Below are 57,671 nucleotides of genomic sequence, written 5' to 3'. Positions count from 1 at the left end.
AAGCAGATAATTGTAATAACACACCTAAGAAGACCATGAAACTAAAGATATTACCAATAATTGTTGGTAAACCTAAAACGTCACAATAAAGCAAAATTGGTTGTGTAATGTTAGACAATTCCATTTTGCCATTTGGAACAATATTAGCAACAAACATTGCATTAATAACGTTTAATAAAACTAAACCAATTAATGAAATGAAAACGCCTTTTGTATAATTTTTTGTTGCATCTTTCAAACGAGGAATATAAACAGAAGACATTTCAATCCCAACAAAGATAAACGCAATCCCTGCTAGATATTTAAATGTGTCCATATTTTCTAAGTTTGGTAAAACTTTTGACCAAGAGAAGGCACCTAAATAGCCGCCAGGTGTTAAGCCTACTTTAATCATTGAAAGAAGACCTAAAACAAACATAACTAATACTGGGATGTAAACACCTAGCCAAACACCAATATTTCCGCCAACTTTCGCCATGTCAAATTTCAAGTTCAAGATTGTAATAATCCAGTAAATCACTAAGATACAACCTAATACGAACCAATGATTTTCACCTAAGTGAACATTGCCAAATGTATTACCTAGCAAAGGGCCTAATGTAGAAGCAACCATTACCATTCCTGGGAACATTTGCACCCATAGTAACCAAGCGACAACAAAACCCCATTTGCTACCTAAGGCAGTTTTAACCCAAAGTTGAGGGCCACCTTCTTGAGGAAGCATCGTAGATAATTCACCAGATATCAATGCGATTGGACCAGCAAAGAATAAGACCGCGAAAATTGTGTAAGAAATTAATGTCCAACCAACAGCAGCAAGTGTTGGGATACTACGTACAGTTGCACACAATGCCATTGTTAAACCGATAAAAGTACCTAATTCAATTTTTTTAACTTGTTGTTTATCCAATTTTGTACACTCCTTATAAGATTTTGGATAAGGAGCATGAATGACTGTTATACGCTGAGTAAAACAGTCACTCGACTGCCTCTTACCCAGACAAAGAATTGGTTAAGAGGTTAGCCGTCTGGTTGATTTATCTATTGAATAAATCAACCAGACGAACGTTCCCTCGTTCGGTTACCATTTCTTTTTTCCGTTTAAGATTCAATTATTTTACGTCGTAAATTTGTTCTAATTTTTCTTGTAAAGCAGCTTGAATCTTAGGAGCGTAAACATCAAATTCTTCTTTATCGTTCATGTATGGAGTCATTACAGCAGCACGTAACACAGTTACTTTACCTGCACGGTTCCATTCTTCGTCACTAAATCCTAAGCTGTTTACAAATTTTAATGGGCTGTTGCCATAATCTGGAATAGCAAAGTCAGTATGTGAAGTAATGAATTCGTTGTTGTAAATATTTCCTTTAACGTATGATGCATAGTCATATACATCATGGTTTAATTTGTTCATTGCTACTAAATCATCGTTGCCTTTTTCTTTAAACACATAGTCAACCATGTTGAAGTCTGGATGAGTTAATGTGTGGACTTCGATTTCTTTGTCGCCAACTTTGAATGTTAAATCATTCAAGAAGTTATAGAAATGATGTGAGCCTTCAATTGAAGCACCAATTAATTTACCATAACCTGCAACGTTTAAAGGTAAAACGTGATGTGCAGCCCATACAGAAGCAGCTGTTGCACCAGCTTTTGAACCTTCAAGGATATAAGCACCTAGTAACGCAGGAATATCGGCACCTTTTTCAAATACGTAAGTTGCGAAGTAAGAAATAACGTCGCGCATACGGATATCTTGGATAACGATACCACCAGCTGAATAAGGGATATAACCCATTTTATGAGGGTCAATTGTTACTGATTCTGCTAATTCGATTGCTTTATATGCATCATACACTTCTCTTGAAATGTGTTCTTTTTTCTCTTTGAAGACACCGTATTCTTCGTGAACATCTTGTAAATCTTCGTAAGGGATGAAGTTGTTGTCTTCGTCTAAGAAGATGGCACGTCCATAACCACCATAAGCAGCATCAACGTGTACATAATAGTAAATACCGTCTTTCATTAATTCATCGCGTAAAGCAATAATTTTATCGATTGAGTCAACGGCACCTTCTTCAGTAGAACCAACTACACCGACAACACCTAGCACTGGAATTTGTTCTTCTGCTAAGCCACGAACGATTTTTTCTAATTCGTTGATATCCATACGGTAGTTATGGTCAACTGGTACTGGGATAACTTGATCTAAACCGATACCGATAATATCAGCAGCTTTTAACCAAGAATAGTGTTTAGTTTGTGGAACTAACCATTTACCGATTGCTTGTAAATGTTTACCTGAACGAGCTGAATGAGCTTTGATTTCATCAATTTCATCTTCAGCTGATTCTAATAAGTCCATAATTTCTTTTGTTGGCATGTTCAATAGTTCCCAATCTGATTTGCCAGCAACTAATTCTGGTTTTACTTCTTTCATAGCAAATGGTAATGATTTAATGTTACGGGCATACCATAAGCCTTCTAAGTTAGCTAAAGAACCATCAGCAACGATGTGTCCCCAACCATTTTTGTAGCTCATTAAGTGAGCAAATTCATGTCCTACTTCTTCTTCCATTTGAGAAGTTGCTGGAGAAGATTCATAGGCAACGTTGTTCCCGTTCCATAGCATTGCAAAGTTGTAAGCTAATAGAGAAGGCATTAATGTTTCTGAGTTCATATGTCCCCAATATCTACCTGCTGTATGCCATGGAACTGAATGTGTACGCATGCGAGAAGAGATTTCATTCAATACATCTTTCATATGGTTGACAGTTTTTTCGTAGCTTTCAGATGTGCGTTCTTGAGAAGAGATAACTGGCATGTCTTGTGGCATGTAGTTTTGACGCCATCCTAAATGTTCATCTACTAAGTCGATCAACAAGTCTTTATATAATTGTCCGTTTTCGGCTTTGTCCCCAATGAATAGTGCATTAAGGTTCATTTCGCCTTTTGCTAATTTTTCGTTTTTCATACGAAAATTCCTCCTTACAAATTTTAATGAATTAGATTTTGCATTCACAACTTACACCCAAACGGCTAAAGTGTAAAGAAGAAAAATAACAATGGTTATCATAGCTCTTTAATTTTATAATTTTTTCACAAGGTGTCTTGTCAGAACCATTATATAAAAAAATAAGAGTGGGATTGTGTGTACAATCCCACTCTTATTAGGTGTATTAACGGTTTCACCACTACCTGTAAGGAGAAATAGAATTTTAACTTTGATCAAATAATCACACGTCTTCTCTTCGTGAAATTATTATCAATTTCTAATCCATTACTTTTGCTAAAAAGTAATTTTTCTTCCCTTTCCGTACAACAACGAATTTTCCATCGAAATGTTGTGTTGGATCGACTGCAAAATCTAAATCGGTAACTCGGTCACCGTTAATACTTATAGCTCCTCCGCTCACATCTTCGCGAGCTTGACGTTTTGATGGTTCGATTTCTGTGTCAACTAACCAATCTACGATGTTTTTAGCATCTTTGGTAATTTCAACAGTTGGCACATGTTCTAACCCTTGCTCGATTTCCTCAATCGTTAAGTCTTTAATGTTGCCTGAGAAAAGAGCTTCTGAAATTTTTTGCGCTTCTTCTAATGCTGCATCATCGTGAACAAATCGTGTCACTTCTTCAGCTAAGCGTCTTTGTGCTTCACGTTTACCTGGTTCTTTTTCAACTTTTTCAGCTAACGCATCGATTTCTTCTTTATCTAAGAAAGTAAAGAATTTCAAGTATTTGATGACATCACGATCATCTTGGTTTAACCAGAATTGGTAGAATTCAAATGGTGAGGTTTTCTTAGGATCTAACCAGATAGCGCCACCCGCTGTTTTCCCAAATTTTGTACCATCTGCTTTTAGCATTAAAGGAATGGTTAACCCGAATACTTTGGCTTCTGGTCCTTCTTTTTTACGAATCAAATCTAATCCTGCAGTGATATTGCCCCATTGATCAGCGCCACCAATTTGCAATTGAATATTATGTTTTTTATGCAATGTGTAAAAGTCAATTGATTGAAGAATTTGGTATGTGAATTCTGTAAAGGAAATGCCACTTTCTAAACGACTAGCGACAATGTCTTTTGCCAACATCGTGTTGACATTAAAGTTTTTCCCGTAATCTCTTAAAAAATCTAATAAAGATAGTTCTGATAACCAATCGTAGTTGTTCACCATTGTTACCTCAGCATCTTTACCAAATAATTTTTTCATTTGATTTGAAAGACTGTCCACATTATGTTGCACAGCTTCCATCGTTTGTAAGACACGTTCGGTTGTTCGTCCACTTGGATCACCAATTGTTCCAGTTCCGCCACCAATTAAAATGTATGGGTGATGACCTGCTAATTGGAATCGTTTCATCATCATAAAAGGAATTAAATGTCCAATATGCATGCTATCTCCAGTTGGATCGACACCGCAATATAGCGAAATGCTCGTATTTTCTGTAAGTTCTCTTAGTCCTTCTTCGTTTGTTTGTTGATTGATTGCATCACGCCATGCTAGCTCGTCAATGATATTCATGTTATCACCCTCCATATTTATAATTATCTCTTTATAGGAAATCGTTCATTTAACGAAACAAACGATTAACACACTTGTTTTTACACGATATTCCGTGTTTATTTATATGTATACACGGGTTCACGAAATTTTCTTTGGTCTGCCACGTATTCAAAAAAAGAATACAAAAAATCCCTAAGCCGTCGAAACGACTTAGGGACGAATTTCTCGTGGTACCACCCAAATTTATACATAGTTTAGTTTATTTAAAATACTATATACCTCTTAACAAATAACGCTGTTACCCGTGCCCTGTAGGCAGAAGCTCAAGAATGTAATTCGATAAATAACGTGTACTAGTTTCCAGCGCCACTAGCTTTCTGTAACAGTGGTTATTTCTCTACTGCTTTTCTGTCATTGCTTTGTATTTAACTTGTACATGTAGCATATTCCTTTTCGTTTTTTTTGTCAACACTCTTTGCTTAATTTTTTTTACTTTTATAAAAGATGTCCCTTTTTCACAAAAATAAAATAACGAATTCAAAATAATATTTATTTGTTTTAACAGCAACTACAGATAAAAAAATAACGAAAAAATTTAAAAAATATTCTTTAAAATTTTTTTGACTTTTTTTGTGATTTTCTATACTTTTATAAAATTCCCGAAGAAAAATGACGAACTTCGGATCAGAAGTTCGTCATTTTGTGAAAAACAGTTTTAAAGAATTGGTGAAAATAATCGTGAAATTTGTTGTTTAAAAATCAACCATTTTGACATGTCACGAACAACTTCTGGAGTCATTGTTGTACATTTTTTTCGATCTTCTAAGAAAATTGCTTCTAATTGATCAATGATTTTTTTATCATATAACACAGCATTTGCTTCAAAGTTTAATTTGTAACTTCGGATATCTTGATTGGCTGAACCAACTGTGCAGACTTCATCATCCATAATCATTGTTTTCGCATGTAAGAAACCACCGTTATAAATTAAAATTTCAATATTTTCTTTCATCAATAAGCGGCCGTAATACTGTGTTGCTCGATAAATAAACGGATGGTCGGGCTTATCTGGAATCATAATTTTAACATCTACTCCTGAAGCCGCAGCAACCTTTAAAGCAGCCAAGACACTATCATCAGGAACTAAATACGGCGTTTGAATCCAGACTCTTTTCTTGGCAGAAGTAATCAATTTAATAAAGGCCAATTTAATTTGTTCACGGTCACTGTTAGGACCACTGGCAATCATCTGAATGGATGTATTTGCCTCTGGCACCAATGCTTCAAGTTTAAAGAAATAATCCAATTGATACGCCACACGATTTTTCTCGGGGGAAGAGACGTTCCAATCCATTAAAAAACGCATTTGCAGTAATGAGGCTGCTGGCCCTTGAATCCGTAAATGTGTATCCCGCCAATAGCCAAACTTTTTAGTCGTTCCAGCATATTGATCGGCAACATTAAAGCCGCCAATGTAGCCTACTTTTCCGTCAATAACAACAATTTTCCGGTGATCATGATAATTCAAACGAAACTTCAAAAGTGCTTTTTGAGAAGTAATAAACGTTTGGACAAAACCGCCGTTTTTTTTCAATTCATTCAAATGATGAACCTTGGTGCCCTTTGAGCCAAAGGCATCGTAAAGCAACCGCACTTCAACCCCTTCAGCCGCCTTTTCTTCTAATAAGTTCAAAATTTTGGTACCGATATGATCCGTTACAAAGGCATAATATTCAATATGAATAGAGTGCTGAGCTTTTTTTATATCCGCCATCAACGCATTGAATTTTTCCGTACCATCCGTAAAAATTTCAACATCATTTTTCTTAGTCAGAGGCATCCTATTTAACGAGGAAAAAAAGTCTGTAAACTGTTGTTGCTCCTCCGTCGGCATCTTTTGACTATAAAGTTCAAAACTTTCTTCTTGGAAATTCTGGAAATTCTCTAATTCCCGTAAATCACTTTGTTGCAAATAAAATTTCTTTTTGTCGGTTAAACCGCGCCCAAAGAATAAATATAAGAAAAAACCAAAAACGGGTAGAGCAATCAGTACGAGTAGCCATGCCCAAATTGCTGCTACATCTCGAGGTTTTAACAAAATGGTAATTCCCGCAATAATTGCATTAATAAAATAAATAACTGTTAAGACGCTAAGAATCAATTGTCTTCCTCCTTTATTTGTTACGTTTTAGTATACCATCAATTACGGATTTGGAATATCTTTTCTTTAGCTGCTTCTGTCTCAAAAAATAAAAAGACCCCCTCATTCTAGTACCAGTAACTAGAATGAGGGGGTCTTTTTGATGTTTGTTTGAAAGTCTTTTAACTTAATTTCGTGTAAATGGACCTTTAGGAGCAATCAATTCTAAATTTGTACCATCTGGATCGGTAAAGTAAGCAACCCCTGTACCAAAACCGCTCTTCAAGCCATCTTCTTCTTGGAATGTAATCGGCTCTCCATCAGGTTCTACGCCAATCGCTCTTAAACGTGCAACAGCTGCATCAATATCTTCCACTTCGAAACACATATGCATTGCACTAATTTGTTCGTTGGAATAAGAAGCTTTTTCTGATTTTGGTTTAACATATTCTAATAAATCAATATTGATGTTTTCTAGATGCACATTGGCATACTTGATTAATGTATCATCTAACCCTTGTGTTTGGGCCATCCGTTTTCCACCAATTTCATCACGATTTGCGATTTTTGTTCCTGTTAATGCTTCATAAAACTTCACTGATTCATCCAAATTACTGACTGTAATCCCCACGTGGTTGACTACTGAAAAACCTTTAACTGCTTCACTCATTGTATCTCCTCCTAGTTAATTTTTAGAAATCAAACGTGTCTGGATCTGGTCCCACACGTAACGATTCATTCAATTGGTTGATTTGTGCCATTTCTTCTGCACTTAGTTCAAAATCAAAGACCGCTGCATTGCTAATCATCCGTTCTTTGTGGACAGATTTCACGGCTAATAAGATATCTTGTTGAATATCCCAACGTAAAATCACTTGGGCTGCTGATTTATTATGGTTCTCAGCAATCGCCAAAATGGTTTCATTCGATAATAATTGGCCTTGCATCAATGGTGACCAAGCTTGGACTTTGATATCATGTTTTTCACAGAAATTACGCACTTCTTTTTGATCCAATTTTGGATGTAGTTCCACTTGGTTAATTACCGGAACAACTTTTGCATAAGAAAGTAAATCTTCTAAATGATGAACTTGGAAGTTGCTGACACCAATTGCTTTCACTTTTCCTTCGGCGTATAAAGTTTCTAAAGCTTGCCATGATTCTTTGTAAGAATTATTTCCTGGCCAATGAATTAAATACAAATCTAAATAATCTAAACCTAAACGTTCCAAACTATCATTGAAAGCTTGAATTGTTTCATCATAGGAAATATGCGCGTTCCAAACTTTCGAGGTAACAAATAAGTCCTCACGGTTCAAACCAGTTGCCGCTAAGCCTGCTTTAATTCCCGCTCCTGTGCCAGATTCATTGCCATAGATTTGCGCTGTATCGATTAAACGATAACCATTGATAATCCCTTCTTCGACCACTTTTGCTGTCTCTTCATCTGGTATTTGGAATACCCCGAGACCCATTCCTGGAATTTTAGTGCCGTTGTTTAATGTTACTGTATCTGCTAGTGATGTAATCATTTGATTCGCTCCTTTAACGTTTTCTGATATCATCATATACCGTGCCGTACATGCTGTATAGTACGTACTTTTTCGTTTCATAGGAACCAAAAAGTGCGCTTTTTGGTAAATTCGCTTTTTTAGCCTGAAAAATTTTTAACTTTTTTTATTACCTGAACTGCCAGAAACAAAATATACTAGTTTTTTATTAGTTTTTCAGGTATCAGCAATAAAGTTACTAACTGATTTTGGTAGCTTCAATGAAGTTCCATTGATTAATTTTTCATATAGCTAAAATCTAGCCTTACTCCGAGGAACTTGCCATAGGCTTCTTTTAATGTCCAAAAAAAGAAGTTACTACATTAGTACAATTTAAAGTTGTAATTCTCTGAATATCTACTTCTAACAGATAATCTGAAATTACAATAATAAATTTGTTATAAGAATACAACACACTAAATTCTGTTTATTCCAACAAAATTTATTATTGAAGGCGTACATTTATAATACCCAGTTCAATTGCTTTAACAACTGAAGCAATTGCAGAATTTGTTTCTAACTTTTCATTGATGGAATAAACATAGTTACGAAGAGTTCGGTCAGTGATATTCATTTTGGAAGCTATTGCTGATTGTTTTACTCCTTGCGATAAAATTCTTAATACTTCTTTTTCTCGAGGAGTAATTAGGTTGTGCTTTAAATCATGTCTACTTGTTTGAGGAAATATTTTTTTGTCTTCATAGCTTATTTTTTTCAAATTCTCAATCAAAGAGTCAACCGCTATATGTTTGTCTAAAAAGCCATTAGCTCCGATACCAATTGCTTTATCTCTATACTCTGCTAAATCAAATCCAGATAAAAAAACTAATTTTGTTTTTGTTTTTCTCAACACTTCTTCTCCCAATTCCAAGCCATTGAACATACCCATGTGAATATCCATCAAAATTATCGATGGTCGATATGTTTCAATCATTTCAAAAACCGTGATTGGATCTGAAATATATCTAAACTCTTTAACATCTGCATAGTTTTTTAAAGTCATCTCGAGACTTTTCCCAATCAATTTATGGTCATCAACTAGTAATATTTTCATATTGCTCTCCCTTCATACAAGGAATAGTGACCCAAACTTTCGTACCGCTGTTTGGACCTGGTAAAGACAACATCTTAAATGAACCATTCAGCCAATTAATGTCATTTTTTATCGAAAGTAGGCCGATGTGATCATTCGTCTGAATTAACGATTTTTCAAACTCTAAAATATTGCCACCCCCTACTCCGTCGTCTTCTACTATCAACTGAATCTCAGCGTTGTCTATTTCAACTGTTACTTTTCCTATTTCAGCATCTGCGTGTTTTCCAATATTTTCATTTAACTCTTTCACGATCCGATATAGTGGAGCAATAACATGCTGTGGTATTATTTCCTCAATACTATAATCCAATATAAACTCTGTCTTCGGATATTTTTTGTTAAAATCATCAATTAATATTTGTAAGTTTTCTTTAAAAGTAAGATGGTAAAGCGTTGATGGATACGTGTTAAAGATTTCAGAACGTATGGAACTAACTAATTTTGAAAACTCCTCATTAATTAAATCCATAACCATGACATCTCCTGACAAATTTGATATTAAAGTATGGAGTCCAATAACAGACTGGAGTATGTTATCGTGAAGATAATTAGCGTAATTTTTCTTCTCAATCTCCATACTATTAAATAGCTTGATTCTTAACAATTGACAGACCTCTATTGGATCTTTCACATAACTTTTGCTATTTAAGTGAAGTAATCTTACGGTAATTATCAAGGTTCCATGTTGTTCTACAGTTTTATGTATAGATTTCAAATCAATATCATTGTCATTGTTTTCAAAGAAAATCCAAACTGTATATCCAGAGATTATTATGGGTATACAGTTATATTCTTTTTTTCGAAACTTAATTTTTTGTTTTTGTTTTTTTAGTGAATGAATCTCTTTTTTTAGTGAATTAAAAACTGTTTCACCTTTTTGACATAGTAAATAACACCCTTCTTTTGATTCAACAAATACAGCTAGTCTTTGGCTCGCAGTTAATTCTTCTAATTTATCGAGCAATAATTCAGATACATTATTGAGAAATTGCGAGTATGTAACTTGATCTAGTACTTCTAACTTTTCGTTATTTAAATTCCTAAAATTATTTTTTAATTGTTTTACTTTATTTGAACGTATTGCATTTATTGATAGATGAGTCAAATAACATACTAGGGCGAAAAGAATAGTCAAAATGAAACTTTTCCAGAGAACAATACCAATTACTTCTAGAATTAAGAAGAAAAATGCACTATACACTAAGATACAAAACACTAACAGAAATTTTTCAGATAATATAATCTCTCTTTCCTTAACGAGAATATAAACTACGCCAGTTGGTAAAATAGTAACTAGTATGGTAGTTTTATCCCAATCATAAAAAGATAACTCTGGGAAAAGCAGGCATATAAAATAAAATAAGATAAGTAGTACAAAAGAAAGTAGTAATGAAGTAATCAAAACTTTATATTTTAGTGCACTAAAAAAAAATTTCTTTTCTTTAATAATTGTTAAAGAATTGACAGTAATTGACGAAATCATTAACAAGATCAAAGTAGGTCCTACATAAAAATCAAGTAACAGAGCCAAATAGCTGTATAGTGAAACACAACATAGAAGAATACGATTTTTATTAAGTTTTTTCTTATCATCTATATGTATAAAGGAATACAAAAACAGATAAAGGGTTAATGGATGGCAACATAAAAGAAATAGTCCTACTAACTTTAGAACCCATATATCCGAGTAAACCAATAACACTGTCCAACCCAAATAGAAAGTTAATGAAAAAAAAGATAATGAATATAGTTTTTGGGGGAGCTTTATATAGACAAAACTTCCTAAAAAAATGATATATATACTGCATAGTAAACTTAGGAAGCTCATTTCTTTTTCCATAAATGCTGAGTAAATAACAATATATGATATGGTAACCAACCATTTCAAACCAATTCCAACTTTCTTTCGCTTATCCACCAAGTACTTTCTCCTCGTAATATATATTTTGAGAGAATGCTTATCCCTTCATTCTATCTTATGGGCTATCCCCCAATTTTTTTAATAAAAATAACGGTTTTTACTTAGATACTGTGTAACATTCCTGAATAACAAGTCTTAGAAAAAACTTACGAGAAGATGTTAGCTCTCCTTGTAGCTAGTCTGCGATAAAAAGTTTGCCTAGATCATTGGTATAGCCTCCAACAAATTAGCCGAGTCCACCTCTAGTAGAGATTAGGCTGCTATCCTAATGAGAGAAACTCAATGAATTCGAGCAAAGCTGTCGTTAAGCAACGCAATTTCGAGGTATCTTACAGTACCTATGCAAATTCCGAGTAAATAATGATAAGATCCTTTCACAGCAAACTTTTTGTCGGTTTAGATGTTAGTTCCGAGAAATTAGATGTTCGCTTTATGACAGACAATCCAACATTACCTGTGCCAAAAGAAGTATCATTTGAAAATAATTAAATTGGCGAAATCCCGAAGAAATTGCAAAAGATATTTTGACCCATTCATAGTTCTTATCGTTTAGGATAGGTTTATCGGGACTCGTAGACCTTGGCTTAAGTGTTTTTTAGCAAAAAAATACAAAGTCTAGATAAACTAATTAGGTATTTGTACAAAACCATTGATGATTTAGTCGTTATATTCCCTGAATATCAATATTTAACCAGCATTCCATGAAGCAATCCTTTTTATATCGCTGATTTACTCCCTGAAATTGATTCTTTAACCGTTTTTCCGATAAAACCAAGTTAGCGAAACATGCTGGTTTTCATTAATGACTAAATCAATTAAGTAACTCTTAATACGGAAACACACCTATAGTCAAACAAGGCAAGCGTTATCTCCACTATTATTTAGTTAAGTCTAACTAAATCCATGGAGAGATATGAGCCTAAACGCAATATGTATTATAAGAAAAACTACTAGAAAATAATCGGATATAACATATTTTTTAAGTACTTAATATACTGACAAATCTTCCCACGTTAAAAAACGCTTACATTAAATTATATAACGCTTTCTATTCGACTAAGATAATTATTCTTACTTGAAGTATAAATCAGACCGAACTTATAAAAAAATCATCACTCTAATATCTGAGTGATAAAAAGTAATGAAGATTAAAAAATGACCGGGATTTCACTAACATTCTGCGAACTAAATCATAAAACAGGAATACATAGTACATTAAGTTCTACTATATTCTATTTCTAATTCATCTGAGCAATTCAATCTAAGTCTTATTTATACTATACATATTAACACACACTGACGCTCATTACTAATTAATTTAATACTAATTAGTTGACAAATAATCTTTTTTAGTTTCATGTCTAAAGAATAGATAAAACTTTGACAAGACTATTCGTCTATTATTTTTCTATAACTTCATTTTTTTTATTTAAAAAGACAATATTAAAAGGGCCAAGAAGAACACTCCTAAGCCCTCGCAAAAATTCAAATCTCTAGCAACAAGTTACTGAACCTTTATTTGGTGTAATAACTTCTTCAATACTGTCCAAATCTTCGAAATCAAAATCATGTAAAAACATTTTTTATTCCTACTTCCTTCTTTTTTTGATATCCCATAAAAAATTAAAATATCCTAAGTTATGATTTGTCCTTCTTCTAATTTAAAAACTTGATCACAGAATCGCTCTACAGATTCATCATGTGTTACAATAATAAAAACCTTGTTTTCCATAAATGGAAGCGTTCGAATCAATTTCAAGAATGCATCTGTATTTTTTTTATCTAAATTACCTGTAGGTTCATCAGCCAAAATAATTTTAGGTTCCATTAGTAAACAACGGGCAATTGCCGTACGTTGTTGCTCACCACCAGAAATTTCATTTATATATTTTTCTTCAATCTTCTTAATTCCTAACCAATTGACTAGCTGTTCATAATTATCTGAATGATTTTCAATCTTTTCACCTTTTAAACGAAGCGAGAAAAGAATGTTTTCTTTTACATTTAGAAAGGGAATCAAATTAAAATCTTGGAAAATGAATCCAATATCATTAGTACGTAATTCAGCTAATTGATTACTATTAAATTCTGTGATGTTCTTATCCCCTATTTTCACTTCCCCTTTAGTGGGATGAATTAACCCACCAATAATGTTCAGCAAAGTAGATTTACCTGAGCCAGACGGTCCCACTAAAGCATAAATATTACCTTTCTCCAAAGTAATTGTTATACCATTTAGAACTTGCTGAGAGTGTCCATTTATTCCGTATTCCTTTTCGACAGACTTTAGTTCAATCATATTTTCACCTTCCTATTCAGATTCTTACTTCCTATTTTTTTCTTTTAAAATAACTCTAGAAATTAAAATAATCCCCAAGACAAGTATCAAATAGATAACAACTAATATTGAACATACTTGCAAGTAAGGAATATTAATGACAGGTTTGAATACAATAACTTCTTCCATCATCTTAATCCCACCTTCAGCAAATGTAAGCCCGAAAAGCCAACCTAAAACAACACCTAAAATATAGATAATAGACATTTCTATTAACATACTGATTAGCAAAGCTTTTCTTTTCATCCCCATAATTAACAATCCTTTGTATATTCTTTGTCTAGAACTAATTGAAAGAATAAACATATTTAATATGATTGCTCCACTGAAAAAGATCAGCGCATAAATAAATGCTTCAATCATTTCAGTTTGTTTAATTGCTTGATTTTTGTATTTATCTTTTAGATCACCAATATTCATTAAGTTATAATTTTCAATAGATAAATACTTTGTGAATTCTTTTATTTCTTCATCACTCAGCCGATTCAAATAGATTGTGTTGTAAATTCCTTTAACATCCTTTCCAAATAAATACTCTGTTAAAGCAGATTTGGATGTAAACACTTGTTGTAGATCCAATGGCTGATAAAAATCTTTCGGACTAATTTTTATAGATTTGTCTTTATCAAAGAAATAGTCTATGACTTGATTACGTTTGATCTTTGATTTTTCAGCTAACTGTGACGGAAATAATACATTCAAACTATCATTATTTAAATCAAAATCTTTAATATTAAACTCTTTTTCCATTTCTAACACTTGAATATTTTTGAAGTTAGAAGAAACGCCTGTCAAAATCAAAGTGTTTTCATTAGTTTCTTTTTCAATCTCCATACTTAAAGCAATCTCAAAAGTTGCATGTGGATATAAGTTCTGCAAATAAGCCTTAACTTTTTCTTCTTTGACCTCAGATAATTCATTCATCACAAGTATATGTTCAAATCTATAGGTCTCATCTACCTTTTGTACAACAGCTTCCTTGACAGAATGAAAAAAGGTTAACATTCCTACTAGAAGCATAACTGAAAAGGCCAATGTAGATATTAATGAGCTGATTCTTTTAATATTCCAGCAATTTTCTTCCACAGCAGCGAACAAAGAAAGTCGGTTAAAACGGAGCGACAAAAAACGAAGAGACGCCAAGGTCCCTGCTATTAACGGATCAAAAATCAAGATTAAACCTGTAAATAGTAAAATTATTTTCATAGTTGTGTATCCACTAACAATTGAAACAATCAAAAGGATAATACCTAAAGCTAACTTAATTCTAAATAAAAATTTTTCTTTAATAGTAGATTGAGACTTAAACGTGCTGCCTTCTTTCTGTTTACTTTCTACTTCGATATTCATACTTTTTAGATTTTTTGAACCGCACCATATAAAAAATAAAATTGCAGAAACAATAACTAGTAGATAAATATAAATTGGAATATGTTCGACCTTCATGTCTTGATAATTAGACAAAAATACTCTTGAAAACACTATGCCTGTGAAAAGTCCAATAACGGCTGTAACAGAACTTAGCAGAAAGCTTTCAATACTTAAAATCTGCTGAATTTTTTTGTATTTCATACCTAACTTATATAGCAGTTGGAATTCTTTCTTTCTCCCTTGAATAACAATCGAGTATGTATTATAAATAATAAATAAAGAAAAACCTACAAGAACTCCCGTCCCTAATTGTAAAAATAATTTCATATTTTTAAAGTCTTTTTTTAATAAATAGTCTGCTAACTCATTTTCAATTCTGTAGTTTATTGTATAAATAACTCCTAAAGAAAATGTCAATAGCAGCATTGTTACAAAAAATATCAATATGATGAAAAGAAACTTACTACTATTTTTTTTAAAATTTTCTCGAATATATATCCACATATTTCTCACATCCTTCATAATGTCTTCAAAAAGATTTTAATGCTTTCTTAAAAGAAAGAAGTACTTGTATTAGACTTATAAATGCCATTACATAGACGAAAATGCTTAGTACTGTTGAACTAAATCCAAATACGTTTAGATAATTCAATGTTATACGTATAATAGAAAAAATCCCTGCAATACCAATAACATATGAAAGAATAAAATAAAGAAACAATCCAATCATTTTTTTGTTTTGAAATTTTTTTAAAAATTGAGGTCTCTTTTTTTATTACTCCTGCAAGAAGCAACAATAACTGCCATCTTGTCCCTTCACTACCATATATGATTGTAAAAATATGGTATCCATCACTCGTTGATAGCGGTAATAAACTACTAAAAAGATACCCTATATTAAGAAGAGCTATATAACCAAACCACCAATTATTTGTAATGATAAATAAGCATAATGAGAAAAATATCAGTATACAGTAGTCACATTTAAAATTGAAAAATTTATCTGGCTTATGTAAGAATCCATTAGTTGAACTGGAAATTTAATAATAATTGGAAATCCAATTAACATTACAGCTATTAACAATAAATTTAAATAATATATGCCTTTAGCCACTATCTCAATTCTTTTTTGAATAGCAAATAAAGGAATTTTAAATAGTTTCCGACTATTCAACTCAAACACGATATTACTTTGACTATTTGTATTTGGGTATGTACACAAATTATGCTTACTTAATATGGTTCTCATTTTTTCGTAGCTAATCGTACTATTTTCATGTAAAAATTCTTTTACTTCTTCATTTTTTTCTTTCTTAAGCAAAGCAATATGTACAACCGAAATTACATATTCTAGCAGACATAAATGTCAACACAACAGTCCCTCTACCTGGAACTTTATCTACAGCTACATCCGAACTATTTTCCTTTTTAAATTGCTCTTGATCACTGTTTATTAAATACACCTGATTCTGCATGCTTTTCCTCCTTATATATTAGTACTCGCTTCATAAAATCATTTTAAATTTACAAATAATGAAATACCATGTATATAGTTTAAAGGAACAGGAATGTAAATTAAATAAGTAAAAGCGGAAAATTGTTATGACTCCATAGACAAATTTTTAGTAATGTTTACACTTTAAATGTTATAAAATAAAATAACAGGTAATATGAAATGCCTACAACTTTTTTAAATTATTTTGTCTAGAGATACACCTGTTCATAAAATAGCAAGGAGAAAACAAAGCGTTGCTTAACTCACACATTCTTTCACTAAAGTTGGAGTCCAACCCAGTTTCCAAAAAGCTTATTATTCCCTATCGCTTTTCTTAGCGAGCGCGAACAACATATTTGTAATAGTTATCGTAATCTCAACAGAAAAACGACCTATCAAATAGGTAGATATGCAACAAAAACTGTTGTTTCTCTCAGCCTATTATTTAATATCAACCATTCAGCATGCAGGGATTCTCGCTGCTTCATACAAAAAATACAACAATCGTACCTGAACCACCTGCATAGCCGGTGGTTTTCAATACATACAAAAAATTCCAGAGGATTTTCTCCTCTGGACTCGACAGGATTCTACAATTTCTCTTTACCAACATTATTTGACAAAGAGCAAAAAAAGAGAACGCGTACTCCGTCTTCGAAACGTCCTAAGACGCCGACAGAATACCGTTCTCGTGGGTTTGGCACCCAATGGGGGCATAGGGATTCGAACCCTAGACCCTCTGATTAAGAGTCAGATGCTCTAACCAACTGAGCTATGCCCCCGTTGTATAAAATGGCTTTTCAGCTACCTCAATATTGTAGCACTCCGCTATTATTTATACAAGAGGGAATTTTTTTCAGTTGTTATTCTTGTGAAGATTGTTCTTTTTTTACAGGACAAGCTGTTTGACAATCTTCACAACTTTCCCCTTTTTTGATTCGTCGATAGGTGATGATTCCTGCTGTTCCAAAAATTAAAATGGATAAAATAATTGTTGCCATCCGTTATTACCCTCTTTCTAAAGAAGTGATTGCTTGGACACTTTCTTTGCCTGGCTTTGGTTTTCTTATAAGGAAATAAAATCCAGCTAAAACAACACCCATCGCTAAAAAAGTCCCCAGAGTTAGTGTGCCTTTTTCGACTAACACATGGCCCAATTGATAAATCACAAAACTAACCATATAAGCCAAACCGCATTGATAACCAATGGCTCCTAATGTCCATTTGAGGTCTCCCATTTCACGACGAATTGCGCCAATTGCAGCAAAACAAGGTGCACATAATAAGTTAAAAGTTAAGAACGAATAGGCCGCGACTGGCGTAAAGGTGTGTTGCAGTGCGCCCCAGACTTCTACCCCGTTTTCAGAAACATCTTTCACATTGCCAAATAAAATGCCTAAGGTACCAATAATATTTTCTTTCGCTATCAATCCTGTAATTGTGGCAACTGCCCCTTGCCAATTACCCCAGCCTAATGGGATAAATAGCACCGCCAACCCTTTACCTAGAAATGCTAGAATACTTTGACTTTCTGGAACGGGTTGAAACGTCACAGAATAATGTGACATGAACCAAATGAGAATACTGGAAACAAAAATAATCGTTCCTGCTTTTTTTACAAATGAGCGACATCGTTCATAGGCATGCCGAACCACACTTCTAAGCTGCGGCAAATGATAGGCGGGAAGCTCCATAATAAATGGTGCTGGATCTCCCGAAAAATGCTTGGTCTTTTTTAAAGCAATCCCTGATAACACAATGGAAGCAACCCCTAAGAAATAAGCAGAGGGCGAGACCCAACTTTGGTTAGGAAAAAATGCACCTGCAATCAGAGCGATAATTGGCAACTTCGCCGAACACGGCATAAAAGTCGTGACCATAATAGTCATTCGCCGATCGCGTTCGTTTTCAATCGTTCGACTAGCCATCACGCCTGGGACCCCACAACCTGTCGCAATTAACATCGGAATAAACGACTTACCAGATAGGCCAAATTTCCGAAACAAACGATCCATGACAAAGGCAATCCGGGCCATATAGCCACAATCTTCTAAAAAACCTAAACATAAAAACAGGACGGCCAGTTGTGGTAAAAAGCCTAACACAGCCCCAACACCTGCAATGATCCCATCTAAAATTAAACTTTGCATCCATGGCGCTACTTGCCATTGCGCCAACCAATTTCCCACAAATTGAGGAACCCATTCCCCGAAAAAGACATCGTTTAACCAGTCTGTCCCCATTGTACCAACCGTTTGAATAGACAAGTAATAGACCAACCACATTACAAACGCAAAGATTGGCAACGCCAACCACCGATTGGTTACCACTCGGTCAATCTTATCACTGTGAGTAAATGTCATTTCTGTTTTTTTCGTTGCACACAAAGCAATTAATCGAGCAATAAAGGCATAGCGTTCATTGATGATAATCGCTTCACTTTCATCTTGAAAGATTTTTTCAGTAATTTGAATGACTTCTTCAATTTCTTTTTCTTGAAAAGAACTCAATAATAATTGCTCTTTAGTTCGAACATCTCGTTCAAAAAGTTTTAAACTATACCAATGCTGTTGCGTTTCAGGAACAGTATTTCCTAAAATATCAACAATTTCAGCAAGTGCTGCTTCTAAGCGATTATCATAAGAAGGATAAATAACCTCTGTCTCTATGGCATTCGCTCGCTGCTTACTTTGTTTTAAAGCATGATCCAACCCACGATTCTTCAAAGCACTAATCTCAACGACAGGCACGCCTAAGCCATAACTTAACTTTTCACTATTCAATGTTTGGCCGTTTTTTTCCAACAAATCCATCATATTTAACGCACAAACAACCGGTAATCCAGTTTCAATTAATTGTGTTGTTAAATAAAGATTCCGTTCCAAATTGGTCACATCGAGAATATTCAAAATCACTGAAGGTTGGTCCTCCAAAAGATAATCTCGTGCCACAATTTCTTCAGGCGTATAAGGAGAAAGAGAGTAAATCCCTGGCAAATCTTGAATAATGAGTGTCTTATCTTTCTTTGCCACCCCCTCTTTACGTTCCACAGTCACCCCTGGCCAGTTTCCAACATATTGGTTGGCTCCTGTTAACATATTGAACGTTGTCGTTTTACCGCTATTAGGGTTGCCGGCTAGTGCAATTTGCTGAGTCATTCGCTTTCCTCCTTTTCAACCAAGATTAGTTCCGCTTCACTTTTTCGTAACGTTAGTTCATAGCCACGTACATTGATTTCAATTGGATCAGCTAAAGGAGCTACTTTGCGAATAAAAATTACTGTTCCTTTTGTTAAGCCCATGTCCATCAACCGACGTTTCACCGCTCCTTGTCCGTGGATCCCTACTATTGTAGCGCGTTCTCCAACTTTCAAGGTATCCAAGGAGACCCAAACTTTCTCATTCGCCGAGCGCTCCTCCACATGAATCGCTTGTAAAATCGTATCTGTCAGCGCAATTCGACTATTATGTAATAAAACAATACCATTTTGATTCTGATAATTGACAAGGACAACTGCTTGGCCTGCAACGACACCTAAATTGTTCAAATGTTTCTTTGTCTGAACATCTGCTTGGACGCTTTCGACTGTATAGACTTTCCCAACTTCTGCCTGCGCTAACGTAATCATTTACTTTCCTCCATGTGAAAAAGTTTCAAACGAAAATGAGAATCGTTCTCAATTAAAAGAATACGCTTGCTTACACGGAAAGTCAATGAATTTCTGGATGTATCTCCTGTTTTCTTCTATTTTCCTTCTATATAGAGACACTTTTTTCAGGTTACCATTTTTGAAAAAAAGTCAGTTCTTGTTTTTTATGTTACTAGCTACTATAAAATTCCACTCATTCAATAACAAATCCGCTTATTTTTTCTTCTTGTGCCTAACTCAAATGTCAACACAATATTTAGTGTTTTTTCACTAAATGTTCTCTTTCAAAATTTTAATTTTTTTGTTTGTCAAACACTGACCAATGTGTTTTTTCTCCCAAAAACGAGGATTCACGTGTTTTCATTTTTCTTTCAAAAACACAAAAACTAGTATTATGAGAAAAACGCACCACAATATATAGTGTTAAAGTGTTGACTTTTTTCTACATAGATTTATACTAGTCTATGTAGAAAAAAAGAGGAGGAACTTTCAATGAACGTAAAAATCTTTTCAAAAAATAACTGTATCCAATGTAAAATGGCGAAACGTTTCCTAAGTGAAAATAACATCGCTTTTGAAGAAATCAATATCGACGCACAACCAGATGCTATCGACTGGTTAAAAGAACAAGGGTTCCAAAGCGTACCGGTAATCACATCTGAAGCAACAACCGTTGTTGGCTTCCGTCCAGACCAATTAAAACAATTGGCTAGCTAAGATGAAACTTGTTTATTTTTCAGTCACCGGTCAAACAAGGCGCTTTATTAAAAAATTGGATTTGCCTGCTTATGAACTTGAGCCAGCGAATCCTTTTTTTGAAATAAATGAGCCTTTTATTCTTGTCATTCCTACCTATGATGCAGAAATTACAGAGGTAGTGAATGACTTTCTTGATTATAAAAGTAACCAAGAACTGTTAGTTGGTGTAGCTGGTGGGGGCAACCGTAATTTTGCTGAATTATTTGTCTATACCGCCAAAGATATTGCCCGCGATTACCACGTTCCGCTTCTATACTCCTTTGAGTTTAGCGGAACAGACGAAGACGTGGAGACCTTTAAGAAAGTAGTGGAAGAAATTGAGTCTAAAAGAAATTAAAGATGTCAGCTATTTCAAACTGAATAACGAGATTAACCGTCCTGTTGATGGTCAAATCCCTTTAAATAAAGATAAAGAAGCACTCGCAGCCTTCTTTAAAGAAAATGTAGAACCGAATACACGTAAATTCAGCTCTGCTGAAGAAAAAATCAACTTTTTAATGAAAGAAGATTTTATTGAAACTGAATTCATCGAAAAATATTCAATGGACTTTATTGAAAAATTATATGCTTTCTTAGATGAACAACATTTCCAATTCAAGTCTTTCATGGCGGCTTATAAATTTTATTCTCAATACGCTTTAAAGAACAACGCCGGAACAGAGTATTTAGAAACATATGAAGATCGGGTTGCCTTTAATGCCTTGTATTTTGCGGATGGCGATGAAGAGTTGGCTTTAACATTGGCGGATGAAATGATCCATCAACGGTATCAACCAGCCACACCTTCTTTCTTAAACGCTGGGCGTAAACGTCGAGGTGAATTGGTTTCTTGTTTCTTAGTTCAAGTAACAGATGATATGAACAGCATTGGGCGTTCAATTAATTCTGCCCTTCAATTATCACGAATCGGCGGCGGCGTAGGAATTACTCTTTCCAACTTACGTGAAGCGGGCGCACCAATCAAAGGTTATGATGGCGCAGCAAGTGGTGTTGTCCCTGTTATGAAATTATTTGAAGATAGCTTTAGCTACTCTAACCAACTAGGTCAACGTCAAGGTGCTGGTGTGGTTTATCTAAATGTCTTCCATCCAGATATTGAAATGTTCTTATCTGCTAAAAAAGAAAACGCTGATGAAAAAATCCGTGTAAAAACGTTGTCTCTTGGTGTTATTGTTCCAGATAAATTTTACGAATTAACGCGTAACAACGAAGATATGTATTTATTTAGTCCTTATAGTGTGGAACGTGAATATGGTGTGCCTTATTCCTATGTAGATATTACCAAAGAATATGATAACCTAGTGGCCAATCCAAACATACGTAAACGTAAAATTAAAGCCCGTGACTTAGAAAATGAAATTTCTAAATTACAACAAGAATCTGGCTATCCTTATATCATCAATATTGATACAGCTAACAAAAACAATCCGATTGATGGCAAGATTATCATGAGTAACTTATGTTCTGAAATTCTTCAAGTTCAAACGCCTTCTGTTATTAATGGGAAACAAGAATATGAAGTTTTAGGCACAGATATTAGTTGTAACTTAGGTTCAACTAACATTGTTAATTTAATGGAAAGTCCTGACTTTGGAAAATCTGTCCGCGCTATGACGCGTGCGTTAACTTTTGTAACAGATGCTTCTGAAATTGATGTCGTGCCAACTATCCAAAATGGAAATCGTTTAAGCCATACAATCGGACTAGGCGCAATGGGCTTACACACCTTCTTCGCTAAAAATCATATGGAATACGGCTCTGAAGAATCATTAGACTTTACAGACATTTATTTCATGTTATTAAATTACTGGACTTTAATGGAAAGTAACCAAATTGCGAAAGAACGTAACCAAGTCTTCCATAATTTTGAAAAATCAGATTATGCTTCTGGTGCTTACTTCGATAAATATATTGAAGGCAACTTTACACCAAAATTTGATAAAGTGAAAGAAATTTTTAAAGACATTCAGATTCCAACGGCTGAAGATTGGGCTGCGTTACGCGATGCTGTGAAAAAAAATGGTCTTTATCATCAAAATCGTTTAGCCGTAGCGCCAAATGGTTCAATTTCATATATTAATGATACTAGTGCCAGCATTCATCCAATTACTCGCATGATTGAAGAACGTCAAGAGAAGAAAATTGGTAAGATTTACTATCCAGCGCCTTATTTAGCTAATGATACAATCCCTTACTATACTTCTGCTTACGACATGGATATGCGCAAAGTGATTGATGTCTACGCAACAGCGCAACAACACGTTGATCAAGGAATGAGTTTAACCTTGTTTATGCGTTCAGAAATCCCTGAAGGCTTGTATGAATGGAAAGAAACACCAAAACAAACAACCCGTGACTTGAACATTTTACGTCATTATGCGTTCAACAAAGGGATTAAATCAATTTACTATATTCGTACATTTACAGATGATGCTGAAGAAATTGGCAGCAATCAATGTGAGTCTTGCGTGATTTAATGAAAAGCACTTAAATAAGGCGTTCTGCTTGAGCGTCTTATTTTTTAGGAATGTTCTCTTTTTAAACAGGACATTTTCAGATATACTGGACAAAGAAGAACGGCTGCACGCTCCTATTTGGACTCTGTAGAACGTTTTAAGCGAAGAAACGAGACAACTAGTCAAACAGACTGCTGTCCCAGCATACAGGAGGAATAACCATGGCAACGTATTATGAAGCAATTAACTGGAACGCCATTGAAGACGTCATTGATAAATCCACTTGGGAAAAATTAACCGAACAATTTTGGTTAGATACACGGATTCCGTTATCCAATGACTTAGATGATTGGCGGACTCTTTCCGATTTAGAAAAAACTACTGTCGGCTACGTTTTCGGCGGTTTAACTTTATTAGATACTGTTCAATCAGAAAGCGGCATGGATCAACTGAGAAATGATGTGCGGACGCCCCATGAAGAAGCCGTCTTAAATAACATCCAATTCATGGAATCTGTCCATGCCAAAAGTTATTCTTCTATCTTCAGTACATTAAATACAAAAAAAGAGATTGATGATATTTTTGAGTGGACAAATACCAATAAACATCTGCAATATAAAGCAGAACGGATTAACGAAATTTATAAAAACGGTACTCCGTTAGAGAAAAAAATTGCTAGTGTATTTTTAGAAACGTTTTTATTCTATTCTGGGTTTTACACTCCTCTTTACTATTTAGGAAACAATAAACTAGCGAACGTCGCTGAAATTATTAAATTGATTATCCGTGATGAATCAGTGCACGGCACGTATATTGGCTATAAATTCCAATTAGGATTTAATGAATTACCAGAAGATGAGCAAGATAAACTAAAAGACTGGATGTATAATTTACTTTACGAATTGTACGAAAACGAAGAACGTTATACAGAAGAATTATATGATGACTTAGGTTGGACCGAAGAAGTAAAAACCTTTTTACGTTACAACGCCAACAAAGCTTTAATGAACTTAGGTATGGATCCCTTATTTGCGGATACAGCCAATGATGTGAACCCGATTGTAATGAATGGTATTTCGACAGGAACTAGCAACCATGACTTCTTCTCCCAAGTAGGAAATGGCTATTTACTAGGAACAGTTGAAGCCATGAAAGATGATGACTATCTTTACGGTTTAGATAAATAGCAAAAAGCTAGAAACGATTAACGTTTCTAGCTTTTTGTTTTACCAACTTCCTGAGGCACCGCCACCGCCGAATGAGCCGCCACCGAATGAACCACCACTGCTGCTACCAGAACTACTATGATTAGACGGATTGTATTGTGAGTTTAAATAAGCATACGTCAAAACACTACCATCATAACTATATAAAGTATCTCCTACTAATAAACGCCCAAAAGATTGTTTTTTTGCATTTGGATATATACTTAGTAAAGAACCACGCTTAGTGGCACGTCTTATTTTCCCTTTTGTGGCAAATAACGTTGCTCCATTAAGATATAAACAATAAAAAGAAGTCTTTTTCATCTTATTTAATACTTTCTTTGTCTGTTCTGAGTTATTTAGGACAGCCTTTGTTGGTAAACAATTCAAATAATCTTGATACATTTTTTTAACAAGTTTTCTTGTTCTTAAAATTTGTAAAATATAAACAGCACAAATGAGCATCCCAGCAATACTTGCCATTAAAAGAACATTTCTTTTCGTTGTGTTAGTGTTTAACTCTGCTTGTATATTTGTTAATTCATTATCCACTTGTGCGGTTTTTGAATTGATTGCAGCCGATACTTGATCAATAATTTTATTGAGACCTGTATTATAATCCTCGTCTCTAAAAGCCTCTTTTACTTCTTCATTATTAATAATATCATCCGCATAGCTATCCGTTAAAATACTCTCTAAGCCATATCCAACTTCCAAGCGAGACTCGCGATCCTCAATTGCCATTAGAAAAACCACACCATTATTTTTTTCACGATCCCCTACACCTAATTGATTAGCAATCTTATTGCTGTAAGATTCAACAGATTCCCCACTAGGTAACGCAGGAACGGTAATAAGCATAAATTGTGCGCCATTCGCATTTTCCAACAATTGTTGATTCAATTGAAACATTTTCTGTTTAAGTTGATTTGAGACAATACCTGCATTATCTGAAACATAGATATTAGCATCATTAATGTTCAACTGCCCATTCGTTCCAGTAATTGTCACTAATTCATTTTCACCAGTTATTTCTTGTTTAGAAAAGTTATTTATTGTTGTCTGGGTTGACGCTTCAGTCATTTTCCCTGCTAAGATATCGTCTCTCTTTTTTTGTAAGGCATGTTGCTTCTCTCTCAGTGCAGTTTGTTTTGCTTCATAAGAGATTCCCTTTCCTTCATACCAAGCAGCCATTCCTAATATTAAAATCATACTCAAACTAATTACCACAACAATCGTTGTATTCCGCTGATGCTTTTTATAAAACAAACGAACTTTTTCTTGAATTTTTTCGACTTTTTTATCCAACCTTCCTCACTTCTTTCTTTTTAACCCAAATTTTCTACAAATTTTTTATTTAAATTCCACTTGTGGTACTTCTTTTCCCTGCTCTGTCGCAACATAGTTAGTTTTCTTCTCAAATCCTAAAAGTTTTGCAATTATTTTATCAGGGAATTTTGAAATCTGTTGGTTATATGTTTCAACAGCTTGTATATAGTTACGGCGTTCAACAGAAATTCGATTTTCAGATCCTTCTAATTGAGTCATTAAGGTTTTGACATTTTCAGAAGAAGCTAACTTTGGGTAATCTTCATTCAATACTGTAACAAAATTACCTAATCCTTTTTCAATTTGCTCATTTGCTTGCCCTTTTTCAGAAGAAGATTTTGCTCCTGCGTATGCTTTACGTGCTTCCGTTATTTCTTTTAAAACTTCTTTTTCTTGAGTCATACTGCCTTGAACACTACTGACAAGATTCGGAATTAAATCAGCCCGTCTTTGCATTACATTTTCTACTTGTGACCATTCTGCTTCGACTTTATTATCTAAAGTAATCAATTGATTATAAGCTTTCATCACAAATGCACCAATAATCACAACGACAACAACAATAATACTAAGAAATTTATTTTTTTTATTCATCTTACTTATCACCTTTCTTTCTAACTCGTAATACAATCATAACTCTTTTGTAATCTTTTTGAAATATTAAACTTAAAAAATCAGTCCTAGGCCCTAGAAGAAAACCGCCATAAGCATTTTAACTTATAGCGGTTGTCATTAATTATAAATAGATGTTTCTACACATTAATCAATCGTAATTTTGTTACATTATTTGAAACAGATAGATCTTCGATAACATCGGCATACGTTAGGCCTTTAGGCAAATCAATAGTATAGATATTCGTATAGATTTTTGTATCATCCACCCAAGAAACATTGAAGTTCACATCATAAATTTCAATATGTTTTTCTTCAAAATACTGATTAATAAATTCTTTGGTTTCTTGTTTATGTTGATAGCGAATTTCTAATTTTTTGATTGTTGGTACGTGAATAATTCGTTTGACAATGGTTAAGGCAAATAATACACCGATAAAACTTGTTAAGGCAATCGTATAGTAGCCCATGCCCACCGCGATCCCTAAACCAGCAACGGTCCATAGTGACGCTGCTGTCGTCAATCCGGTGACACTTTGTTTCGTTACAATGATGGTTCCAGCACCTAAAAAGCCGATTCCACTTACAACTTGTGCGATCAACCTTGCTTGATCTGAACGAATGACCCCCGTCAAAGCCGGATTAGCTAACGCATCTTTCAATGCATTGATTGCAATTTGCGACTGAATTAACGCAATAATAGCCGCGCCCATACAAACTAAAATGTGAGTGCGCATCCCTGCTGGGCGATTCTTATATTGTCTTTCAAAACCAATTGCGCCACCCATCACCATCGCTAGGACTAACCGTAAAATAATTTCTGGAATTGTTAGCTGTAACATCCTTTTCACCTCTTCTTCTATTACTTCCAGTATAACAAAAAAAGAACTTGAAACATAAGGAAATCCTTATGTTTCAAGTTCTTTTTCATCAACGATTATAATTTACTTGCAGCTGCATCATCAATGATTACAACAACATCTTGATGGTTTTGTAATGCACTTGCTGGCATGTCTGTTGTTACTGGTCCGTCAATCATTCCTTTAATGGCCTCTGCTTTTGCTTCGCCATAAGCCATTAAAATCATTTTTTTACCTTTCATGATTGAGCCAATCCCCATAGAAACAGCACGTGTTGGGACATCTTCTACTTTGTCAAAATAACGTTTGTTTGCGTTGATTGTTGATTCAGTCAACTCAACGACATGTGTTAAGCTATCTAGAGGTGTGCCTGGTTCGTTGAAACCAATGTGTCCATTTTGACCAATACCTAAGATTTGGATATCTACTGGATGTGCATCGATAATTTTTTCATATTCTGCGGAAGCAGCATCTAAATCTTCTGCTTTACCATTTGGTACAAATGTTTCTTTAAATGGTTTTTTGTCAAATAAGTGTTTGTTCATGAAATAACGGTAACTTTGCTCATCTTCGCCACCTAAACCAACATATTCATCTAAGTTTACAGAAGTCATTTCTGTAAAGTCGACATCACTTGCTGTCATTTCTTTATATAATGTTTCTGGTGTACTACCTGTTGCTAAGCCTAAAACTTTCGCACCATTGTTCATACCTTCTTTAATTAATTCAAACGCTTTTTTGCCGCCTTCTTCTGCATTTGCTACACGGATAATTTGCATTTTGACACGCTCCTTACGGTTTATTTTGGTATAGTCCAATTATAACACCTTCTGAAAAAAATTTCTAGAATAAAAGAAAAAAACTTCTATTTCCATCAGAAATAGAAGTTTTCGAGCTTGTTTAACAGATTAATATTGTGGTGCGTTGGGATCCACATACGTATTTGGATCAGCATAAGCGTTTGGATCTGTGTACGTATTTGGGTCAACGTACGTATTCGGATCATAGGCTCCTTCTGCTGCTTGTTGCGTATTGCCGTTGTATTCTGTTTGACCGGCTGTGGTGTCCGCTGTGCTACTCGAACTAGTAGAGCTATTGGCACTTGAATCACCAGATTCACCAATCAGTGCAGTATCTGTAACAGCATAGCTAAACTGATTATAAAAGGCTAAATCTTTTTCACGTTCAGAAGCATGTTCTTTTAAACCAAGTTGTTTTCTAAGTGTTGTTTGTGTTTTGTATAAACTATTTGGATCTAGGACTTGATAATAAATATCATCAATAGTTGCACTGTATCCTTGTAATTGTTCAGAGTCAATTGTTTTAAAGGCAGACAAATATTTTGATTGGATGTCCATCATGTCATCCCAAGTTAAGTCTGTTTTTACATTGGCTTCAACAGCATCAAGAATTTTTCGATATTTTGAAACACCGTCAAAACTCATGACTTTGCGCACAATTTTCTCAACAACTTCTCGTTGGCGGCGTTGACGACCCACATCTCCTTCAGGATCTTCGTGACGCATCCGCGCATAAGCCAAACCTGTCGTGCCATCTAACTTGATTTTACCTGCTGGAACAGTAATACCGTCCAACGTAAATTCACCAATCGTATTATCTACTTCAATACCGCCTACCGCATCAATCAGGTCTTTTAACCCTTTCATATTGATGGATACATAGTGATGGATGGGAATATCCAGTAATTCTTGGACTGTATTAATCGCCATTTCGGCGCCACCAAATGCATAGGCATGGTTCAATTTGTCTTGTGTGTCATTTCCAACAATATCTGTTAGAATATCTCTATCCAAACTGATCATTGTGGACTTGTTTTCTTTCGGGTTGATGGTTACAACCATTGTAGTATCTGAACGACCTTGCTCTGTTCGGCCTAAATCGCCTGTGTCAATCCCCATTAAAAGAACAGAGAATGGTTCTTGCGCATCAATATTGGCCGTGGCTCCTTTATTGGACTTACGGTTAACTGATTGATAGATCCCATTAATTGTTGAATTGGCATCTGAATACATCTTAATCCCGTAAGCACATACCCCAGCTACTACCACTAGCAAGACGCTCAAGAAGCCCAGTACTACTTTTTTCCATAGTTTCATAAGACACTTCCTCGTTTATCTAAGAATAATTCTTAATTCATGCCCTTTATTTTCTCATAGTTTGCTTATTCAAGCAATATTTTTTATTTTTTGGAACAAGAACTTAACACAATTGTAAAATAAAAGAGCGCTTTATCAAGGAACAATTGTTATTTTTGAGAAAGTGTTTGCAGAAATTCTTGATAATGTTTCTGTTCATTCGTTTCAGTGATAGTTATTTTCTCAAATGCACCATTTAGTAAATCAGTCAGTGATCCTTCAATCAAATGCGTAATCGTGGCATTCCCAATTAATTCCATCCAATAACTGCCATCTGACGTTTCGTGGACGACTGTTTTCACCATACCTCCAGCATTTTTGACGGTTATTTCTTCATAAAAAACACCATCTTTCAATAACGTATAAAGTAAACTACTTGCGCACATAGCTGTCCCACAAGCACTTGTAAAACCTACACCACGTTCATACGTTCGAACAAATAGTTGATTTTTGCCAAGAATTTCAACAAAACTCACATTTATCCCTTCTGGAAAATATGGATTTTCATTATTTACATAGGTAGCGATTCGTTCAAATTCTGGACCATTTAAGGTTTCGTGATCCACAAATGCTACAAGGTGCGGATTAGGCACTGCTACCGCTGTAAAGCGAATGGTGTTAGATAAGGCTGGTACGATTTCATCAATTAATGTTTGGACCCCTAAATGCATTGGGATAGTGACTGCTTCAAAACTTACTGGCGAAATTTCCACTTGGTAAGTCGCTACTTCTTCAGCTAAATTGGGGGCTTGACGTACTTTCAAATCTGCAAACATTGTTTCAACTGTAAATGATTTTTCTTGGTTTTTTTCAGCTAAATAACGGGCAACCGTACGCAAGCCGTTCCCGCACATGCTTGCTTCACTACCATCGCTGTTAATCACTCGCATTCTAGCATTGGACGTGCCGTGAGTCCCTTCTCCTACCAAAAGTAACCCATCTGCTCCCGCCAATAATCCTGTTTCCCGCGAACATAACTGGATGCGCAATTGCTCAATTTCCTCAGCGGTTAAAGAACGCTCAAACTGTGTTTCATCCAATAAAAAGAAATCATTTTCTGACCCGTGTACTTTTTGCATCATAACATTCATTTTTTTAGCTCCTTCTTTATGTATCCGTTATCTTTCCCTACTTACTTTAGTATGCCATAAACGAACAACTATTTCGACCCTGGATTTGTAAAAGGAAAGAGTCAAATGACAGCCGTCATTTGACTCTTTCCTTCACAATTGGCAAACTTATTTTGCTGCTGCAAAAAGTTCGTTTACTTTATCCCAGTTAACAACGTTCCAGAATGCTTCAATGTAATCTGGACGAACGTTTTTATATTTTAAGTAATACGCATGTTCCCAAACGTCAAGACCTAAAACAGGTGTTTGGCCATCCATTAATGGTGAATCTTGGTTTGGTGTAGAAGTGATTTCTAATTTACCGTTATTCACAACTAACCAAGCCCAACCTGAACCAAAGCGGCCAGTTGCAGCTGTTTTGAAAGCAGCTTTCATTTCATCAAAGCTGCCAAATGTTTCATCGATTGCTTCTTTAATAGCGCCAGTTGGTTGTCCACCAGCATTTGGTGCCATAATTTCCCAGAAGAATGTATGGTTTGCGTGCCCGCCACCATTGTTACGAACGGCTGTGCGGATATCTTCAGGAATAGCATTCATATCTGAAATTAGGTCTTCTACAGATTTTTCGCCTAATTCTGGATGTTTTTCAATCGCTGCGTTTAAGTTAGTCACATAAGTGTTGTGGTGTTTATCATGGTGTAAGTGCATTGTTTCCACGTCAATGTAAGGTTCTAATGCATCATAAGCATATGGTAATTCTGGTAATGTGTAAGTCATTTTTTAAATCCCCCTATTTTTTAGTATGTAACATACGTCTTTCATACAACTATTATGATAACAGAGTGAACCGCTTTCTACAAAATAGTTTGCTTGCCAAAAGAAAAGTTTTACAAAAGAGGGAGATTACCTTGTGTTTCCCTCATAAATTCGCTAGAATGACCTGTAGAAGAATGATGTGAGGAGTAAATAAATGAATACATTGCAATTATTTAAGCAGGCCTTTTTTTCAGTTTCAGAATTACGGCATGCGAAAAAAATGGCGTTTTGGAAAGTAATTCTCTATGCTGTTTTTTTAAGTGCTATTTTAGCACTACCTATTACCAAACAAGTCTTTTCTGTGCTACAAGAGGTGCAACAAGATGGCCAAAAAATTGCAGAAAAGTTGCCTGACTTTTCTATTGAAAATGGCACGTTGCAAACAAAGGCCAAAGAATCTGGCTTTATTTATCAAACCGACTCGATTATTTTTACGTTTGATCCAGATGGAAAACGTACAGCCGCTGATGTCCAAAAGGATTTAATTGGTAATGCGTTTGGTTTGGCTTTTTTACAAGATGAATTTGTAGTCGCCTTACCGAATTCAGGCGCAACTGAATCAATTCTAGGCACCGACCAATTTATCTTCCCCTATAGTAAAGGAACCTTAGATGGCGTTAACGCTCAGAGTATCAAGACTGCGCTAAGTGAAGCAGCAATCCCTTGGTGGACAAAACTCATTGTCTTTTTAGTGGCTATCTACCCTGTTCTAATCGGTTTAGTTTTAGACTTACTGATTGCCGCTATCGGTGCATCTCTCTATTCAAAATTACGTTTTTATTCTTTACGTTTGATTGATTGTTTAAAAATTATTACGTATTGTGCTACCGTGCCAGTCATCTTAAGTGCTATTTTAAATTTCGTAAATCCGATGTTTAACGATGGCATCCTAGTTATTTTACTAAGTCTGTTCTTTTTCTTTGTCACAACCAAAAACGAACCACGGAATATCCCTGGTTCTTAAAAAAAGGTGTTGTCTTTGAGACAACACCTTTTTGCTATTCTTCAAATTCTTCTTCATCTGTTAATTCAGGTAAGTCAATCGTGGTCACCGCAGATTGGCCAATTTGCGTTAAATATGCAGCTAATTCATCCACATTTTCCACAGGTGAGACGGCTGCTTCAATTGCCATTGCTAAATTAAGTCCAGCGACTACTCGCAATTGCGGATAAGTGCCCATGGCCATCATAGCCACATTACAAGGTGTTCCTCCTTTTAAATCAGCTAATACAAGCGTCGGGACATTGCCAGCTTCTTTTAAGATTGCTGCCAGTTTTGCTTGCGTGCCGCTCAAGCCATCTTCTGCGGTCATTGACACAATCGCAGCATCTGCTAATTCCCCGACAATCATTTGAGTAGAAGCTAAGGTTTCTTCTGCCATCCGTCCATGGCTCATTAAAATTAATTTTGGTTTCATCATATCCTCCTAAAAATACTGCTGATAAATTTTTGTTCGTGCTTTCAGAAAGCCACGTTCTTCACGAGTGGGATGAATCCGATTCGTCAGCAAAATTAGGGCTTCTTTGGTCTCTTTTTTCATACCAATCGCCGTTCCAGTAAAGCCAGTATGATACAAATAGCCTGCCCCTGCTTGCGTCTTTTTCAATTCCCAACCAAATGTACGTCCCCCTTGGTTCATAGACCAGAGAGCATCGAACATTTTTTCAGAAAATAATGGTTTGCCAGACGGGTAGCGATTGTTCATAAAACACTGAACAAAAGTGAGTAAATCTGGTAAAGTTGCAAATAAACCTGCACTGCCAATTGGCGCTTTTAGTTGATAGGCTTTCGAATCGTGGACCACTCCCTGAATAACGCCGCGTTGTTTTGTAATCTCTGTGGGCACTGCCTGGGCAAAATCGCTGACCGTAAAACTTGTATGCTGTAGGTTCATTGGTTGAAATAAGTATGTTTGAAAGCTCTCTTCTAATGAGCAGCGATCCAATACTTGAATAATTTCTCCCAATAAGTAATACCCTAAATCAGAATAAGTGGTTTTCCCTCGTTCAGATAACGAATGCGTTAAAATGATTTCTTGCAAGCTTTTTTTTGTGACATTTTTCTTATCGACAACATCAGCTGGCAGTCCGCTCTGATGCAGTAGAAGCTCCCCAATCGAACAAGATAGTCCTTGATAATCAGGTAGGATTTCCCCCACAGTGGTTGAAAAAGTAAGCTGATTTGTATCGATTAATTGTAACATTCGATTTGTTGTCCCAATAACTTTCGTTAAGGACGCTAAATCATACAGGCTAGCTGATGAAACCTTTTGTCTTGCAAATGGACCAGTATTACCTAAAAAGCCCGTATACTGTTCTGATAAGCTATCTTCTGTGATCGTCCCCCAAGCGACACCCGGAACGACTTGCTGATTAATCAGTCTCTGAATTGTTTCTTGAATTGCGATTTGATTCATTGTTCACCACTTCTATGCTAAAACTTCTGAAATCCGTCCGTCATGTTCTGCTAATAGTTGTTTGGCTTTTTGAAAATCAACGTGGGCTTTCGCCATTACAATGGCTGGTGCCACTTCTAGCTGTGCTGCCTCCAAGTATTCTTTGGCTTGCGATTCCTCGATTTCTGCTGCTTCTTTAATGATATTCGTGGCACGTTGCATTAATTTTTCGTTCGTTGGTTGTACGTTGACCATCAAATTTTGATAGATATTCCCTACTTTAACCATAATTCCTGTTGAAAACATATTTAAAACCATTTTCTGTGCTGAACCCGCTTTCATTCTAGTTGACCCTGTAATGACTTCCGGTCCTACAATTGGCGCAATCCCAATTTCCGCCAATTGATTCATCGGACTTTGATTATTACAGGTAACTGAAATGGTTAGAGCGCCCACTTTTTTTCCGTATTCAATTGCGGAAACAGCATATGGTGTCCGACCACTAGCAGCAATCGCAATTACGACATCTCGGGCAGTCAATTGATGTTGTGTTAAATCTTCGATAGCTAATTCTTTCGAGTCTTCAGCGCCTTCAATTGCTTGATACATTGCTTTTTCACCACCAGCTAAAATACCAAATGCGCGTTCTGGCGACACACTATATGTGGGTGTTAATTCAATCGCATCCAAAGCACCTAAACGTCCAGACGTTCCTGCACCACAATAGATTAAACGGCCCCCTTTTTTAAATCGTTCTGCCGCTGCATCAATTGCTGCAGCAATCTGCGGAAGCACCTTTTCAATTGCTTGTGCTACCTTTTGGTCTTCTTGATTTATTAAAGTTACCATTTCTAATGTTGACACTTGGTCAATCTTTTTAGTCGCTTCATTTCTGGCTTCTGTCGTTAATCCTTCTAAGTTCATTTGCTTGCACACCCCTACTTCTCTTTTAGACGGCTGACAAGTTGACTCGTTTCAATCATATTACGTTCAATTTCTGTGTCTAAATCATCTTGAATTGAACCTAAATACAGAACATCGCCAATTGCCATTGACGAAGCAATCGATGAAATAGCCCCAACTCGAATGAGGTGCTCATTATTGGGGACTAAAAGAACTTCATCGCTCAATGATCGCACGTTTTCTCCATCGTTACTGGTAATAAAAATAACCGTTGCGCCCCTATTTTTGGCAATTTCACAGGCGATTAAGGCTTCTTTTGTCAAACCACTATAGGAGACCGTGATCAAAATGTCTTGTGCCGTTGCATAATTTAAAAACTCCAACATCATGTGACTATCATAATTAAAAATTGCTTGGCGACCAGCGCGGTTAAACTTGTGATAAAGATTATAAGTCGTTAAAGAAGAGGCACCAATTCCAACCAAATGAATTTTTTCCGCTTTTTTAACATGCGCGATTGCTCGTTCCAAGGCTTGTTTATCCACTGTATAAAATAAATCCTCAATCGTAGCATTTAATAAAGATTCCACTTTCATACAAATAGTATCCACCGAATCATCCGCCGCTACAATTGGATCAATATCTTTTTTACCGTTACTGGCAGCTTGTACCGCTGCAATGGATAGTTTTAACTCTTCCCAGCTGTCAAACCCTAATTGTTTAGAAAAACGGGTAACTGACGCCGGAGAAGTTTCGCTATTGCTAGCAATTTCGTTTGCTGTTAATGAGAGAAGACGGGTCGGATCCTTCAGTATATAGTCTGCGATTCTCTTATTTACTTTGGAAAAGTCCTTATATTTTTGTCTGATTGAACGGATTGGCTCCATCTTCTCATCTCCATTTCTATTTTATGAAAGTTAAAATTGCTTCGTTTGGTTCAGAAGGGATCATCTGTGCGGTAATAGTCACCCCATTATCTGTTAAACGACGAACGGTTTGAATATCTTCATCGGTTAATGCAACAGATTTTTTAATTGCTCGACTGCCTTCTTTTTGAGAAATATTGCCGACATTGAAGCTCTGTAATGGGACACCGCCATCAATTAAAGCCGCCATGTCTGCAATGTCTTTCGTAATTAAAAAGACTTTTTCTTCATCATAATTGCCTGCTAAAATTTTTTCAATCGCTTTACGTTTTGATAAAATGGATAATTTAACTCCTGCAGGCTTAGCCATTTTTAAGGCACCAATTTGTAATTGATCTTTGACAGCGGCATCATTTACTACCATGATTCTTTGTGCGCCAACCGTATTCGTCCAAACGGTTGCAACTTGTCCGTGAATTAAACGCTCATCTACTCTTGCATGTACAATTGTCATAATAAATCTCTCCTATTATATACTATTTTTTTAAAATAAACCGCCAACCCAAGCCAACATTGGTTGTAAATTACCTAAAACCATGCCAATTAAAATTAAAACAAAGATTAGCCGTGTTGAATTCATTTTCTTTTTCCCTAGTAACCAATAGGATAAAAGAACAATCCCTAAAGGAATTAATGCGGGTAAAATTTTATCCAACATTTCTTGAACAGATAATGTTACATCTCCCATTTTATAAGTTAAATCTAATTTGTAAGTAATTACCGAAGGAATCAAACCGCCGACCACCGTTAACCCTAAAATAGCTGCACCTTGCGTAAACAATTTCATTTTATCCGCAAATTCTGTCGCAATTTTTTTCCCTTGATGGTAACCAATCCAAGTGAATTTATAGCGAACCCATAGGACCACTGCTCCGGCAATTAACGGGATCAGTAACCCAACAACCTGGCCCCCTTGCGCCATGTAAGCTGCAATCGAAAAAACAATCGCACGATAAATCGCGATAAAAATGGTATCACCAACACCAGCAAACGGACCCATTAGACCTGTTTTCAAACCAGTAATGGCCGTTTCATCTTCAATGCCGACTTCTTCTTCCAAAGCCATATCAGCTCCGACAATTAAGTGCGACATGGCTGGCGTTGTATTCATAAAGCCAAGATGTGTCTTCAAGGCTTTCTTCATAGCTACTGGATCTTCACTGTATAGTCGCTTTAATGCAGGCATCATCACCCAAGCGTAACCAAGTCCTTGCATTTTTTCATAGTTCCAGCCCCACTGATAGCCAAAAAGATTACGGACGTAAACTTTATTAATATCCTTTTTTGTTAATTTGTTAGTCATCAATCTCAACCTCCTCATCATCTTCGTAAATAACCGTGCCACTTGTTGTAGCTGCGCCGCCTTTGTTATGATTCATCACATAAATCGCTGCTAAAGCCAAGCCAACCAGTGCGACACCTAAAACTGAAAAGAATTGGGCCCCATAAGCAAGTAACACGAACCCAATAATAAAATAGGGCCAGTATGTTTTAATTGGTAAGTAACGCATTAAAATAGCAATCCCCATCGCTGGTAAAATAGCGCCTGCTGCTTTTAACCCATTCATCACCCAAATAGGAATCCAATTATTGATAGCGTTTACAACTTGTTCACCAAAAGCTAGGCCAATAAAAACTGGGATGACACGAGAAATCGTCCAAGGAAAAATTCCTAAAACATTGCAGCGCTCGACCCCTTTATAATTGCCTTCTTCCGCATAACGATCTGCTTTGTGTTGGAAAAACGTATTAGCCATTCTGCCTAAAATATCTAGTTGTGTCAATAATAACCCAATCGGAACCGCAACTCCGATACCATACTCTGCCCCTTTCCCTGAAATGATTGCATAAGCCGTTCCCATAATGGCCCCTGAAAGAAAGTCTGGGACTGTTGCTCCTCCATAAGTCGCTACGCCTAATGTCATCAATTGAAGCGTTGCCCCAATCATCAAACCTGTTTGAACATCTCCTAAGACTAGGCCAGTAAACGTTGCAGCAAACAATGGTGTATATGGACCAATCTGAATAGAAATTTGGTCAAGTACACCAACAACTGTGTAAAGACATAAAATCAAAATAATACCAATCGATACTGTCATGCTTTCTCATCCTCCTTGAATGCGTTTTCTTTTTTGTATTTGTAGAATACCATTAAAGAAATATCATTTCAAGTTCTTTTTAAAAATATTTTTAAATGAAATTACATTTCTTATATAATTTTTGTGCTATACTAAAAGAAAACGGTTTAGGAGTGATTATGTGCGGGTTTTGCTGATTTATTTCATAACTATTTTTCTATCCAATACAGTTGGGGCGCTCTCTGGGATGGGTGGAGGCGTCATTATTAAGCCTGTTTTGGATTTTCTTGGGTTCCATTCGTTAAATAGTATTGCGTTCTATTCAAGTGTAGCTGTTTTTGTCATGTCCATTTCTTCGACTTATAAACAGTATCAAAATGGTGTCCAAATTGAATGGAAAAAAGCCGCGAGTATTTCGTTTGGTTCCTTAGTCGGCGGCATGTTAGGTGATTTACTTCTTAATCAGGCGATTGCACTAGCGCCAAATGAAGAAAAAGTACAACTAATCCAATATATCATCATGTTGCTGACCTTGGTTTTGGTTCTTCTCTACAATCAATTTTCCAACTGGCACTTACACCTCAACGGATTGAGCATTTTTCTGATTGTCGGATTAGGCTTAGGGATTCTATCAACCTTTTTAGGCATCGGTGGCGGTCCCATTAATGTAGCTTGCCTTATTCTCTTTTTTGGAATGGATATCAAATCAGCAACTGTTTATTCCATCATTACTATTTTTTTCTCCCAACTCGCCAAACTTGGCAATATCGGCTTGACCACAGGGTTTGCGGTTTTTGATTTGACAATGCTTTGGGCTATTATTCCTGCCGCTTTATTCGGTGGTTATGTCGGCGGTCTTTTCAGTAAAAAATTATCTCAACAACGGGTCGCCCAAATTTATAGTTTAGTTGTTTTTTTAGTTATTTTGTTAAATATGTATAATTTGTGGACTGTTATCTAAAAAAGAAGCGCTTTGTCTATACGACAAAGCGCTTCTTTTTTAATTAAATCACTGTTAATTTAACATCTATATTATTTCTTGTTGCTTTAGAATATGGGCAAATTTCGTGGGCTTTTTTAACAAGTTCTTCTGCTTTAGCTTGATCTACCCCATCAATATGAACTTCCAATTCAGCACCAACGCTAAATCCATCTTCTCCTTGGAATAAGGAAACACGTGCGGTTACTGTACTTTTACCTTCGACTTTTTCTTGATCCATCACTAATTCTAATGCACCGTTAAAGCAAGCACTGTAAGCCGCTGCGAATAATTGTTCTGGATTTGTTGTATTTTCTTTCTTGACACCTGGCGAAGCAACCGCATAAGAAAATGATTTATCCGGTGAGTGAACTTCTCCTGCACGTCCACCCGTATTAATGATAGTTGTTTCATAGATTTTTTTCATGTAAATTCCTCTCCTTTGTAAAGTTTTACACTTCTGAGAACTTGTTACTTACATAATTATTGTAGGAAACTTTGCCAGATACAGCAAACGTTGTGCTTGTGAATAATAAAAAATAACATTTAACGTTGTATTTTTGACGTAGAAAAAGAACCCATTCTATGATAGGATAAAGTGAACTTGTACATTTGTACACAAACTATTTTACAAAGGAGACTTTCCCTTGACACACTTACTTGATTATCAACCATTAAACCTCTATACAAACTATCAAGAAGCCGCAGAAAAAACACCAACTGTTCCAATTATTTTTGATGAATCTTTGCCTGCTTTTCCTGCACTTGGCTTAGAAACAACTTATGGTGAAAGCCATCAAGAAATTTTGAAACGGGCATATCAATTAGCCGCTTTAGGTGTAAAAAAAGGCGACAAAATTATTATTTATAAAAGTCCTAAATTCGACACGTATTTACTAGCTGTTGCAGCCTCATATCTAGCAGCCGTTCCTGTAATGGTTTCATACCATTTACCTTTTGAAACAATTGAAGTATTCGTTGATCGTTTAGAAGATCCTTATATTTTATTTGATGATGTGACTGCTGAAAAAGTTCAAGCTGTTCGTAACAGCTCTGCCAATAAAAAACTTTCGGTTGCTTCTCTTTTAGAAGCTGATGCCACGGAAGTTCCTCAAGACGAACTGACTAAAGACGAAATTGCCTACATGACCCACACCTCTGGAACAACAGGTATTCCTAAACTTATCTGTCATTCCAATCACTCTATGGGTTGGCGTACAAAATGGCAAAAAACCATTTTTACAAAAATTGCTGAAAAGAAATTAGTTGGCTTTCATATTTCGCCAGTTCATTCTCGTTTTAACATTGGCGTGTCTTCTTTAATGGCCATGGGCTTCCCTATGATGCCTTTAGCAAATGCTTCGAGCGAAAAAGTCGCTGAAATGTTCAGCACCTATCAACCAATCGCTGTAGAAACACACCCCAATAACTTCGTTCAATGGGTTCGTTTGGCCAAAGAAAAACCTGAAGCTTTCGCTAGTGTCCATTATTATCATTCTACTTTTGATGCAATTAACAACGCTACAATGGTGGCTTTCTTAAAAGCATCTGCTGCCAATGAACCAATTTTCCTACAAGTTTATGGACAAAGTGAATGCGGGCCAATGATCTTACGAGCGCATACTTTAGAATCCCTAAAAGATTCAGATGCTCGTGACATGGGCGTTGGTTTAGAGGATTTAACACAAGCTCGAATTACCGATGAAAAAGGACAAGTTTTACCTGCGATGACGGACGGCCATATCCAATTCTTATCAAAAGGACGGGCCTTAACATATTACAAAGAAGATGCCCGCTTTGCAGAAAATGTCTACGGCGAATGGTGGGACAGCGGCGATTACGGGATGTTAGATGAACGCGGCCACTTATTCTTGAAAGATCGCCAAGTAGATCTAATTGAAAACATCGACAGTAATTTAGCTATTGAAGATCATTTATTGGATGCATTAGATTTCTTAGAAGAAGTGATTATTGTCCGTGGCAAAGAAAATGAACCTCAGCCAATTTTAGCGGTTGTCCCTGGGGAAGAAATGGATTGGGATGCTTGGTGGACACAAGTAGCCGATTTACCACATTTAAACGAACCTATCATTATGGCTTTTGATGAAATCCCTCACACAGCTACTATGAAAGTGCAACGTTTACAACTAGAAAAATGGTTGAAAGAACAATAAAATAAAATTCTTTGTTAAACAGTGTTGGTCAAAAGAACGTTTAGACCAGCGTTGGAGCAAGTGGAACAGAAAGCTAAAAAGTTAACTCGTTGTAGGTTATCTTAAGTTTTAAAAAGAGGGGCAGCCATCGTTTTGACGGCTGCTCCTCTTTCTTTTGCCTACCGTTAATTAAATCCTTTTTGTGAAGAGCTTGACATGGGATGGTTCCCACAAATTATACTTAGCTTATTCAAAGAATGGAGTGAGCAAGTATGAAAATTTTAATTAAACAAGATTTCGACACGATGAGCGAATGGGCAAAAATGTTACTTCTAAGCACGATGAGCCAAGATAAACGAGTGAATTTATCAATTACCGCTGGCAAAACACCAGCACTTGTTTACCAAAAATTAGCCTCGATTGTGAAAAATTCATCTGACTTTGATAATGTTCATTATTATAACTTTGATGAAATCCCTGTTCCTCATCAAAAGGAAGGCATTACTCTGACAGATTTGCGGACGCTGTATTTGACACCTGCGGAAATATCCGAGCAAAACATCCATCCATTAACTGTTGAAAACTTTCAACAACAAGAACAACGGATTGCTGACGCAGGCGGCTTAGATTTGATGTTAATTGGCTTAGGAGCAGATGGTCATTTTTGTGGGAACATGCCCACTACCACTCATTTTAAAAACGAAACCTATCAAGTGACCGTCACTGGTTCAGAGCCTTGGTTTGTTCCTGAAATGATGCAGCCAGGCATGACCTTTGTTACGATGGGGCCAGCCAGCATCATGAAAGTTAAGCATCTTGTCCTAATTGTAAATGGTGAACAAAAAGCTCAGATGGTCAAACAAGTGCTCCAAGGACCTGTCACAGAAACGTATCCTGCCTCTATTCTTCAACTCCATCCAAATTTAACGGTTCTCTTGGATGAAGCCGCAGCGAGTCAATTAGAAAAATAAAAAATTGCGCCTAGATTATGCTTCTCTGCATAGTCATAGGCGCAATTTTGTTATCATTACATGATTTTTTGATACTGACTGTATTTTAGCAAATTCGTCTGGGAAAGTGTAACACCAATACCAAGTCCCTGAGGCACGGTCATTGTCCCTTGCTCTAAAATAAAAGGTTCCGTGATGATATCTTCATAAAAATAGCGTTCCGTTGCTGAAATATCACCTGGAAAGGAAAAGGTAGGCTGTGACGCAAATTGCAAATTCAATGCGCGACCAACACCAGACTCAAACATGCCACCTAACCAAACCAATAAATCATTTTCTTGGCAAAATGTGGCAATCTTCAACGCCTCGTGAATCCCACCTACACGAGGAATCTTCAAATTGATACTACGGCAACTGCCCAATGCTAACGCCACTTGGCAGTCTTTGAGACTACGAATATTTTCATCCAAACAAATTCTTGTCTTCAGTTCTCTTTGTAATTGTGCGTGGTCTAAAAAATCATCTGCAGCAAAAGGCTGTTCAATCATCGCTAATTGATAGTGATCTAAACGTTGTAATTGAGGCAAATCAGCCAATGTATACGCTGAATTGGCATCGACCATTAAAGGCAAGTTAGGAAAATGCTGACGAATCAAAGCAACAGGTTCCACATCATAACCGGGACGAATTTTCAGCTTCACTCGTTGATACCCTTTTTCTACAGCTAACTGAACTTGTTTAAGTAATTGAGGTAAGTCTTCTTGAATCCCTAAACTAATCCCTACAGGAATTTTCCTCCGCGTTGGTCCAAAAAATTCAGTTAAACTCTTCTGTTGCCGTTTGGCATATAAATCCCAGATGGCAGTTTCTAACGCAGCTTTTCCCATCCAATGTCCTTTAACTTCTTCAAAAATTGTTGAAACCTCTTGCGGCTGTTCAAGCGCTTCTGTTAAAAGTAACGGAATTAAATGCTGTTGGATGATGAAGCGTTCGGTTACCAACGTTTCTTGCACATAATCAGGTTGCTCAAAAGCCACTAATTCGCCAAACCCTTGATTTCCTTGCTCATCCGTTATTACAAATAGATCAAACGCTTTTTCTTCCAGGCGACCATAGCTCGTGACAAACGGCGTTTTTAAAGGCAAACGAACCTGATAGGTTTCAATTGATTGAATGTTCATTCAGATGGCTCCTTCCAATAACGCTGTCACCTTTTCATAGAAAATCGTTGGTTGTTCCAAATGGATACAATGTCCTGCTTCAGGAAAAATTGTCAGCCTCAACAACGGTTGACGTGCCTGCATTTTTTTCGCAATTCCAATAAACTTTTGATCTTCGCCGCCTACCAATAAATCGGTAGGAATCGGCTGCAATTCTGCTAGACGTTCCCAGTAACTCTCTTGCGCTCCTGTGCCCATATACCACAAACTACTAGCCAATCCAAAGGCCGATTGGCTCAAACGTTCCTGACGAATGGCCATTTGCTGTGCCACAGACAAGGCTTTTTGCGTTTGAAATAACGGTAATTCTTGCCAAAAATCAATAAAATCCACCAGCGGTTCCTCTAAGAGACGTTCCGCCAAACGATGATCTTGACAGATACGAGCCTGACGTTCTGCGGCGGTGGCCAAACCTGGTGATCCACTTTCCAATAAAAGATGCTGTACCTTTTGTGGATAATGTAATGCAAAACCTAAAGCTGTTCGAGCGCCCATTGAATAGCCTAATAAACAAAAGCAAGGCAAATTTAGCGATTCGGTTAGTTCAGCAATATCATGGCAAACCTGTTTCATGGTATAACGCTCTGGTGCTACCAAACTAGCAGTCGCGCCATGCCCAGGTAAGTCAATTCCTAAAACGTTATAAGGTGTTTGACTGGGAAAAACGGCTGCAAACGTGGCTAACGTTCCTGTGAAACCGTGTAAACAGACTAGTGTCGTTCGCTTTGCATCAAAAGGTGTTAACCATTGATAATGGTACTGCATCCCCCGAATTAACCGTTCCATGAAATCCCCTGTCTTTCTACTCGTCTACCAATTTCAGCTAAAATTGATTCGTACAAATGAACATTCTCTTGGCGATTTCCTTTGACTTCGATCACTTGAAATTGTGGTTCTTCAGCCGCTGTCTGTAAAATTTGCTTGAGCTCCGCGATTGTTTTGACTTCTTGATACGAAGCACCGTAAAGTTCAGCAACTAACGAAAAATCTAAATCAAGCGGTGTTCCAAATAAAGGCTCGAAATCGTCCTCACGTAAAGTTCGTTGAGATAGAAAAGAGAAAATCCCGCCACCATTGTTATTTAATAAAACAATTGTTAACGGCAACTGATAACGTTTAGCCAAAAATAAACCATTCATATCATGATATAGCGCTAAATCACCAATCAGTAGAACGTTTTGCTGTGTCGGTGCTATGGCACTCATTCCTAAAGCAGTTGAAACAATCCCATCAATCCCGTTGATGCCGCGATTTCCAAACATCCGATAAGGGCGACTATCCATAAATCGATCTAAGTAGCGGATAGCCATACTATTAGATACAAATAACTGACCGTTCTCTTTCATTGTTTGGTGAACAGCTAAGCTGGCTGTTGTTTCATTTAATTCTGTCGCGTTCAGCGTTTCTAGAAGAACTTCAGAGACCGTTTTTTCCAGCAAGAGCCATTGTGCTAACCAAGTCGCTTCTTTTGGTTTGACAACCGTTAGCAGTTGTTCTACAAACGTGGTTTCCTTTGCCTGAATAACTGTTTGTGATTTTTTCAATTGCTCTTGCCATTGCCCATTTTCGTCCACAAAATAAAAAGCAGTCTCTGTCGTTGCTAAGCGTTTCAACCATAACATGATGTTTTTAGAAATTGGCAGCGAACCAAAACGCACTACCACTTCTGGTTCTTGTGGCAAGGTCGCCACATTTAGAAACAGATCACTGTGTGCAATAACAACTTCACTATTTTGCCCATGTGTCACAATGTTTGCTAAAGGATCCGCTAGTAACGGCCATTGCAAAGCTTCGGCTAATTGAATAAATAGCGCCGCTTCTTCCTCTGTATGACTGCCACCGACAACCAAAACACCGTTTTTCTGGTACCATTGATCCGCTAGCTGTTGCACTTGTTCTGTAGAAAGGATTGATTGACCAGCGAATAAAGCCGTTTGTTGAGAACTCTTTGTTTTTCTCTCTAAGTCAGGTAATAATGGTTCCCGCAAAGGAAAATTCAAATGAACAGGTGCTGCAGGCGTTTGTTGCGCGAATGCTGCTCCTTTAGCGCCTTGCCAATAGGCGTAATTCAATATCTCTTCTGTTGCTTCTGGCAAAGCCATTTCAACAAATAATTTCACATGATTTTGATACATTTGTAATTGGTCCATGGCTTGAGGAGCGCCAACTTGACGTAACTCATGCGGCCGATCCGTTGTTAAAACGACTAAGGGTACATGGCTAATATTGGCTTCACAAATTGCTGGATAATAGTTTGCAGCTGCTGTTCCAGAGGTACAAAGTAAGACCACTGGTTTTTGACTCGCTTTACTTAATCCTAAAGCAAAAAAAGCAGCGGAACGTTCATCGACATCGACAAAAGTTTGGATTGCGGTTTCCCGATGAAGTAATAAAGCCAGTGGTGTGGAACGGGACCCTGGACTAATGACTGCTTGTTCAACCCCACTATTTTTTAAGCCTTCAATAAAGGCCGTTAAATAATCGGTCATTGTTTCTTGATGATTCATTAAACCTGCCCTCCAATTCCTCGTAACATCGGTTGAAATTTTATTTTCGTTTCTTCTCTTTCTAGCTCTGCTTGAGAATCAGCAACAATACCACAACCTGCATAAAGAACGCCTTGCTGACCAGCAAAGACACCTGAACGCAAGGCCACAGCGAACTCGCCACTATCATCATTCCCTGAAATCCAACCGATTGGCGCACCATATAACCCACGACTCCCTGGCTCATATTGTCGAATCCATTCGACTGCCAACTCTTTGGGCTCACCACCTAAAGCTGGCGTTGGGTGTAACTGCATCACACTTTCCAAGAACGAAATTCCCGGTTTACGTTGACCCGAGATTGGCACATAAAGATGTTGTACATCTCGATTTTCCAAAATAATGGGTGCTTGAATACTGTTTTCAGAAGTCGTCATCTTCGCCAACTCTTTCGCTAAACGTTCCACCACAATTTGGTGTTCTCCGGTATTTTTGCGGTCTTGTAAAAGTTGTGCTCCTAAAGTTTTCGTTTCTTCTGGTGTTTGACCCGTTTTAATGGTTCCTGCAATACAAGCGGTCGCAAACGTTTCTTTAGTACCCAACAGAAGTCGTTCTGGTGTTGCACCAATGAAACTTGTGTCTTTGGCTTCTAAAGCAAACAAATACGTATTTTGTTGTTGTGCCATTAAATTAACGAGCACTTGGTTACTTCGAATTTTTTCAGGACTGCTCACAGCAAGTTGTCGAGCCAAAACCACTTTTTTTAAAGGGCCATCTTCTCTTAAGACTGCTACGGTTTCGTTGACAGCTTGTAGCCATTCAGTCACGGCAACTTCTTCCTTGTCAATCTTTGTTTCCGCTACAGCTGGCAACTCCTCACAGGTAGCTAACAAGCGATCAAACTGAGCCACCAAAGTCGACCAACGTTCCTCGACTTCTTGTTCACTAGAACCTGAAAAGTTCAGCGTTCCATAAATACGTGAACCTGAAAAAGTAAATAGAATACTTGGTAGATAAAACCAACCTTCCCCTAACTCTCCCCAGGCCTCAGTAGGCGTTTGTTCTGTATCAAAAGGCAAACCGCCAAACAGAAGAGCCCCTGTACCAGAAATAGACATATTTTGAAAACGAGTTGCCGCCTCTTTTTTTAAAAAGTTGTTCAATTGATGCGTTTCTGTTTCTGCGCCTTTTAAGATAGTTTCATATCCGAAGCCAACCAAAGCAAAATCTTTTTTCGGCGTTTGCCAAAAAAAACGTTCTCCTTGGTATGCCTTTTCACCAGCGGCAAAAATTGCCAAGGCTGTTTGTTCTGTTTCTAATGGAAAAACCCAACTGAACTGACGGGCATTCTTCTGATAGGCTTGTCGTAATTCATCAGGCAATTTCATCTGATTAAAAACGCCTCTCTTTCTTCTGTCATGAAACGATGTTTGGCAATCTTTCCACTTGCTGTTTGCGGGAAAGAATGACAAAAATAAATGCGTTTCGGTCGTTTATATTTTGCCAGTTTTCGTGAACACTGGTCTTGAATTTGCGCTAAGGTGATTTCTTGGTCACTAATCACATATGCAACTGGGACGGCTCCCCATTGCGCATCTGGTTCTCCTACAACTGCCGCTGCTTTAATTCCTGTTATCGCCTGTAACACCTGTTCAACCTCAGTGGGGTAAATATTTTCACCACCAGAGATAATGAGTTCACTTAAACGACTAACCAAATACAGGTACCCTTGTGCATCTAAATAGCCCATGTCGCCTGTTTTAAACCAACCATCTGCTGTCCATTTTTCAGGTTGACGCTGGTTAAGGTAACCTGAAACAACGTTTGGTCCCTTAAGTAAAATTTCCCCGACTTGCTTTTCTGGCTGTTCTTGTCCTAGTTCATCAACAATTTTGATCTGCATATCTTTTAACGGTTGCCCAGCAGAGCCGATTTTCAGTGCCGCATCTTCAAATTTCAAGGCAACAACTTGCGAACACGTTTCCGTCATCCCATAAGATTGAATGACTGGAATCCCTTTTTCCTCACACTGCGCTAATTTATCCGGTGCAATCGGTCCGCCGCCCAATAACATTCCTTTAAAGCTGACGCTGTAGCCAGCTTCAGGATAGACAGACAATAATTGTTGTAACATTGTCGCAACCACTGAAATGACGGTGCCACGGCCTTCTTGTAAATCTTGTGTCACTTGCTGTTCATCAAATTTATCGTAAAGGCGAATACTACAACCTAAGACGAGTTGTCGAAAAACAATCGACAATCCGCTAATGTGAAATAATGGGACTGCACACAACCAACAATCTTCAGCAGTAATCCCCATATTTTCTTGAGTGCCTCTAGCACTGGCCAAATGATTTTTAAACCGTTGCAAGACCCCTTTAGGTTGTCCTGTAGTTCCAGATGTATACATAATAGAAGCCACCGACTCTAAGTCACTTGGCTGTTGAAACTCCTGACGTAAAAGACTATGCTGTTTTTTAACCATTGGCTGAACGTCGACAAAAGAAATCTCCTCTAACAAAGCCTGCGTTTCAGGCGCACCAATAATCGTTTTAACTTGCGCATCTTTTAACTGAAAAGTCAGTTCAGCAAGTGTCAAATGCGTATTTAAAAATAATAACTCTTTCCCCAATTCCCATAAGGCTAGAATTGAAAAATACAACTCTTTGCTGTTCTTACTGAATAAAGCCACACGTTTTTCTTCTGGTGCAAGCACCTGTTGATATGTGGCTACCCAATGGCTGACTTCTTGTTGCACTTCTAAAAACGTCCAAGATTCATCCTGAAAATAAAAAGCAGGATGATCGGGACGTTTTTGTACTTGTTTATTTAACCAAGTCATTGGTTTATGGGAATTTAGGGAATTGATCGAAATCTGGTGTCCGTTTTTCTTTAAATGCATCTCGGCCTTCTTGTGCTTCAGCCATTGTATAGTAAAGAAGTGTCGCATCACCAGCTAATTGTTGCACACCAGCCAAGCCATCTGTATCGGCATTTAAAGAGGCTTTAATCATCCGTAAAGCAATCGGGCTTTTGGTTAACATTTCTTCTGCCCACTCCATTGTCACATCTTCTACTTGATCCAATGGAACAACTGTATTAATCCAGCCCATATCTAAAGCTTCTTGAGCAGAATACTGTTTACACATAAACCAAACTTCTTTCGCTTTTTTATGGCCGATAACGCGCGCCAAGTAACCTGAGCCGTATCCACCATCAAAGCTACCGACATTTGGTCCTGTTTGCCCAAACTTAGCATTTTCAGCCGCAATTGTTAAATCACAAACTAATTGTAAAACATTGCCGCCACCAATGGACCAGCCTTTCACCATTGCGATGACTGGTTTGGGAATGACACGGATTAACCGTTGTAAATCTAACACATTTAAACGTGGAATGTTGTCTTCGCCAACGTAACCACCATTACCTCGAACTTTTTGATCGCCACCAGAACAGAATGCTTGGTCACCTGCGCCTGTTAAAATAATAACCCCGACATCTTCTTTATCACGACTAATGTTGAATGCATCAATCATTTCCATGACTGTTTTTGGTGTGAATGCGTTGTGAACATGCGGGCGGTTGATAGTAATTTTTGCTACTTTGCCTGCTTGCTCAAATAAAATTTCATCATATTCTTTAATTGTTGTCCAGTTTCTCATTAGGAAACCTCCTTCATTAATCTCATCTTTTCTATTATACACAAGAATCGGCACTTTAGAGAAAAAGTCGCTTGAATTTTAAGAAAAAACATGGCTATTTCAAATTTTCTTCATTCCTGTATAATAAATAAAAAACCTTTTATTCTCTCTTTTATTAGAAAGGACTGATTACTATTCATCTTTTAGAGTATTTAGGCATCACGATTCAACATGTTTCTGCTGAGAAATGTCAGCTTACTTTAGCGGTAAAAGACGTGCATAAACAACCCTATGGCCTTGTCCACGGGGGCTTAAACGGCGTCTTAATTGAAACTGCCTGTAGTTTAGGTGCGAACGAAAACGTTCCTGAAAACACTTTTGCTGTCGGCATAGACTTACAAGTAAATCATCTTCGTAGTGTCCATGATGGTAGCCTTACCGTGATTGCGACGCCCGATCACTCGGGAAAGACCCTTCAAGTTTGGGAAGCAAAAATATATAACGCAGACCACCAATTGACGAGCGTGGGGCGTTGTACCTTAACAAATCGACAAAAAAAACAGTAATCTTTACAGGTTACTGTTTTTTTGTTTATGGTTTTTAATAAGTAATTAGATTACTTCGTTTATTTAATTTTAGTACCAACCATTTGCTAACCAGAATGATTTAGCTGCATCCCATGAACCATAGCGACCTGCTACGTACTGATCTGCCACGCGTTCTTGGTTGGCAGGTGAATAGTCACCATTTAAATAAGAGGCAGATAATTGGTAACGACCGATATACTGACCGTTTGTTGCATCGTAAGAACCACTAGATTCACGTTGTGCGATCCATTCTTTTGCATCACTGCTTGCGGCAGGTGCTGCTGGTTGCGCTACTTCTTGAGCAACAGGTTGTTGTACTTCTTGTTGTACTGGTTGTGCAACAGGTTGTTCAACTACTTGTTGAACTGGTGCAACTTCTACAGCTGGTGCTGGAGTATTAGCAACTTCTTTTTCTGAACGAATAACTAATTGTTCTCCTTCAAAAATTAAATCAAGGTTTGGCAATTTGTTATCAGAAGCAATTTTTTGAATTAAGCTATTGTCTCCTGCAAATTGATGAGAAATTGTTGATAAAGTATCTCCTGCTTTAACTGTATATAAGCTTTCTGCGTTTGCGTCTGTTCCTAAGAATAATCCTAAACCTGCGGCCAAAGTTGTTCCAAGTAAAATCGTTTTGATTGATTTCATGTATGTTTCTCCTTTGTAATTAAAAATATTTGATTGTTGCTCTTAGCACTCGGCAACAACCACGTCTGCTTCGCTTTATCGAAACGACTTCACATACTTTATCATCGAATGGCCGGCCGTAGGTGAATATCTCGTGACAATTTATTACTAGAATGTCGGTTTTGTTACATTTTGTAATAAAAAGCTGCTGGAAGCTTGATATTATCCTGTTTATATTTTGCAAAAAAAAGTTAAAAAAACAGGATTTTATTTTTGAGAAACCGTTTTCTAACCCTTGATTAGCCATTAAATGTCGGTTTTTTTACATTCGTTTCAGTCAAAAAGTAACAAAATGTTAAAGATACTAGACATGAGAATGTTTTTTTCAAAAACTCAGGCCTAAAAAGAACAGGTGTTTTCTTTGAATTTTTTTATCATTCACTATTTATATTTTTCCTTCTATTATATAGATAAATTTTTTGTCGTATTCATTTTTCGATTCTGAAAAAACACTAAGCACTTCCTATTGAAACAAAAAGAGTTAAACAAAAAAATCTTATATTTTGCTTGTTATTTATTCATTTTAATCTTATTCAAAAAAGGAACAGCTAAAGCGAATGTGAAAACAAATTATTGAAAATAAAGCAGAATAAATATTCATTTTTATTGTAATTCACGAATAAAAAACAAATAATCACTCGAACGCTTGTTATTTAAAAACGTAATCAGTTTTTTCTCTTTCTATTTTCCAATCTATGAGTAATAAAATATATGAATCTACATTTAAGTCATTTTATTATCAAATATTCTGAATATTATAAGAATTGGAGTTTTATCTATGAGTGACAAAGAACAACTTGAGAAATTAGACAAATCCTTTCTGGGACAACCGAAAGGACTAGCAACACTGTTCTTCACAGAAATGTGGGAACGTTTCAGTTACTACGGCATGCGTGCTATTCTAATGTATTACATTTACGATACCGTAGCCAATGGCGGTTTAGGTCTCCCCAAAGCAACTGCCTTAGCCATCATGTCCATTTATGGATCAATGGTTTTCATGTCCAGTATCATTGGCGGTTGGGTCTCTGACCGTGTCTTAGGTTCAAGGAAAACTGTTTTTATTGGTGGTTTGTTAATCATTGCTGGACATATTGTTCTAGCTACCCCATTTGGTGTCCCCGCCTTATTCGTTTCTATTATGTTAATTGTATTTGGGACTGGGATGTTAAAACCAAACGTTTCAGGGATGGTTGGCCATCTTTATTCAAAAACTGACTTACGTAGAGATGCAGGCTTCTCCATTTTTTACATGGGGATTAATATCGGAGCCTTAATCGCTCCCCTTGTTGTCGGAACTTTAGGACAAGAATATAATTATCATTTAGGCTTTTCCGTTGCCGCAGTAGGGATGTTCTTCGGGCTACTACAATATTATTTCCAAGGACGTAAATCTCTTGCTGGGATTGGTCAAGCCCCAACTAATCCAATGTCTAAAGAAGAGCAAAAGAAATTTGCTAAAGCATTTATGTTGGCAATTGTCGTTGCTTTACTTATTTTTGGTGGCGCCTATGTCACAGGACATTTAACAATTGATTTCTTTATTAATACCATCAGCGTGTTAGGAATCCTGTTACCTGTTTATTATTTCAGCAAAATGTTAACGTCTAAAGATGTCACTGCTGAAGAAAAACCAAAAGTTCTGGCTTACTTGCCATTATTCTTAGCAGCAATTGTTTTCTGGTCATTGGAAGAACAAGGTTCGTCTATTCTTGCTCTATTTGCAAATGAACGGACGCAAACGAGTTTGTTTGGCTTCCCGATTGCCGCTAGCTGGTTCCAATCATTAAATCCTGTATTCGTAGTTATTTTGACCCCTATTTTTGTTACATTATGGACAAAACTAGGTAAACGTCAACCATCAACCGTTGTGAAGTTTTCACTAGGGCTAGTCTTTGCTGGTCTTTCCTTCGTCTTATTAATGTTGCCAGGTCTACTTTATGGTACCGAAGGACGGGTTAGTCCACTTTGGTTATTCTTTAGTTTCTTCATTATGATTGTCGGAGAAATGTGTTTATCTCCCGTTGGCTTATCGATTACTACAAAATTAGCACCGAAAGCTTTCGAAGCTCAAACCGTTGCTATTTGGTTATTAGCAGATGCCGCTTCACAAGCCATTAACGCTCAAATTGCTCGTTTCTATACACCTGGAACAGAGTCAGCATATTTTGGGATTGTCGGACTTGTAGCTGTCGTTGCTGGGATTCTCTTATTCATTGTGAAAAAACCAATCCAAAACTTAATGGGTGACGTCCGTTAAACCGTCAAAAAAGTTGCCTTTCTCTTTTTTGAAAGGCAACTTTTTTATACAGCGTTTTGATAACGTTTTCATAAAGTGGTATACTAAATAGAAGGAGGACGAGGACATGCGTTACTTAATTGGCGGTATTTTTTTATTGATTAGTATCTGGCAATTCATTGTTACTGGACGGACATTTTCCTACTTAAAGAAAGAGGGCGGCAAAAGAACCTCACCATTTATTCTGTTAGGACTATGGAGTAGTTTAGTGTTTGCTATTATTTCATTTGCTGTGGCGATTGCTTCTTTCTTTTATGTGAGTTTTTAAGGCAAGTATATTTTATATTTTGTCTTATTAAGCAACGAAAAACATCTCAAAAAATCGAGATGTTTTTTGTTGCACATTTTTATCTAAATGGAATGATATTGCGAAACTTTTTGATAGGCACTTGCTATTTTTTCAAATGGTGTTTCCTCAAAAATAGTGAACAGTCCGGGCTTATGTTTATTCAAAAATTGAATGGTTTCTTTAAGAGGTACCTGCCCTTCGCCAATGGCTACCGGAAATATCTGCTGATTTCTTATAATGAAATCTTTCAAATGAAAAGCAACGATTTTTTCACCAAAACACTCAAACGCTTCTTCTACTATTTCCAAATACGTTTTATCTATATCCACTCGAATTAAGTTGGTAGGATCCAAAATAATGCCTAAATTAGTTGAAGCAACCTCGTCAATCAATCGTTGCATTTTTTCAATTGTATGAATTGGATGATTGATTCCTGGTTCAATCCCAACAATTATCCCATACTTTTCAGCTTCTCGACATAATCTTCTAACAGAAAATAAAACTTCTTCGTAGGCTTCTTCTGTATAATTATCTTCAGTGTAATAAATCGTTTCATATATACTGCCTGTTTCAGTTGCAACGATTTTTGCTCCAAACATTGAAGCGTAACGAATGTATGTTTCAAATTGATGCAGTCGTTTTTCTCGCTCTTCTAAATCTGGATGAATCAGATTAATATAACAACTTAGGACACTAATCGTAATCTTTTCATCTTCGAAAATATTCTTCAATTGGCTTCCTAGTCCTGGAGATAGAACAGCAGCACTTGCATATTCTGGATAAGAAATACCTAAGGCAAATTGAATTGAAGTTATGTTCGTTTCAGCAATTTTTTTAGCCAATTCCACAGGAGATATTTTGGTGCCAACATCATGGGCACGTACTGCAAGTGTCAACATTTTATTCAAGCCTCACTTTCTTGATAGATTCTTCGTAATGATCAAAATGAATAATCTGATTATTCTTATGTTGCACCAAAAATTCTTTCGGTGTCATATTAAACTCTTTTTTAAAAGATTTCAAAAAGTGTGGATATGATTTAAATCCACATTTCAGGTAAACATCACTAGCACTGCGATATTCTTTTAATAACTGTTTAGCGTAAAGTAGTTTCTTTTTCAGCACAAATTGATGGAAAGTAAATCCTGTATGTTTCTTAAATTCCCGCGTTACATAATACTTAGTCACAAAAAAATTTTTTTCCATCTGTTCTAAGGTTAATGGTTGATCCAAATTTTGAGAAATGTAGGTAATCATTGCTTCAATTCGTTCATTTTCAATCATTTGTTTTGGTTGGCTCTCATTCTCTTCTTTCAGAACTAATTGATTTAAGTAAATTAAAAAGTCTAACAGTTGTTGTTCATAACGAACATCCGCACCATATTCTTCTGGCAAAGGAGAATGATCTAACGGGGTCAAGTAGTTTGCTAATTTTGCTACATCCACTTTGATAACTTTACTACGACGCTGACCAAAATGTTGAAAACAAGCAGACAAGTTTGTCCGTTTACTAGATCGTTGTTGTAAAAAATCGGGTGTTAAAAAAATATACATCCGTTCAAAATCATCAGTACTCTGCTTAATAATTCGATGTAAATCATGATAATGAATGAGTAAAACGGTTCCTGCTTCAACATCAAATTGATGTCCATCTAAAAAGAACGTTGCTACCCCTTTTAACGTACAATGGACTTCATAAAAATCGTGGTAATGATAGATGGTTTTTTCTGGACTAACCATATCTTTTACATGAAAAATCTCATATTGATCTGAAATCATACTATTTACTTGTGATTTCCGGATTTCTTTTACACTCTTCAACAAGATTCACCTCTTTTTTTAGAAGTTAAATATTTTTTGAATAAACAGTTACAGCTAATGTTGGTACAATTTATTACTTTCTGGAACAGGCGTTACCACAAAGGCTTTCTTTGTAAGTTCCAGAACAATTTCTTAAAATCAACTCCACTCAAGTAAGTTGTTTTGTGTACAATCATACGATTCACTATAACAAACTGTTCTATTTTAAATTATAGTTCAAAAACTTTTCTTAATTCAGTCGTCATCGGCGAGCAATCAGGATTTGTTTCCATAATATCTTCCATATAGTTCCACCATTTTTGATTGATTGGTGTCAGTGCTATTTGCTCCCAGCGAGCTTCATCTTCTATTTCTAAATAACCAAAAAGTGTACTGGTTTCAGTATTTAAAAAAATTTGATACTTAATTACCCCATGTTCTTTCAGCATTTGACGCATTTCTGGCCATAACTTCTCATGACGTCGTTGATATTCGGCATGTTGATCAGGATATACTTGCATACAAAAGGCTTTTTTTATCATAGCTTTCTCCGTTTTGATACTTTCTCTTCCAAATAGCCAACTTTCGGTGTCACACCAAACGCTTCTGCTAAGCGCCATAAATCTGCATCTGAAATTGTTTGGCGAACGCCTCCTTGCGCACAAACATAAGTGTACACTTCAGCGGCTTTTTCGGCAGTTTCAATTAAACCAAATACTTCATCCATATCACGGCCAGTACCATAAATACCATGTTGCGGCCATAAAACTAAACGAGATTCTTTCATTTTTTCAGCCGTTGCTACACCAATTTCATTCGTTCCAGGAACCAACCACGGAATAATACCAACACCGTCTGGAAATACTACTAAACATTCGGTACACATTTGCCATAATGTTCTAGTAAAGACTTTTTCATCTAATTCGTGAGTAAAACTCATTGCTAATAAATGACTCGCATGATTATGCATGACAATGCGATTTTCTGGATCAACAGCTAAACGAGCAATATGGCTCATAAAATGACTAGGTAATTCACTCGTTGGCACAGCTTCATCTTCTAAGCCCCACAATAGTTCTAATTCTTGACCATTTTCACTAACTCGTAAAATCCCTAAGTTTTCACTTGGTGCATCACAGACATTTTTAAAATATTTTCCTGAGCCTGTCACGATAAAATATTTTCCTGCTAATTTCGTTGCATCAAATTTCATTGGAATCTTTCGGAGCACTTGTGTTGGATTTAGAAAAGGTAAAATCTCCTCCTCTTTTAATAAATACGAAATATTTCCGCCATTTCGTTCATCCCAACCTAAACGATATAAATTTTTGGTCATTTTGACCATTTCTTCCACAAATGGTGCTTGTAACACGTTCATTTTTTTCATTTTAGAAGTTCCTCTCGTTTGTTAATTTTATGAAAAACGACAACTATCTTTACCTGTTGGCAATTGACGAGTTGGTAAAATCACTTTTTCGTATTCTTGAACATCCGTTAACCAATCTAAGCCGATAGGTACGTGATTTTCTTGACAGTAGTAGTTCCAGATATCGGCAAATGGAAAGTCTTTTAACTCTTCCGTTAAGGCTAAACGTGTGGTAAAATCTCCCATCAATTCAGTTTCTTTTAAGACGTTTGTTGGCTCAAGCATCGCTTTCATTAACGCTTTTTGTGTATTGCGGGTGCCAATCACCCAAGCGGCAACACGATTGATTGTGGCATCAAAGAAATCTAAGCCCACGTGTGTTTTTCCTAATAAATCATTGCGAACTAACTCCTTGGCAATTTCTTGCAATTCATCATCCATAATGACAACGTGGTCACTATCCCAGCGAACTGGACGACTGACATGTAATAGCATTCCTTCGCCAAATAAGGATAATGAAGATAACTTATTAGAAATCACTTCTGTTGGATGAAAATGACCAGCATCTAAACAAATTAATTTATTCCGCGTTAAACCGTAGCCCATATAAAATTCATGAGACCCAACTGTATAGGCTTCTGACCCAATCCCAAAGAGCTTGCTTTCCACTGCATCGACTGTATAAGCTGGATCAATTTCCTCTGAAAAAATTTCATCTAGCGAAGCCATTAGCCGCTTTCTCGGCGTTAAACGATCAACTGGGTTATCTTTAAAGCCATCTGGCACCCAAAAGTTATTGACAGCTACTTGTCCTAATTCTCTTCCAAAATATTCAGCAATTCTTCGTGAACGTTTCCCATGCTCAATCCAAAAGTCTCGAACTTGCGGATTCGGATGAGCTAAAGTAAAGCCATCGCGGTACATTGGATGCGAGAAAAAGGTTGGATTAAAGTCCAATCCTAAGCCATTTTCTTTTGCCCAAGTCACCCATGGTTCAAAATGCTTTGGTTCCAGTTCGTTTAAATCTACCCTTTCCTCTGTGTCTAAATAAATAGCATGCAAATTCAATTTGTGTTTTCCTGGAATTAAAGAAAACGCTTTTTCTAAATCTTGACGTAGTTGCTGGGGACTTCGAGCAACGCCTGGATAATTCCCTGTAACTGAAATACCGCCAGAAAGTTCATCCTCACTTAAGAAGCCTCTCACATCATCTCCTTGCCACACATGCATTGAAATTTTGACATCAGCCATTTTTTCCAATACAGCTTCGGTATCTACGCCAATACTGGCATATTTTTCTTTCGCTTCTTCATATTTTTGTGTAATGGTTGTCATAATGAGCTCCTTTTCATAAATGCTTGATAGCGATTTTTTATTGTTGAATCAATTGGATTTGCTTGATAGATTTCCGTGGGAAAAGATGTTTGGATACAAGTACGAGCTGCTGGAATATCTTTAAGTTCACCTGTTGCAATCATCTGCATCAAAAGATTACCTAAAGCAGTTGCTTCCCCAGGTCCCGCTTTCACTGTAACATTAGCAACATCCGCAGTTAGCTGGTTCAATAAACGATTAT

54 protein-coding genes, 1 tRNA gene and 1 other annotated feature (2 of these 56 only partly in view) are annotated in these 57,671 nt (G+C 36.5%); of the genes, 12 read left to right on the top strand and 43 right to left on the bottom strand.

Translation table 11 applies throughout. The features are described 5' to 3' along the window. The 8 genes from tyrP to IGL56_RS01990 all read right to left on the bottom strand — a co-directional run. On the bottom strand, nt 1–910 hold the 5' portion of the coding sequence (gene tyrP / locus IGL56_RS02025; protein WP_002355453.1) for a tyrosine-tyramine antiporter. It extends 509 nt beyond the left edge of the window; 910 of the gene's 1,419 nt are visible here — the first part of the coding sequence; its start codon is at nt 908–910; its stop codon lies beyond the left edge, outside the window. Nucleotides 911–1,112: 202 nt separating this feature from the next. After that, a complete protein-coding gene (gene tdc / locus IGL56_RS02020) occupies nt 1,113–2,975 on the bottom strand; it encodes a tyrosine decarboxylase (protein ID WP_002355450.1) in 1,863 nt (620 codons plus the stop codon). Between the two features lie 298 nt (nt 2,976–3,273). Beyond that, complete coding sequence (tyrS, locus tag IGL56_RS02015) at nt 3,274–4,530, bottom strand: tyrosine--tRNA ligase (protein WP_002355444.1); 1,257 nt, start codon at nt 4,528–4,530, stop codon at nt 3,274–3,276. Nucleotides 4,531–4,721: 191 nt separating this feature from the next. Beyond that, nucleotides 4,722–4,936 (bottom strand) — a binding site (T-box leader). A gap of 291 nt (nt 4,937–5,227) precedes the next feature. Further along, entirely contained in the window at nt 5,228–6,673 is a 1,446-nt protein-coding gene (cls, locus tag IGL56_RS02010; RefSeq protein WP_002361214.1) for a cardiolipin synthase, read from the bottom strand. A 166-nt stretch (nt 6,674–6,839) separates the two neighbouring features. Beyond that, nucleotides 6,840–7,322 (bottom strand): VOC family protein, encoded by a 483-nt coding sequence (locus IGL56_RS02005; RefSeq protein WP_002355441.1) that lies wholly within the window; start codon nt 7,320–7,322, stop codon nt 6,840–6,842. Between the two features lie 22 nt (nt 7,323–7,344). Then, entirely contained in the window at nt 7,345–8,220 is an 876-nt protein-coding gene (locus IGL56_RS02000; RefSeq protein WP_002392650.1) for an aldo/keto reductase, read from the bottom strand. 427 nt (nt 8,221–8,647) lie between these two features. After that, the gene (locus IGL56_RS01995; protein WP_002361211.1) at nt 8,648–9,256 is read right to left on the bottom strand and encodes a response regulator transcription factor; all 609 of its coding nucleotides are present in this window, start codon (nt 9,254–9,256) and stop codon (nt 8,648–8,650) included. Beyond that, on the bottom strand, nt 9,237–11,216 hold the full coding sequence (locus IGL56_RS01990; protein WP_080477305.1) for a sensor histidine kinase: 1,980 nt from the start codon (nt 11,214–11,216) through the stop codon (nt 9,237–9,239). The genes IGL56_RS01995 and IGL56_RS01990 overlap by 20 nt, the downstream gene beginning before the upstream one ends. A 363-nt stretch (nt 11,217–11,579) precedes the next feature. Between IGL56_RS01990 and IGL56_RS01985 the strand changes: the two genes are divergently transcribed. Beyond that, the gene (locus IGL56_RS01985; RefSeq protein WP_002361208.1) at nt 11,580–11,708 is read left to right on the top strand and encodes a hypothetical protein; all 129 of its coding nucleotides are present in this window, start codon (nt 11,580–11,582) and stop codon (nt 11,706–11,708) included. 1,144 nt (nt 11,709–12,852) lie between these two features. Here the strand turns inward: IGL56_RS01985 and IGL56_RS01980 are convergent. From IGL56_RS01980 to IGL56_RS01950, 7 genes are all read right to left on the bottom strand, one after another. Continuing rightward, entirely contained in the window at nt 12,853–13,518 is a 666-nt protein-coding gene (locus IGL56_RS01980; protein WP_002361207.1) for an ABC transporter ATP-binding protein, read from the bottom strand. A gap of 24 nt (nt 13,519–13,542) precedes the next feature. Next, a complete protein-coding gene (locus IGL56_RS01975; protein WP_065813849.1) occupies nt 13,543–15,450 on the bottom strand; it encodes an FtsX-like permease family protein in 1,908 nt (635 codons plus the stop codon). Between the two features lie 791 nt (nt 15,451–16,241). Then, nucleotides 16,242–16,403: a hypothetical protein gene (locus IGL56_RS01970; RefSeq protein ID WP_002366123.1), complete on the bottom strand. Its 162-nt coding sequence runs from the start codon at nt 16,401–16,403 to the stop codon at nt 16,242–16,244. 728 nt (nt 16,404–17,131) lie between these two features. After that, nucleotides 17,132–17,205: transfer RNA gene (locus tag IGL56_RS01965), tRNA-Lys, on the bottom strand. Between the two features lie 81 nt (nt 17,206–17,286). Beyond that, nucleotides 17,287–17,424: a hypothetical protein gene (locus tag IGL56_RS01960; RefSeq protein ID WP_002355364.1), complete on the bottom strand. Its 138-nt coding sequence runs from the start codon at nt 17,422–17,424 to the stop codon at nt 17,287–17,289. 6 nt (nt 17,425–17,430) lie between these two features. Further along, nucleotides 17,431–19,581 carry a ferrous iron transport protein B gene (feoB, locus tag IGL56_RS01955; protein WP_429861296.1) on the bottom strand — a complete coding sequence of 717 codons (2,151 nt, stop codon included), beginning with the start codon at nt 19,579–19,581 and terminating at the stop codon, nt 17,431–17,433. Then, complete coding sequence (locus tag IGL56_RS01950) at nt 19,578–20,051, bottom strand: ferrous iron transport protein A (RefSeq protein WP_002355361.1); 474 nt, start codon at nt 20,049–20,051, stop codon at nt 19,578–19,580. Before IGL56_RS01950 ends, feoB begins: the two co-directional genes overlap by 4 nt. Before the next feature lie 513 nt (nt 20,052–20,564). On the opposite strand from IGL56_RS01950, the gene IGL56_RS01945 reads away from it, so the two are divergent. The 4 genes from IGL56_RS01945 to nrdF all read left to right on the top strand — a co-directional run bounded on the left by IGL56_RS01945 (nt 20,565) and on the right by nrdF (nt 24,474). After that, the gene (locus IGL56_RS01945) at nt 20,565–20,789 is read left to right on the top strand and encodes a redoxin NrdH (protein ID WP_002355360.1); all 225 of its coding nucleotides are present in this window, start codon (nt 20,565–20,567) and stop codon (nt 20,787–20,789) included. Nucleotide 20,790: 1 nt separating this feature from the next. Next, complete coding sequence (gene nrdI, locus IGL56_RS01940; RefSeq protein WP_002355359.1) at nt 20,791–21,168, top strand: class Ib ribonucleoside-diphosphate reductase assembly flavoprotein NrdI; 378 nt, start codon at nt 20,791–20,793, stop codon at nt 21,166–21,168. After that, on the top strand, nt 21,149–23,308 hold the full coding sequence (gene nrdE / locus IGL56_RS01935; protein WP_002370231.1) for a class 1b ribonucleoside-diphosphate reductase subunit alpha: 2,160 nt from the start codon (nt 21,149–21,151) through the stop codon (nt 23,306–23,308). Before nrdI ends, nrdE begins: the two co-directional genes overlap by 20 nt. 200 nt (nt 23,309–23,508) lie before the next feature. Continuing rightward, a complete protein-coding gene (gene nrdF / locus IGL56_RS01930; protein WP_002355357.1) occupies nt 23,509–24,474 on the top strand; it encodes a class 1b ribonucleoside-diphosphate reductase subunit beta in 966 nt (321 codons plus the stop codon). Between the two features lie 39 nt (nt 24,475–24,513). Here nrdF and IGL56_RS01925 read toward each other — a convergent pair whose 3' ends face one another. From IGL56_RS01925 to IGL56_RS01895, 7 genes are all read right to left on the bottom strand, one after another. Next, on the bottom strand, nt 24,514–25,800 hold the full coding sequence (locus tag IGL56_RS01925; protein ID WP_002391536.1) for a TPM domain-containing protein: 1,287 nt from the start codon (nt 25,798–25,800) through the stop codon (nt 24,514–24,516). A 45-nt stretch (nt 25,801–25,845) separates the two neighbouring features. Further along, on the bottom strand, nt 25,846–26,415 hold the full coding sequence (locus tag IGL56_RS01920) for a LemA family protein (RefSeq protein ID WP_002386098.1): 570 nt from the start codon (nt 26,413–26,415) through the stop codon (nt 25,846–25,848). Between the two features lie 158 nt (nt 26,416–26,573). Further along, nucleotides 26,574–27,275 carry an MgtC/SapB family protein gene (locus tag IGL56_RS01915; protein WP_002355354.1) on the bottom strand — a complete coding sequence of 234 codons (702 nt, stop codon included), beginning with the start codon at nt 27,273–27,275 and terminating at the stop codon, nt 26,574–26,576. A 95-nt stretch (nt 27,276–27,370) separates the two neighbouring features. Further along, a complete protein-coding gene (gene nagB, locus IGL56_RS01910) occupies nt 27,371–28,072 on the bottom strand; it encodes a glucosamine-6-phosphate deaminase (RefSeq protein ID WP_002355352.1) in 702 nt (233 codons plus the stop codon). Nucleotides 28,073–28,201: 129 nt separating this feature from the next. Then, a complete protein-coding gene (locus IGL56_RS01905; protein WP_002383706.1) occupies nt 28,202–29,410 on the bottom strand; it encodes an LCP family protein in 1,209 nt (402 codons plus the stop codon). A 149-nt stretch (nt 29,411–29,559) separates the two neighbouring features. Further along, complete coding sequence (gene dapF, locus IGL56_RS01900) at nt 29,560–30,540, bottom strand: diaminopimelate epimerase (RefSeq protein ID WP_002361202.1); 981 nt, start codon at nt 30,538–30,540, stop codon at nt 29,560–29,562. A gap of 147 nt (nt 30,541–30,687) precedes the next feature. Continuing rightward, nucleotides 30,688–31,296 (bottom strand): superoxide dismutase, encoded by a 609-nt coding sequence (locus tag IGL56_RS01895; RefSeq protein ID WP_002361201.1) that lies wholly within the window; start codon nt 31,294–31,296, stop codon nt 30,688–30,690. Between the two features lie 193 nt (nt 31,297–31,489). Here IGL56_RS01895 and IGL56_RS01890 point away from each other — a divergent pair, with 193 nt between their 5' ends. Beyond that, nucleotides 31,490–32,299 (top strand): DUF1189 domain-containing protein, encoded by an 810-nt coding sequence (locus IGL56_RS01890; protein ID WP_002355344.1) that lies wholly within the window; start codon nt 31,490–31,492, stop codon nt 32,297–32,299. 34 nt (nt 32,300–32,333) lie between these two features. On the opposite strand, the gene IGL56_RS01885 is transcribed toward IGL56_RS01890, so the two are convergent. The 7 genes from IGL56_RS01885 to IGL56_RS01855 are packed head-to-tail and all read right to left on the bottom strand — an operon-like array spanning nt 32,334 to nt 37,659. Next, nucleotides 32,334–32,753 (bottom strand): PTS sugar transporter subunit IIA, encoded by a 420-nt coding sequence (locus IGL56_RS01885; RefSeq protein ID WP_002363016.1) that lies wholly within the window; start codon nt 32,751–32,753, stop codon nt 32,334–32,336. A gap of 9 nt (nt 32,754–32,762) precedes the next feature. Then, nucleotides 32,763–33,752, bottom strand: a complete 990-nt coding sequence (locus IGL56_RS01880; RefSeq protein ID WP_002392506.1) for a serine hydrolase domain-containing protein — start codon at nt 33,750–33,752, stop codon at nt 32,763–32,765. A gap of 12 nt (nt 33,753–33,764) precedes the next feature. Further along, the gene (gene murQ / locus IGL56_RS01875) at nt 33,765–34,655 is read right to left on the bottom strand and encodes an N-acetylmuramic acid 6-phosphate etherase (protein WP_002361198.1); all 891 of its coding nucleotides are present in this window, start codon (nt 34,653–34,655) and stop codon (nt 33,765–33,767) included. Between the two features lie 14 nt (nt 34,656–34,669). Further along, nucleotides 34,670–35,521: a MurR/RpiR family transcriptional regulator gene (locus IGL56_RS01870; protein ID WP_002355339.1), complete on the bottom strand. Its 852-nt coding sequence runs from the start codon at nt 35,519–35,521 to the stop codon at nt 34,670–34,672. A 16-nt stretch (nt 35,522–35,537) separates the two neighbouring features. Then, a complete protein-coding gene (locus tag IGL56_RS01865; protein WP_002355337.1) occupies nt 35,538–36,014 on the bottom strand; it encodes a PTS system mannose/fructose/N-acetylgalactosamine-transporter subunit IIB in 477 nt (158 codons plus the stop codon). Nucleotides 36,015–36,044: 30 nt separating this feature from the next. Next, nucleotides 36,045–36,863: a PTS system mannose/fructose/sorbose family transporter subunit IID gene (locus IGL56_RS01860; protein WP_002355336.1), complete on the bottom strand. Its 819-nt coding sequence runs from the start codon at nt 36,861–36,863 to the stop codon at nt 36,045–36,047. After that, nucleotides 36,856–37,659, bottom strand: coding sequence for a PTS mannose/fructose/sorbose/N-acetylgalactosamine transporter subunit IIC (locus IGL56_RS01855; RefSeq protein WP_002358431.1), 804 nt, complete (start codon nt 37,657–37,659; stop codon nt 36,856–36,858). The genes IGL56_RS01860 and IGL56_RS01855 overlap by 8 nt, the downstream gene beginning before the upstream one ends. 169 nt (nt 37,660–37,828) lie before the next feature. Here IGL56_RS01855 and IGL56_RS01850 point away from each other — a divergent pair, with 169 nt between their 5' ends. Then, nucleotides 37,829–38,599 (top strand): sulfite exporter TauE/SafE family protein, encoded by a 771-nt coding sequence (locus IGL56_RS01850; RefSeq protein WP_225581367.1) that lies wholly within the window; start codon nt 37,829–37,831, stop codon nt 38,597–38,599. 43 nt (nt 38,600–38,642) lie between these two features. Here IGL56_RS01850 and IGL56_RS01845 read toward each other — a convergent pair whose 3' ends face one another. Beyond that, on the bottom strand, nt 38,643–39,044 hold the full coding sequence (locus IGL56_RS01845; protein WP_002355332.1) for an organic hydroperoxide resistance protein: 402 nt from the start codon (nt 39,042–39,044) through the stop codon (nt 38,643–38,645). 220 nt (nt 39,045–39,264) lie between these two features. On the opposite strand from IGL56_RS01845, the gene IGL56_RS01840 reads away from it, so the two are divergent. Beyond that, nucleotides 39,265–40,791 carry an AMP-binding protein gene (locus IGL56_RS01840; protein ID WP_002361196.1) on the top strand — a complete coding sequence of 509 codons (1,527 nt, stop codon included), beginning with the start codon at nt 39,265–39,267 and terminating at the stop codon, nt 40,789–40,791. A 251-nt stretch (nt 40,792–41,042) separates the two neighbouring features. Next, complete coding sequence (locus tag IGL56_RS01835; protein ID WP_002355326.1) at nt 41,043–41,741, top strand: glucosamine-6-phosphate deaminase; 699 nt, start codon at nt 41,043–41,045, stop codon at nt 41,739–41,741. A gap of 56 nt (nt 41,742–41,797) precedes the next feature. Here IGL56_RS01835 and menC read toward each other — a convergent pair whose 3' ends face one another. The 6 genes from menC to menB are packed head-to-tail and all read right to left on the bottom strand — an operon-like array spanning nt 41,798 to nt 49,142. Further along, nucleotides 41,798–42,901: an o-succinylbenzoate synthase gene (gene menC, locus IGL56_RS01830; RefSeq protein WP_002364942.1), complete on the bottom strand. Its 1,104-nt coding sequence runs from the start codon at nt 42,899–42,901 to the stop codon at nt 41,798–41,800. Beyond that, the gene (gene menH, locus IGL56_RS01825; RefSeq protein WP_002392503.1) at nt 42,902–43,726 is read right to left on the bottom strand and encodes a 2-succinyl-6-hydroxy-2,4-cyclohexadiene-1-carboxylate synthase; all 825 of its coding nucleotides are present in this window, start codon (nt 43,724–43,726) and stop codon (nt 42,902–42,904) included. Continuing rightward, nucleotides 43,714–45,447: a 2-succinyl-5-enolpyruvyl-6-hydroxy-3-cyclohexene-1-carboxylic-acid synthase gene (gene menD, locus IGL56_RS01820; RefSeq protein ID WP_002392502.1), complete on the bottom strand. Its 1,734-nt coding sequence runs from the start codon at nt 45,445–45,447 to the stop codon at nt 43,714–43,716. The genes menH and menD overlap by 13 nt, the downstream gene beginning before the upstream one ends. Beyond that, entirely contained in the window at nt 45,447–46,814 is a 1,368-nt protein-coding gene (locus IGL56_RS01815; RefSeq protein ID WP_002364946.1) for an isochorismate synthase, read from the bottom strand. The genes menD and IGL56_RS01815 overlap by 1 nt, the downstream gene beginning before the upstream one ends. Then, the gene (locus tag IGL56_RS01810) at nt 46,811–48,268 is read right to left on the bottom strand and encodes an o-succinylbenzoate--CoA ligase (protein ID WP_002364948.1); all 1,458 of its coding nucleotides are present in this window, start codon (nt 48,266–48,268) and stop codon (nt 46,811–46,813) included. The genes IGL56_RS01815 and IGL56_RS01810 overlap by 4 nt, the downstream gene beginning before the upstream one ends. A 4-nt stretch (nt 48,269–48,272) precedes the next feature. Then, on the bottom strand, nt 48,273–49,142 hold the full coding sequence (gene menB / locus IGL56_RS01805) for a 1,4-dihydroxy-2-naphthoyl-CoA synthase (protein WP_002391106.1): 870 nt from the start codon (nt 49,140–49,142) through the stop codon (nt 48,273–48,275). 110 nt (nt 49,143–49,252) lie between these two features. Here menB and IGL56_RS01800 point away from each other — a divergent pair, with 110 nt between their 5' ends. After that, on the top strand, nt 49,253–49,633 hold the full coding sequence (locus IGL56_RS01800; protein ID WP_002361187.1) for a PaaI family thioesterase: 381 nt from the start codon (nt 49,253–49,255) through the stop codon (nt 49,631–49,633). Nucleotides 49,634–49,702: 69 nt separating this feature from the next. Here IGL56_RS01800 and IGL56_RS01795 read toward each other — a convergent pair whose 3' ends face one another. Beyond that, nucleotides 49,703–50,302: a LysM peptidoglycan-binding domain-containing protein gene (locus IGL56_RS01795; RefSeq protein ID WP_002355317.1), complete on the bottom strand. Its 600-nt coding sequence runs from the start codon at nt 50,300–50,302 to the stop codon at nt 49,703–49,705. Between the two features lie 817 nt (nt 50,303–51,119). Here IGL56_RS01795 and IGL56_RS01790 point away from each other — a divergent pair. Then, entirely contained in the window at nt 51,120–52,601 is a 1,482-nt protein-coding gene (locus IGL56_RS01790) for a peptide MFS transporter (RefSeq protein WP_002355315.1), read from the top strand. A gap of 106 nt (nt 52,602–52,707) precedes the next feature. After that, nucleotides 52,708–52,908: a hypothetical protein gene (locus IGL56_RS01785; protein ID WP_002355314.1), complete on the top strand. Its 201-nt coding sequence runs from the start codon at nt 52,708–52,710 to the stop codon at nt 52,906–52,908. Nucleotides 52,909–52,991: 83 nt separating this feature from the next. Here the strand turns inward: IGL56_RS01785 and IGL56_RS01780 are convergent, their stop codons facing one another. From IGL56_RS01780 to rhaB, 6 genes are all read right to left on the bottom strand, one after another. Next, nucleotides 52,992–53,828: a sugar phosphate isomerase/epimerase family protein gene (locus tag IGL56_RS01780; protein ID WP_002355313.1), complete on the bottom strand. Its 837-nt coding sequence runs from the start codon at nt 53,826–53,828 to the stop codon at nt 52,992–52,994. A gap of 1 nt (nt 53,829) precedes the next feature. Beyond that, nucleotides 53,830–54,708: an AraC family transcriptional regulator gene (locus tag IGL56_RS01775; protein ID WP_002358417.1), complete on the bottom strand. Its 879-nt coding sequence runs from the start codon at nt 54,706–54,708 to the stop codon at nt 53,830–53,832. A gap of 251 nt (nt 54,709–54,959) precedes the next feature. After that, nucleotides 54,960–55,271: an L-rhamnose mutarotase gene (rhaM, locus tag IGL56_RS01770; protein ID WP_002375840.1), complete on the bottom strand. Its 312-nt coding sequence runs from the start codon at nt 55,269–55,271 to the stop codon at nt 54,960–54,962. Continuing rightward, on the bottom strand, nt 55,268–56,116 hold the full coding sequence (rhaD, locus tag IGL56_RS01765; protein ID WP_265646383.1) for a rhamnulose-1-phosphate aldolase: 849 nt from the start codon (nt 56,114–56,116) through the stop codon (nt 55,268–55,270). Before rhaD ends, rhaM begins: the two co-directional genes overlap by 4 nt. A gap of 27 nt (nt 56,117–56,143) precedes the next feature. Beyond that, complete coding sequence (gene rhaA / locus IGL56_RS01760) at nt 56,144–57,430, bottom strand: L-rhamnose isomerase (protein ID WP_002389636.1); 1,287 nt, start codon at nt 57,428–57,430, stop codon at nt 56,144–56,146. Then, nucleotides 57,427–57,671 carry the final stretch of a rhamnulokinase gene (gene rhaB / locus IGL56_RS01755; protein WP_002381192.1) on the bottom strand. Its footprint extends 1,267 nt past the window's final position, so 245 of the gene's 1,512 nt are visible here — the last part of the coding sequence; the start codon falls outside the window, past its right edge — the gene reads right to left on this strand; the stop codon is at nt 57,427–57,429. The genes rhaA and rhaB overlap by 4 nt, the downstream gene beginning before the upstream one ends.

It is taken from the genome of Enterococcus sp. DIV1316a, from assembly GCF_050536915.1.
Taxonomy (GTDB): domain Bacteria; phylum Bacillota; class Bacilli; order Lactobacillales; family Enterococcaceae; genus Enterococcus; species Enterococcus faecalis.
Note: the sequence above shows the minus strand (reverse complement) of the source record. Positions and strands in the feature narration are given on the sequence as shown.

Coding starts and splice junctions, on each gene's coding strand:
- feoB (WP_429861296.1), bottom strand. CDS start 19,581: ATGACTCAGCAAATTGCACTAGCCGGCAACCCTAATAGCGGTAAAACG.
- IGL56_RS01920 (WP_002386098.1), bottom strand. CDS start 26,415: ATGAATAAAAAAAATAAATTTCTTAGTATTATTGTTGTTGTCGTTGTG.
- IGL56_RS01865 (WP_002355337.1), bottom strand. CDS start 36,014: ATGACAATTGTACATGCAAGAGTAGATGAGCGTTTAATTCACGGACAA.
- IGL56_RS01985 (WP_002361208.1), top strand. CDS start 11,580: ATGATAAGATCCTTTCACAGCAAACTTTTTGTCGGTTTAGATGTTAGT.
- IGL56_RS01780 (WP_002355313.1), bottom strand. CDS start 53,828: ATGTTGACACTTGCAGTACGTGCCCATGATGTTGGCACCAAAATATCT.
- IGL56_RS01970 (WP_002366123.1), bottom strand. CDS start 16,403: ATGCAGAATCAGGTGTATTTAATAAACAGTGATCAAGAGCAATTTAAA.
- IGL56_RS01995 (WP_002361211.1), bottom strand. CDS start 9,256: ATGAAAATATTACTAGTTGATGACCATAAATTGATTGGGAAAAGTCTC.
- IGL56_RS01960 (WP_002355364.1), bottom strand. CDS start 17,424: ATGGCAACAATTATTTTATCCATTTTAATTTTTGGAACAGCAGGAATC.
- rhaM (WP_002375840.1), bottom strand. CDS start 55,271: ATGATAAAAAAAGCCTTTTGTATGCAAGTATATCCTGATCAACATGCC.
- IGL56_RS01775 (WP_002358417.1), bottom strand. CDS start 54,708: ATGATTTCAGATCAATATGAGATTTTTCATGTAAAAGATATGGTTAGT.
- IGL56_RS01785 (WP_002355314.1), top strand. CDS start 52,708: ATGCGTTACTTAATTGGCGGTATTTTTTTATTGATTAGTATCTGGCAA.
- murQ (WP_002361198.1), bottom strand. CDS start 34,655: ATGAACTTAGAAGGATTAACGACAGAAGCCAGAAATGAAGCGACTAAA.
- nrdI (WP_002355359.1), top strand. CDS start 20,791: ATGAAACTTGTTTATTTTTCAGTCACCGGTCAAACAAGGCGCTTTATT.
- IGL56_RS01845 (WP_002355332.1), bottom strand. CDS start 39,044: ATGAAAAAAATCTATGAAACAACTATCATTAATACGGGTGGACGTGCA.
- IGL56_RS01880 (WP_002392506.1), bottom strand. CDS start 33,752: ATGAATCAAATCGCAATTCAAGAAACAATTCAGAGACTGATTAATCAG.
- IGL56_RS01890 (WP_002355344.1), top strand. CDS start 31,490: ATGAATACATTGCAATTATTTAAGCAGGCCTTTTTTTCAGTTTCAGAA.
- IGL56_RS01860 (WP_002355336.1), bottom strand. CDS start 36,863: ATGACTAACAAATTAACAAAAAAGGATATTAATAAAGTTTACGTCCGT.
- IGL56_RS02000 (WP_002392650.1), bottom strand. CDS start 8,220: ATGATGATATCAGAAAACGTTAAAGGAGCGAATCAAATGATTACATCA.
- IGL56_RS01870 (WP_002355339.1), bottom strand. CDS start 35,521: ATGGAGCCAATCCGTTCAATCAGACAAAAATATAAGGACTTTTCCAAA.
- IGL56_RS01950 (WP_002355361.1), bottom strand. CDS start 20,051: ATGATTACGTTAGCGCAGGCAGAAGTTGGGAAAGTCTATACAGTCGAA.
- IGL56_RS01905 (WP_002383706.1), bottom strand. CDS start 29,410: ATGAAACTATGGAAAAAAGTAGTACTGGGCTTCTTGAGCGTCTTGCTA.
- nagB (WP_002355352.1), bottom strand. CDS start 28,072: ATGCAAATTATCCGTGTAGCAAATGCAGAAGAAGGCGGCAAAAAAGCG.
- rhaD (WP_265646383.1), bottom strand. CDS start 56,116: ATGAAAAAAATGAACGTGTTACAAGCACCATTTGTGGAAGAAATGGTC.
- IGL56_RS01795 (WP_002355317.1), bottom strand. CDS start 50,302: ATGAAATCAATCAAAACGATTTTACTTGGAACAACTTTGGCCGCAGGT.
- dapF (WP_002361202.1), bottom strand. CDS start 30,540: ATGAATGTTATGATGCAAAAAGTACACGGGTCAGAAAATGATTTCTTT.
- tyrS (WP_002355444.1), bottom strand. CDS start 4,530: ATGAATATCATTGACGAGCTAGCATGGCGTGATGCAATCAATCAACAA.
- IGL56_RS01885 (WP_002363016.1), bottom strand. CDS start 32,753: ATGAAACCAAAATTAATTTTAATGAGCCATGGACGGATGGCAGAAGAA.
- IGL56_RS01810 (WP_002364948.1), bottom strand. CDS start 48,268: ATGACTTGGTTAAATAAACAAGTACAAAAACGTCCCGATCATCCTGCT.
- tdc (WP_002355450.1), bottom strand. CDS start 2,975: ATGAAAAACGAAAAATTAGCAAAAGGCGAAATGAACCTTAATGCACTA.
- rhaA (WP_002389636.1), bottom strand. CDS start 57,430: ATGACAACCATTACACAAAAATATGAAGAAGCGAAAGAAAAATATGCC.
- IGL56_RS01915 (WP_002355354.1), bottom strand. CDS start 27,275: ATGTTACAGCTAACAATTCCAGAAATTATTTTACGGTTAGTCCTAGCG.
- IGL56_RS01975 (WP_065813849.1), bottom strand. CDS start 15,450: ATGAAGGATGTGAGAAATATGTGGATATATATTCGAGAAAATTTTAAA.
- menD (WP_002392502.1), bottom strand. CDS start 45,447: ATGAATCATCAAGAAACAATGACCGATTATTTAACGGCCTTTATTGAA.
- IGL56_RS01835 (WP_002355326.1), top strand. CDS start 41,043: ATGAAAATTTTAATTAAACAAGATTTCGACACGATGAGCGAATGGGCA.
- IGL56_RS01980 (WP_002361207.1), bottom strand. CDS start 13,518: ATGATTGAACTAAAGTCTGTCGAAAAGGAATACGGAATAAATGGACAC.
- IGL56_RS02005 (WP_002355441.1), bottom strand. CDS start 7,322: ATGAGTGAAGCAGTTAAAGGTTTTTCAGTAGTCAACCACGTGGGGATT.
- IGL56_RS01790 (WP_002355315.1), top strand. CDS start 51,120: ATGAGTGACAAAGAACAACTTGAGAAATTAGACAAATCCTTTCTGGGA.
- IGL56_RS01855 (WP_002358431.1), bottom strand. CDS start 37,659: ATGACAGTATCGATTGGTATTATTTTGATTTTATGTCTTTACACAGTT.
- IGL56_RS01815 (WP_002364946.1), bottom strand. CDS start 46,814: ATGAAATTGCCTGATGAATTACGACAAGCCTATCAGAAGAATGCCCGT.
- menC (WP_002364942.1), bottom strand. CDS start 42,901: ATGAACATTCAATCAATTGAAACCTATCAGGTTCGTTTGCCTTTAAAA.
- IGL56_RS01945 (WP_002355360.1), top strand. CDS start 20,565: ATGAACGTAAAAATCTTTTCAAAAAATAACTGTATCCAATGTAAAATG.
- IGL56_RS01895 (WP_002361201.1), bottom strand. CDS start 31,296: ATGACTTACACATTACCAGAATTACCATATGCTTATGATGCATTAGAA.
- menH (WP_002392503.1), bottom strand. CDS start 43,726: ATGGAACGGTTAATTCGGGGGATGCAGTACCATTATCAATGGTTAACA.
- nrdF (WP_002355357.1), top strand. CDS start 23,509: ATGGCAACGTATTATGAAGCAATTAACTGGAACGCCATTGAAGACGTC.